The organism is Thermalbibacter longus (assembly GCF_023806485.1).
GTDB classification, from domain to species: Bacteria; Chloroflexota; Chloroflexia; order Thermomicrobiales; family Thermomicrobiaceae; genus Thermalbibacter; species Thermalbibacter longus.
Genome location: NZ_JAMSLR010000001.1, coordinates 632145 through 689815 on the forward strand (window position 1 = coordinate 632145; position 57671 = coordinate 689815).

Here is a 57671-nt window from a genome sequence, read left to right on the forward strand (position 1 = left end):
GGATTACGAAGAGCTGGTCGTCGAGCGTTTCTTGCAGCAGATCGAGCGCACGATCGACGCGCGCGTCGAGCAGCGGCTGGCCGAGTATGAGCGGCGCCGTCGGCGAGTCGCGTGGGTCACCATGCCGCGGCTGATCCTGCTGCTGGCATTCGCCATCCCACTGACCGCCATCGGCGGTGCGACCGCTGGCTTGCCCGGCATACTAGCAGCCTGGGCTGGGGTGCTGGCGCTGCACTTTCTGAGTTGGCGGCGCTGAGCGGGACTCAGCCCCCGTAGAGTCGCTCGCGGACGGCGAGCACTTCGCCGCGGAGCTGGCCATCGTTCTGGAGCTGCTGCTCGATCTTCTCGATCCCGTGCAGCACAGTCGTGTGGTCGCGCCCGCCCAGCCGCTGGCCGATCTCGACCAGTGACAGCCCGAGCTCCTCGCGCATGAGGTACATCGCCACTTGCCGGGGGACGACCACATCTCGCCGCCGGGCAGGCCCCACCAGCTCTGGCACAGTGACCCGGTACTGCTGGCTGACTGCATCGATGACCGCCTCGGGCGTGAGCTGCTGGCGGCGAGCCTCGGCATGGGAGTCGGTGAGCGCTTCCACTGCAAGATCCAGCGTGATCGACCGGTGGTAGAGCTGGGCCAATGCCACGATGCGGTTGAGCGCGCCCTCGAGCTCCCGGATGTTGCTCTCGATCTTGCGGGCCACGTACTCGAGAACGTCGTCCGGCACGCGCACGCCGAGTTCGCGGCCTTTCTCGGCTAGAATCGCTTGACGGGTCTCCAGGTCGGGCGCCTGGATATCGGCCAGCAGGCCACCCTCGAAGCGCGAGCGCAGGCGATCGGCGAGGTTGTGGATGGCCTTCGGCGGCCGATCGCTCGAGATCACGATCTGCTTGCCAGCCTGGTAGAGTGCATTGAAGGTGTGGAAGAACTCCTCCTGCGTGCTCTCCTTGCCAGCGATGAACTGGATGTCGTCGATCATGAGAATGTCGATCGTCCGATAGCGGTTGCGGAACTCATCCGTGCGCTGCTGGCGGATGGCATGGATCAGGTCGTTGGTAAAGGTCTCCGACGAGACATAACGAACCTTGAGCTGCGGGCGGCGCGCGAGTGCCCGGTGACCGATGGCATGCAACAGGTGAGTCTTTCCCAGGCCGACGCCACCATAGATGAAGAGCGGGTTGAACTTGTCGGCCGGGCGGTCGGCGACTGCCATGGCTGCCGCGTGGGCGAGGCGATTGTTTGCGCCCACCACGAACTTCTCGAACGTGTAGCGCGGGTTCAGGCCGTGTTCCGGAGTGACGGTGAGCTCGAGCTGGCGAGACGATGGTGTCGGTGGCGCCTCGAGTTCGGCCACGGCGGTTCGCCGAGCCTGGCGGCGCGGGGTGGGGTGAAGCGCCGGCCGGTCGCTGTTGAGTACCGCGAACTGAACGGCCACCGGACGGCCGGTAATGAGCGAGAGCGTCTCCTGAATGGGAGCGGCGAACTTGCTGCGCAATTGCTCGACGGCGAAGCTGTTAGGCGCTCCGATGGTCGCGCAGTCGTCCTCGAAGGAGATCAGTTCGGTATTCCTGAGCCAGGTCTCATAGTTAGCTCGGGAAACGCGCGTCTCGAGATCGCTGAGCGCAACTTGCCAGATCTGCTTCGCCTGCATTGCCGGTCCTCCGCGGCCGCCCGGCCTTCTTCCGGATGTGTACGTACATATCCGTACGGGTGATCGTAGCACGTGGCCCTCATGACGACAAGATGTGTCTCGCCGGCACGCCGAAAACGCAGAGCCGGGCCCAAATGACCCGGCTCGTGCGCGGGAAGGGGAGGGGTGGAGCGGTTCTCGCTCCTGCTGGAGGACTGGACGGAGTCCGGATCGACCGGTCTCCACTCATATATACGTCAGCGGGCCCGCAATGGTTCCCACCGGAAAGTGAACGTTGCTTCAAAGTCATAGCCGCCCAGCGAGGCTAGGGGTTGCCGCGAAGGCACGGAATGTCAACATGCGAACTGGTTCGGGTCATACAACTGGTCCGCTATCCGACCTCTGGCCGGGTTGGGCTCCTCGGCGCCAGACGCGGAGGGGATCGTGATCATTCCCAGAGCATTCCATGGAGAGGGGCACACCTTCGTTCGGGACGAGTGAATGATCGTCGTCAACGGGTCGTGCTACACTGCGCTGGTTGGAGGTGCAGTCGATGCGTGAGCAGCGCCAGAGGCTGACCGAACGGCTGTTGGAGAACCTGCGACTCGTGATCCAGGCGCTCCACGCAACCAGCTCGCGGCAATGGATGGAACTGGAGCTGACCACCGCGCAGTTGAGGATGCTCTTCACGCTTGCTACTGCACAGCCGGCAACCGTGGGCGAGTTGGCAGAGCGGCTCGACATCAGCGGCCCGACGGCGAGCCATCTGGTGGATCGGCTGGTGCAAGCCGGGCTGGTGAGCCGGGCGGAAGATCCCGCCGACCGCCGTCGCACGCTCGTGCGACTGACCGCAGCCGGGGATGACCTGACCCGCCGTCTGCGGCAAGGGAACCGCGAAGCCCTGCTGCCGCTTCTCGAGCGACTCGCTCTCGAAGACCTCGAATCCCTCGACCGCGGCCTGGCCGCGCTCGCGCAGGCGGCGAAGGACTCGGGCCTCGCCTCGCCGGAGCTGGAACGAGGCGTCAGGGACACAGGTACGCGATGACCGGGGAGCCCTCGGCGAGCGCTGGCCACGGTCAACTTTGCCCACCGGCTGTGCGTGATTCGGTCGCATCGGGGTTGCACTGGGGTTATCCTCGGGAAGGCGTTCGGCGCGCTCAGTGCCGCCACGCGGAGCTCCAGGCGACACTCGTGTTGCTCGCGCCCTCAGGTGCCGGGATGGAGCACGGCGGAGCTGACCGGAGCGCCTCGAAGCGCTCAGGATGAGCTAGGCCCGAGGCCTGGTGGGATCAGGACGCGACGAAACGCCACGACGCTGTGCCCGCGCTGAAGACCTCTCCGCTGAAGGTGCACAGAGGACAAAGAGATGGACCCTGCTCGACGATGGGAACGACGAGACGGCGCCGTCTGCAAAGGCACGCGATCGAGGTCTGGCGCGAGCGGGCGCGCAGGCTCAAGCTCGAGGCCTATCGACTGTACCTGGTGGGCCGGGATCCTCGGGTGCCGTGGTATGCCCGTGTCATGGCGCTCGGTATCGCCGCCTACGTGCTAAGCCCGATCGATCTGATCCCGGACTTCATCCCGGTGCTCGGACATCTGGACGACCTCGTCCTCGTGCCACTGCTGGTAGTGCTGGTGATCCGGATGATCCCCCGAGAGGTCCTCGCCGAGAGCCAGGTGAGCGCGGAGGCACGGCTGGCGCAGGGGCGGGGCGTGGGCTGGATCGGCGCAGGCCTGATAGTCGCGAGTTGGCTCGCGCTCGCCGCGCTCGTAGCTCTGCTCACCTTCAGGCTTTTCCGCTGAGGTCACCCGAACCGAGGGCCGGCAGCGCGAGTACCAGCACGCAGTTTTCTTAGCCGCTGGGAGAAACCGTCCGGCGTAGTGCCTCTGAGCCGGCGAGGATCACTCTCAGTCGACGACGAGTTCGCCGGCCATCCCCGCTTCCTTGTGGCCTGGAATCTCACACGTGACGTCATAGGTTCCGGGGGTGGCGATGGTAAGGCTGCCCTTCACTGTCTGCCCCGGGCCCGCGTGCAGGTGAAAATCCACACCGTGCACCTCGAACTCGTGCTCGACCGCGCCCTGGTTCTCGAGGATGACCGTGATCGGTCGACCCGCCTGAACCTGGATTGCTGCCGGTTCGAACGCGAACTCGCGTGCTACTACACGAACCTCGGTCGACTCGCCAGTTGGAGCAGCCCGGTTCGGGGCTATACATGCGGCAGTCACGACGACCAAGACCGCCGCCGTGGCCAGCATCGCGAGGACAGGGCGTGCGCGCATCGGGCACCTCCGCAACGCGATTCCTCTTCTCTCGTGACAAGGCTGGAGGAGCGACGACGTGCTCTGCCACGCCCTAATGGGTGGTCTCGGAACCACCCGACGGGGTAGTGCGCAGGCTCGCGCCGGCCGACCGGTAGGAAGCAGCCAGGCCAACCGGCAGGTCGAGCCTGTGGCTCTTGACACGAGGTCACACAGCATGCTAGTATGTACGTGCGGTCCCGATGAGATCGCTCTCGGGTCCGGCGCAACGGTCAGCCAACGCTGACCGGCCCTGGCCCAACCGGGAAGCCGGGAGGGCCCACGCCAGAGGTCGCGGCGCCTGGCTTATGCCAGCTCCGCGGGCCAATGGGACGCGACAGGGCGGCGCTGGGCACTGGGGTGGCTCGTCGGGATCGTCTTTTTTGGCGAGGCCGCTGGTGTTGGATTGCCCGGCCGCTCGGATGCTCGACGGGTCTTTGGGGGCTCCTCGCCAGTGGACCGATTGGTCCGGACCATGCTCTCGCGACCCGCTCGTGAGGCGCCAGCATCGGCGAGGCGACTGCTCCTTCCTCGACGGCGGTGCGGTATTCCTCAGGGGCTTCTCGGTGCCCCGCGAGCAGTCAAGTGCCGGGTTCGGTGAAGGGTGTCGATATCGGGTCGCCCCGAAGGGTTATCAGGAGCACCTATGCCGTCAGGTCACCCTTCGCCTTACCGCGCAGCCATCCGGTCCTACTACCTGCTTGCCGGCGGCGCCGCGTTTTGCTACGCCCTCGCCTTCACGGTCAGCAGCGTATACCGGATCGAGTGGGCACGACTCGATCCGCTTCAGCTCGTGCTGGTCGGCACGGCGCTCGAACTCACGATCTTTCTCGCCGAGGTGCCCACGGGCGCTCTCGCCGACCTGCGTGGCCGTCGGCTGTCGATCCTGGTCGGCCTCGTGTTCGTAGGCTTCGGCTTCCTGCTCGAAGGCGCAATGCCGGTCTTCGCGACCATCGTCCTGGCACAGGTGCTCTGGGGAATCGGCTACACCTTCACGAGTGGCGCTGACAGGGCCTGGATCGTGGATGAAGTGGGGGAGGATCTCGTTGCACCGGTCTTCTTGCGCGCAGCTCAAGCGGCCCAGGTCGGTGCCCTCACCGGGATCGTCCTCAGCGCGCTTCTCGCGAGTCTTCGCCTCAACCTGCCTATCCTGGCCTCCGGGGTGCTCTTCCTCGCGCTGGCCTCGGCGCTCCGGTGGCTGATGCCGGAGCGGCGGTTCCAGCCTGGCGCCCACGATGGAGGTGCCGCCTGGGCTGTGTTCCGAACCACGTTGACCAGGGGCTTGCAGGTGACGCGTCGTCATCCCGTCTTGCTCTTACTGCTCGGGGTTGGCGCTCTCTGGGGCCTGGCCAGCGAGGGGTTCGACCGGCTCTGGGCATTGCATCTCCTCCAGGAGGTTACCCTGCCCACCATCGGCCCGCTGGCTCCGGTCGCCTGGTTCGGCGTGATCCAGGCAGTGACGCTGGTGCTCAGCCTCGTGGTAACCGAGCTGACCCGGCGGCGGCTCGAAACCGGCTCCTACGCCGCGATCGCCCGGGCGCTCACGCTGCTAACGGGGCTGCAGTTCGTCGCCATGCTCACCTTTGCCGCCTCGGGCCAGCTCCCGCTGGCTCTCATGAGCTACTGGTCAGTCATGCTGCTTCGCCAGGTGACCGAGCCGCTGTACGCCGCCTTGATCAACCACGGCGTACCATCGACCGTCCGCGCGACGGTGCTCTCGATCAGTAGCCAGTCCGACGCGCTCGGCCAGATTGCTGGTGGGCCGCTGATCGGCCTCGTTGGACTGCACATCTCGGTTCGGGCAGCACTGGGCACCTCCGCTGCCGCGCTGGTTCCGGCTTTGGTCACGCTAGTGCTGGTCACGCGACGACAGAGGGCATTGTTGCCCGGCTCGACCGTCGAGTGCGTCGCAGAGACGGCGCGGGCCGCGGAGGATGCGGCCAGCTAAGAAGGGCTCGATTTGTGCACTGAGCACAAATTTCTCGCGTGATTTGGGATACCTGCCCATAGGTGCATCGTCAGAGCCGCCGTATGCTTCTTGCTTGGGGGTTCGACCCCACTCGGTGGTATCGATACGGTGTAGCAGGGTAAGGAGGTCACCTTGGTGGTCGACACGACGGTCATCGGCCGCCGGGCGCCCGCCCCATCGGCGGACGAGGTGCTGGCGCGAGCCGAAGAAGAGCGCGTCGAGTTCGTCAGCCTGCAATTTACGGACATCATGGGGATCGTCAAGAACGTGGTGATCCCCGTCGAAGTGTTCCCGCACGTCATCGAAGAGGGCCAGTGGTTCGACGGCTCGTCGATCGAAGGGTTCGCCCGCATCGCTGAGAGCGACATGTACTTGATGCCGGATCTGTCGACCTTTGCGGTCATCCCCTGGGAGCGTGGCACCGGCACGACAGCTCGGGTCATCTGCTGGGTCTACAATCCCAATGGTGATCTCTTCCCCGGTGATCCCCGCGTCGTTCTGCTGCGCCAGCTCGAGCGCGCCGCCAAGCTCGGCTTCGTCTACAACACGGGGCCCGAGCTGGAGTTCTTCCTCTTCCGTAGAGAGAATGGCCGCATTGCGCCCCTCCCGCACGACCAGGGGAGCTACTTCGATCTCACGACGGATCTCGCCGCATCCGTCCGCAAGGACATGATCAGGGCACTCGAGGCTTTCGGGATCAAGGTCGAGGCCGGTCACCACGAGGTCGCCGTCGGCCAACACGAGATCGACTTCGAATACGCTGACGCGCTCACGACCGCCGACAACGCGATTACGTTCAAGTACACCCTGAAGGCAGTGGCGCAGCAGCACGACCTGCACGCCACCTTTATGCCGAAGCCGATTCAGGGCATCAACGGCTCCGGCATGCACACGCACCAGAGCCTGGCCTGGCTCGAGAGCGGTGCCAATGCCTTCGTCGACACCAGCGACCCATACGGGCTCTCGGAGCTCGCCAAGCGGTTCATCGCTGGGCAGCTCTACCATGCGCGTGGTATGTGCGCGGTGCTGGCGCCGCTGGTGAACTCCTACAAGCGGCTGGTGCCAGGCTACGAGGCACCGGTCTACATTAGCTGGGCGCGGCAGAACCGGTCGGCGCTGATCCGGGTGCCGGCAGTGCGCGCCGGACGGCTTCAGGCAACCCGCATCGAGCTGCGCTGCCCCGATCCGTCGGCGAACCCGTATCTCGCCTATGCCGTCATGCTGGCTGCCGGGCTGGACGGCATCGAGCGCGAGCTGCCGCTGCCGGAGCCGATCGAGGAGAACGTCTACCACTTCACCGAGGAGGATCTCCGGCGGCGCAACGTCGGCGTGCTGCCGTCGACGCTGGGTGAGGCCATCGCCGAACTCGAGCGCGACGAGGTCGTTCGGGAGGCGCTAGGCGAGCACGTCTTCGAGCGCCTGGTCGAGGCGCAGAAGCGTGACTGGGATGCTTTCCGGCAGTACGTGACACCCTGGGAGCTGGATCGCTATCTCGAGATCTACTAGGCCACGCCTGAAGCACGGGCCAGAGACGGGGGCAGGCGATGCTGGCTGCCCCCGTCTCCGCTTGCTGGAGACGTCCTCTAGCGGGTCGCTGGCTTCACTCTGGAGAACGGGTCTCCTCGGCCGCCTGCTTGGCGAGCTTGCGCCGGAACTCGTGAACTTCGCGCTCGAAGCCTTCGTACTGGAACGTCACGCGGGATTGGTTATTCGCGTCAGCTCGAATGTCCAGCTCGACGAAGCCGCGGACGTCCTCGAACCGCAGCCGGCCGCCCTCATCGCTCATCAGGTTCATACCCAGACCACCCGGTCCGAAGAACTTGCGCGCTCGCTCGGCTATCTCTTCTGGGCGCAGTCGAAACGGATGTGTCTCTGCCATGGTCCCCTCCATCCCGCTGATCGAAAGCCCTCGAAGGCATTGCGGGGCCCTGATCGACACCGCGCTCGTAGCTGGTAGCCGCTGTTGTCAATGCAGTCAACGGGCTCACACCATCTTGCTACTCCGATCGAAGAGACCGGGCCGTTCGCAGCCCGGCGTCCACGTGGCCGGAGTGCGCGGGATGCTTCTCCCACAGCATGGTACTCGGAGCGGCGGCGCGAGGCGAGCTGACAACTTTCGGGCACGCGCGGCCCCGGCATCGATCTGCGCCGGACTGAGCATCTCAGCGAGAAAACCGCCTTTGGTTGCTCTCGTCTGGTGTGGCGTGTGGCACGCTTGGTTTCGAGCTCTTCACAGCTCTGGGATCCCGTCGCGCGTAGCCTGTCGAGCTTCCTGTCCACCGCACGTACAGGGGGTCCACGACCTCGTCGAGCGGATAGATCGGTCGCCGGAGACAACGGAAGGGGAAGCGGGAGAGGTCTACGCTCCCGAGTCCCGGCGTGTCCACGTCGATCGAGTGCTTCGTGATGGACGCATATCCCCCGCGCCAGCGCACGGCCGCCTTGACGACGATGATCTTCTGCTTCTCCGAATCGATTCCGACCGATTTGAGCTGCTGCAGGTCTCCTGGCGCTGTCTTGCGCGAGGTCAGTACCAGGTTGATCCCCTCCACCCGCACCACCGCCGTCGGCCCCATGCTGGCCGGTACGCCGGCGTTCTCCGGTCCCTCGTGCACGAACTCCCCGTCGCACAGCAGCCGTACCCGCCCGCGGATCGGCACTGGCCGGCCGTGCAGGTCGTCGGTTTTGCCACCGACCGTCGTCTCGACCATGCCCCCTACCCCGACGGCGAAGGCCGCGGCCACTGCCTCCGGGTCGGCGATGACGACGGTGGCCTCGCGGGCGCCCTGCGCCAGCAGCTCGGCCAGCAACACGGTGCCGTCGCCTGACGAACCGCCACCGATGTTGTCGCCGACGTCCACGAGCACCACCGGCCCCTCGGGATAGCCGATCGCCTCGGCTACGGCCTCTTTGGGCGGCACGTTCCGCACGCGAAACTCCTCGCGCAGCGACCATGCGAGAGCGGCGATCTCACTCGCGATACGCTCCGCCTCCGCAGGGTCGCCGTCGGTAATGGCTAGGACGCTCATCCCCGCGGTCGCAACGTCGGCGTAGGGGAAGCCCCCGGCGATCGTGATGGAGAGCGCTGCTCCTGTCCGCTCCAGCCCGAAGGCTCGCTCGAACAGCGTCTTCATCGGCGGGCGCTCGGTGTACATCGCTTGCGGCACCGGCAGGAGCGGCGTTTTGACGAGCATCATCGCAGGCTGGATTTGCCCTTCGATCGTTGCCACCAGGAGCGACACTGCCTCTCGAGCCCGCTCGGCGGCGTCCACGTGCGGGTAGGTGTCGTAGCCCACCACGACGGTCGAGCCCGCGACCATCTCCGGGCCGATATTGGCGTGGAGGTCGAGCGTCACCGCTACCGGCAGCTCAGGCCCGATGATGGCTCGCACTCGGCGGACGACCTCGGCCTCGGCATCCGGATAGCCGTCGGCCACCATCGCTCCGTGCAGGGTCAGGACGATTCCGTCAGCGGGCAACGCCGCCTCGATCCGCATCACGAGCTCGTCGAGCAGTGACTCGAACGCCTCTCGCTCGACGAGTCCACTGGGCGTAGCGTGGGCGAAGAGTGTCGGGACGAGGTCGATGCCGCGCTCGCGACAGGCGTCCAGCACGCCGCCGAGCGAGTGGTTGGTACCGGCGTACGCCCAGAGCTGGTCACCGCGCGCAACGGTGAACGAGTCGAGCGTCGTCGGGACGGAAGCGAAGGTGTGCGTCTCGTGCATGATCCCGCCAGTCACGAGGCGCATACGTTCAACCCTCCACCGGCTCGGGGATGCGCCCGCCGATCGCCTGGCTGACGGCGAGCGAGGCATCCTTGACCGCTGCTCGTATCTCATCCGCCCGGGGGCCTGCTAGCCGAACAGCGGGCCCGGAGATGCTGATCGCCGCGACGACGCGCCCCTGATGGTCGAAGACCGGCGCCCCGAAGCAGCAGGCACCCTCCTCGTTCTCCTCATGGTCTTCGGCCACGCCGCTCGCGCGCACGCGCTCGAGCTCGAGCCGCAGCGCCTCCGGGTCAGTGATCGTGTTCGGCGTCCGCTGTGGCAGGGGCCGCTGGAGGTGCCGGTCGAGCTCGGACTGGGGCAGGTAGGCCAGGATCGCCTTGCCCAGAGAGGTCGAGTGGGGGTAGTCGCGGGCACCGACCCGCGCGGCCATCCGCAGGCCATGGTCGCTCTCGATCATGTCGATGTAGACAATCTGACCGTTGTCGAGCACCGCGAGGTTGACGGTCTCGCGGAAGCGGCGGTGAAGTTCCTCGAGAGCCGGCCGGGCCACATGCCGAAGGTCGATGGCACCGGTCGAGCGCTCGCCCAGGTAGGCCAGCCGCGTGCCCAGCCGGTACTGTCCGGTGATCGGGTCACGAGCCACGTAGCCGCGCTCCTCCAGGGTCTTCAGGATGCGGAATGCCGCCGACGGAGTAGTGCCCACGCGGCGCGCCAGCTCGGTGGGCCCGAGTGGCCGTTTCCCGTCAGCCAGTGCCTCGAGGATGTCCAGGGTCCGAAGGACGACGGCGATGGTGTAGTCCCGCGTCTTCTGGCCCATCTACGCCTCCTACTGTCGCGCCAGCTCCCGGGCGACCGTCTCGATGACGTTCAGCGCGTGGTCGAGGCAGTCATCGTCATGGGCCAAGGAGAAGCCTGCGTGACCGGGTAGCCCCAGGTAGGCATGGAAGTAAAGCCCGCGTTTCAGACATCCCAGCACGAAGCGCCGGTGTAGCGCCTCATCGCTCGCGACTGCCTCCGCCCAGGTCACGACGGGCTCCCGCCGGCCGAAGTACAACCCGAAGCGGGCTCCCAGCCCTTGGATTCGGGCCGGTATGCCCGCCCGGTCGAAGATGCTCTGCGCCTCGTCGTAGAAACGCGCGGCCCGCCGGCCCAGTTCGACGTACACCCCTGGCGATTCGAGGGCTTCGAGCGTGGCCCGGGCCGCCAGCACACCTAGGAGCTGGCCAGTATATGTCCCGCTGTGGGCGACGGGGCCAGCAGGGGAGAGGTGTTCCATCAGGTCGGCTCGCCCGCAGATTGCTGCCAGCGGCAGTCCGCTGGCCAGCGCTTTGGCGAGCGTGCAGAGGTCGGGGGTCACCCCGTAGAACTCCTGTGCGCCGCCGAGCGCCATTCGGAACCCGGAGAGGACTTCGTCGAAGATCAGCACGATCCCCTCTTCCTGCGTGCGCTGCCGCAGGTGAGCCAGAAACCCGGGCAGCGGCGGGATGCAGCCAGCGTTGTAATGGACTGGCTCGCAGATGACCGCCGCCACTTCACCCCGGTGGCGGGCGAGCGCGCGATCGAAGGCATCAGGATCGTTCCAAGGCACGATCACCAAGTCCTGTCCGTAGGTGTCCGGCACACCTCCCGACGCCGGCACTGGTACGTCCGAGCCGGTTCCTTCGGCTGCGCGAAAGAGAAACGGCTCGGCCAGGCCGTGGAAGTGACCGGCGAACGTGAGGAGCTTGCGGCGTCCGGTCACGTGGCGGGCCAGGCGTACCGCGACCAGGTTGGCCTCGGTCCCGGTGACCGCGAAGCGCACCCGCTCGGCGCAGGGGATGACCCGGCAGAGCGTCGTGGCCAGGCTCACATGATGCTCGGTCTCGGAAGCGGTCAGGATCCCGGCCGCGAGTCCCAATTGCACGGCTCTGTTCACGGCTGGGTGGCCATGGCCGAGCAGAACAGCGCCGTTGGCCATGTTGAAATCGAGGTAACGCTTGCCCTCTAAGTCGTAGAGATACGGCCCCTCGGCGCGGGTGGCATAGAACGGGCGGCCCAGGTAAGGGTGCCAGCGTAGCCCGGCGGTAACGCCTCCCGCGAGCGATTGCCGCGCCTCGGCATAGAGCTGTCCAGCGGCCGTCGGGCTGACCTGGCCCACGAGCGCCCCCATCCCGTCGAGGTATTTCATTGAATGAAATATGTATCCACTAGCTGAACTCATTATACTGACCTAAAGGATCGTGTCAAGTCGCCGCGGGGCGTCGAACCGCACTCCATATACCAGTGCTCGTACTCGACGCGGGCATAGGGCTGAAGGCTGGCGCGTGGCGACCGGTGGATCGCTCAGACAAAGCTCCGTGGACAGCCGACCTCGGACGGGGCACGGCAGGCGGGGGCTACCTGTGAGCACCGGGCATCTCGGGCGACAGTGGCCTAGGGGCAGCCAGGTCACCGAGCGGTCGGACGCGCGCGGTCGATTTCAGGCACAATCGTCTGAGGCACTCGATAGAGGGTGCCCCGAGATGCTCGCGATTCCGTCGTCGGGGGCATCCGGCTCTGCAAGAAGCGAGGCAAGTCGTGTCTTCGTTGCCACTCGTCGCCATCGTCGGCCGACCCAACGTGGGGAAGTCGACGCTCTTTAACCGGATCATCGGGCAGCGCCGCGCGATAGTCGAAGACCTGCCAGGTACGACCCGCGACCGCCTCTACGGCGAGGCGGAATGGGGTGGCATACGCTTTGGACTGTTCGATACCGGTGGCCTCCTCTCCGAGGAGGAGATCCAAGCGTCCACGCAGCGAGAGATTTCCAAGGCCACGAGGGAGCAAGCCGAGCTTGCGCTTGAGCAAGCCGACCTCATCCTCTTCCTGGTAGACGCGTCAGCGGGATTAACCGCTGGCGACTGGGAAGTCGCCGAACTCCTGCGCCGGTCGACCAAGCCTGTGCTCCTGGTGGCGAACAAGGCGGAATCGCGCGAACGCCAGCTCGACGCGGTGCAGTTCTACGAACTGGGCCTAGGCGATCCGATCACCGTCTCGGCCGCGCACGGCGTGGGCGTCGGCGATCTGCTGGACGAAATCGTCCGGCGGCTCCCGCGCGTTGAGCCACCCCTCGAGGTCGATCAGCCCAAGATCGCGATCGTCGGCCGGCCGAATGTCGGCAAGTCAGCTCTGCTCAACGCGATCCTCGGTCAGCCGCGGCAGATCGTTTCGCCCGTGCCTGGCACGACCCGTGATGCGGTCGATACCCAGATCGTCTGGAAGGGGCAGCCGGTTACCCTGATCGACACCGCCGGCATCAGGAGACCGGGACGGATCGAGCGCGGAGTGGAGCGCTACAGCGTGATGCGGGCCCGGCGAGCGATCGAACGCTGCGATGCGGCGATCCTGGTCGTCGACGCGAGTGAGCCATACACCGCGCAGGATCAGCACGTGGCTGGAGCGATTTTGGACGCTCGCAAGGGCGTCGTCGTGGCAGTCAACAAGTGGGACCTCTTCCAGCATATGGAGGGGGCTGAGGAGGCCTATCGCGAGGAGGCACAAGAGACGTTCGACTTCATGCCCTGGGCTCCGCTGGTCTTTACCTCGGCGCTAACTGGCCTGAACATCGAACAAGTCATGGACTTGGCACTGCTGGTGGTGGCGGAGCGGTCTCGGCGCATCCCGACAGCCGAGTTGAATCGACTGCTCCGTGACGCCGTCCAGCGTCACCCGCCCCCGTCCAAGCCCGGAAAGTGGGTCAAGTTCTACTACGCGACTCAGGCTGGCGTGAACCCGCCGACCTTCGTCTTCTTCTGCCGCAATGCTGATGGCGTTCATTTCTCCTACAAGCGGTATCTGGAAAATACCATTCGCCGGGAATACGGCTTCATCGGCACTCCGATCGAGCTGATCTTCCGGGAGCGCTCCCGGCGCGAAGCGGAGGAGTCGAGACGGAGGAGATAGCCCGCTCCCCAGCGACGGACCTCGCGTGCCTGGCGCAGGCAGCGAGCGAGGGCTGGGGTGGGGGGCACGTTGTCGAGCGACACCCCTGCTGCGGCTGTGCTAGACTGCCGCACGAATACCTGTGCCCCAGGCGTGAAGCGATAGGAGGGTTGCACTGGATGGACAATATGCTGTGGGACTGGGACCCGGAGATCGCCGAAGCGATTGCGCGCGAGGAACGGCGCCAGCTCAGTACGATCGAGCTGATCGCGTCGGAGAACTTCACCAGCCCGGCGGTCATGGCAGCGGTAGGATCGATCCTTACGAACAAGTACGCGGAGGGATACCCCGGCAAGCGCTACTATGGGGGCTGCGAGTACGTCGACCGGGCGGAAGAGCTGGCGATCGAACGCGCGAAGCGACTCTTCGGAGCCCAGCATGTCAACGTGCAGCCGCACTCGGGGGCACAGGCGAATATGGCGGCCATGCTGGCGGTTCTACAGCCCGGCGATCGAATCATGGGCTTGAGCTTGCAGCAGGGTGGCCACTTGACCCACGGCATGCAGGTCAACTTCTCCGGTCGCCTGTTCGAGCCGCACTTCTATACCCTGCATCCGGAAAGCGAGTTGTTGGACTACGACCTCATCCGGCAACAGGTTCGCGAGGTGCGACCCAAGTTGATCATCGCCGGGTACAGCGCGTACTCGCGGACGATCGACTTCGCGCGTTTCCGTGAGATCGCGGACGAGGTGGGCGCGATCCTGATGGCCGACATCGCGCACATCGCCGGCATCGTCGCGGCAGGGCTTCACCCGAGCCCTGTCGGAGCCGCTCAGATCGTGACCACGACGACGCACAAGACGCTGCGCGGGCCGCGTGGCGGCATGATCCTCTGCGACGAGGAGTATGCGTCGGCCATCGACAAGACTGTATTCCCTGGCACCCAGGGTGGGCCACTCATGCATATCATCGCGGGCAAGGCCGTGGCCTTCGGCGAGGCACTCAAGCCGGCGTTTCGGGACTATATCGAGCGTGTCCTGGAGAATGCCCGGGTTCTGGCCGAGACGTTGCAAGCCGAGGGCTTCCGAATCGTGTCTGGGGGTACCGACAACCATCTGATGCTGGTTGATCTAACCCCGCTCGGCATCAGCGGGCGTAAGGCGGAGCGGGCGCTCGACGCCGTCGGCATCACCGTGAACAAGAACGCGATCCCGAACGATCCGCGGCCACCGGCACAGGCCAGTGGGATCCGGCTGGGCACTCCAGCTATGACCACGCGCGGCTTCGGGCCTGAGGAGATGCGGTTGACTGGCCGGCTGATCGCCAGGGTTCTGCGCAATCCGGACGACGAGGGGGTACGCGAGCGCGTCCGAGGCGAGGTGAGCGAGCTAGTGGGGCAGTTCCCGCTGCCCGGCGCGCCGAGACTGAGTGTGGTCGAGCAGGCGGCGCAGGACTAGCCTGCGACGGGTCAGGCGATGGAGCGGGCGCTGATCGCATTGGTGACCGGGATCGTCAGCGCGGGGGTGACGGCGTTGGCCGTGCCCCGGTTGATTCGCGTTGCCGAGCGCTACGACGCCCTCAGTTACCCGACCGAGGAGCGCTGGGTGCACCAGAGACCGGTGGCACGTATCGGCGGGGTCGCGATGTTCCTCGGTTTCACTGCGGGCATCGCTCTCACGTTTAGCCTACCCGTGGAGCGATTCCCGGTCGAGGTGGAGCGGATCGCGCTGCTGCTCGCCGGCGCGGCGATCGTCGTCGGCACCATCCTCTATGATGACCTGTTCGGGATGTCGCCATTTACGAAGCTGGGCTGCCAGCTCCTGGCCGCCGCCGTAGTCATCGTACCCCGCCTGCGGGGGCCAGAGCACGGGCTGGTCATCGAGCAGTTCAACAATCCGTTCGGTGGCGTTGTGGTGTTACCGATCGGGCTGGCGATCGCCTTCACGTTCTTCTGGATCGCCGGGATGATGAACACCCTGAACTGGGTGGATGGGTTGGATGGCCTGGCTGGGGTGGTCACCCTGGTTGCCTCCGCTGTCCTGTTCATCCACACGTTCTTCCGCCCGGCGGGCAACCCTCAGTTCACCATCTCCCTGCTAGCGGTCGCACTCGGCGCGGTAGTCATCGGCTTCCTGCCGTACAACTGGCATCCCTCCCGGATCATCATGGGGGACTGCGGCGCCATGTTTCTCGGATACACGCTGGCCGTGGTCGCGATCATCGGTGGGGCGAAGATCGCGACTGCTCTGCTGGCACTCTGGCTCCCGATCCTAGACGTCGCCTGGTTGATCCTCTATCGCATCCTCAATGGTCGCTCGCCCCTGGTCGCCGATCGGGGCCACCTGCACCACCGGCTGCTGGACCTCGGGTGGTCGCAGCAACGAATCGTCCTGCTCTTCGGTGCCATCTCTGCCGGATTCGGGGCGGCCGCGTTACTGATCCCGGCACCGGTTTATAAGCTAGTAACGCTCATCGTGGCCGGTCTGGTCGGGCTGGCGCTGCTGGCAGCGCTGGCACGCTATCGGCCTGAACAACCTGCGGGTTCGGTCGCTGAAGTGAGCCGGAGGCTCTAGGACGATGCCGATCTACGAGTACCGCTGCCTGGCGTGTCGTCGGCGCTTCAGCGTGTTCTATCGCTCGTTCAGCGCGGTCTCGGAGACCGCCATCTGCCCGCGCTGCGGCGCCACACGTGTGGAGCGGCTCATCTCCCGGGTGACCGTGCTGCGTGGCCAATCAGGCGATGGCGACTTCGAGGACGCGGACGACTCCTTCGACGAGGAACTGGCGGATGGGGACGAAGATTGGCCGCCGCTCGACGAGGAGGGTATCCCTGACACGGATGATCCGCGAGAGCTGGCGCAATGGACGCGGCGCATGAGCGCGGAACTCGGCGAGCCACTCGATCCCGCGCTCGACCAGGCACTAACCGATCTCGAGCGAGGAGCCGACCCCGACGAGGTCTTCGAGCGGCTAGAGTCCGAGCCCCCGCCCGAAGCGCCGAGCGAGACTGCGTGAGATAGCCCGGCTTACTGGAGCAACAGGTCGAACTTCGGCTGATGGGGCTCTCGGTGGGGCCAGACCCGATCGACCGCGTGCGTAAGATGATCACGCTGGCTGGCGACGACCAGCCCGAGCAGTAATCCGCCGACTCCGCCCATCGCGAGCCCGAGCACCAGCCAGCGCCATCCGCTTTTGACCGCGCGGTAGCTCACCGCCCTCTCGCACTTCTACTGGATGACCAGAACCCGCTGGGCATCGGCCCAGCGCTCTTCGAGCCGGTAGAAGGCGCGCTGCTCGGGGGTGAAGAGGTGGATCAGCACGCTCCCGTAATCGAGCACTACCCAGCCAGACTCCGCCTCGCCTTCCTTGCGGGCCGGCTCGACCCCGGCCTCGCTGAGCGCCTCGAGGATGCGGAAGTTCATGGCGCGGAGCTGACGCGTATTGTCGGCAGTGCAGATGACGAAAAGATCGAAGAATGGCGTCAGATGCTGAAGGTCGAGCACCTGGACGTCGGTTGCGAGTGCGTCGGCCGCGGTCTCGGCAGCGAGCTTGGCGATTTCGACGGCGCTCAGCGTTACCTCCTGCTGTACTCGAACCATGGACACCTCTCGAAATCACGAGTGCTCCACAGCGCAGATGCTGCGGGCTGGTGGGCCTGGTAGGATTCGAACCTACGACCTTGAGGTTATGAGCCCCTTGCTCTGCCGCTGAGCTACAGGCCCAAAACGCATCCGCTGCAATCACATTGTAGCTGGCTGAAGGTCGCTCGGCAAGAATCAGCGCGCTGCGCTCGGTCCGAGAAATGGGCGTACGAACGCACGCCGCGGTAAATCGAGAGCTGGCCTGCGAGGGACGACGTACCAGGGAGTGTTACCATTTGCGCGGGAATCCGGAGGTCGGGAGTGAGCCTCGAGGCGCAGCCATCTGTCGAGCGCCAGCAGCAGCGAGCAGGGCGGGAACAGGGGCCGGATAAGCGTAAACGATCTGGCCGGCGTATCGTCGTGCCCGGACTCGCACTGGTACTCCTGATCGGCCCGTCCGGTTCCGGTAAGAGCACCTTCGCTCGCCGCCACTTCAAGCTGACCGAAGTGCTCTCTTCGGATTTCTTCCGCGCGCTCGTCTCTGACGACGAGGCGGATCAGACGGCATCGCGCGATGCCTTCGAGGTGCTGTACCTGGTGGCGGAGAAACGGTTGCGTCGGGGTCGCCTAACTGTCGTCGATGCCACGAATACGACAGCCGAGGCCCGTTCCCGCTTGCTCGAGCTGGCGCAGCGCTATCATGTACCGGCAGTGGCGATCGTCTTCGATCTCCCACCGGAGATCTGCCTCCAGCGCGACGCGCAGCGACCGGGACGACGCGTCGGGCAGGACGTTATTGCCCGGCAGTTCGGCCAGCTCCAGACGAACCGCCAGCGGATCCGCGAGGAGCCATTCGTCTACCGGTACTGGCTGCGTAGCCCCGAGGACATCGACGAGGCGATCGTCGAGCGACGGCCACTGAGGTGCGACAAGCGCCTGTGGCGTGGCCCGCTCGATATCGTCGGCGATGTCCACGGTTGCTTCGCGGAGTTGTGCGACTTGCTCGGGAGCCTCGGCTATCGCGTCGAGCGGGTGGAGAAGACGACAGGCGAGCCGGGCTTCCGGGTGTCGCACCCTGAAGGGCGACGGCTCGTCTTCATCGGTGATCTGGTCGATCGTGGTCCAGATACCCCCTCGGTTCTAAGACTGGTGATGGATGCGGTCGGGCGTGGGCGAGCGCTCTGCGCGCTCGGCAATCACGACCGCAAGCTCATGCGCTATCTCGAGGGGCAAGAGGTCAAGATTGCGCACGGCTTCGAGAGGACACTGGAGCAGCTAGCAGGCGAGCCGGAGGCGTTTCGCCGCCGGGTACTGCGATTCCTCCAGCGATTGTCGAGCCACTATGTGCTAGATGGCGGCCGGCTGGTGGTCGCCCATGCCGGGCTACCGGAGGAGTATCACGGCCGCTGCTCGCCCACAGTGCGACGTGTCGCTCTCTTCGGCGTGACGACCGGCCAGCGCGATGAACGAGGGTTGCCGGTGCGAGTGAACTGGGCGCTGTCCTATCGCGGTCGCGCGCTGGTCGTCTATGGACATACCCCGGTGCAAGAGGCTATCTGGATCAACCGCACCATCAACATCGACACCGGCTGTGTCTTCGGTAACAAGCTGACCGCCCTGCGCTACCCGGAACTGGAGCTGGTCGCGGTGCCGGCACGGGAGGTCTACTACCCCGCGCCGCGCTCGCTGCTGACACCCGAGGACTTGCAGCGCCCGCTGCTGGTCCCGGCAGCCGATGAGATGCTCCCAGAGGAAGTGGCTGCCAACGGGCAATAGAAGAGCTCCTCGGTGACCTCATTCGCTGTTTCATCCGGGCGCACCTGAGAGACTTCTGGCTTCTCCGGGTAGTTGACCGGTGCGGGTCGTGATGTTCCAGCAGGCCAGACGCGGGTGTGGCGAACGTCGCCGCAGGAATAGTTGGCCGGGTATGGCGTTTTCAACACCAGCGGGTCGCTGGTAACCGAAGGTTCCGTTCCCGCCAGACCGGTGCGAGTGGCCGCGCGGTGACGTCCGGGCCCTCCAGGGGGTACCACTGTGCGGCTGAGAGAGGGGGATCAGATGGACTTCGTCGAGGTCGTCCGCAAGCGGCGCATGGTGCGGCACTTCAAGCCCGATCCGTTCGCGAGGGAATCGCTGGAGCGGATCCTCGACCTGGCACGGCGGGCACCGAGCGCTGGCTACACGCAGGGGCAGTCGTTCCTCGTGGTCACGGTTCCAGAGCGCCGCCGTGCGGTTGCCGAGGCCTGTGACGAGTCGTTCGAGGTCGAGCTGTATGGCTATCCCTGGATTTCGGAGGCCCCGGTGCAGATCCTCGCGTGCACCAGTGAGGCGGCGTACCGTTTTGGCCACCGTGATCCGGAGGAGCTACCGCAGGACGGAAGCGAGATCCAGTGGCCGGTACCGTACTGGTACTTCGACCTCGGATGCTCAGTGATGTTGATCCTTTTGGCTGCGGTAAACGAAGGCCTGGCCGCCGGATATGCCCGGGTGATCGACGTGCCGCGGCTGCGCGAGCTACTCGGTATTCCGGAAGACGTCATCCCAGTGGGCGTGATTCCCATCGGCTACCCGGATCGCGATGTTCCCTCGCCCTCGCTCCGGCGTGGTCGCAAGCCGGCGAGCGAGGTCATCCACTGGGAACGCTGGTGAAGTAGGGAAAGTAGCTAGGTGGCTGGTTGTCCAGGCGCCCGTTGTACTGCCAGCCGGGGATCGCGTTCATCCGCTGCGGTCGATCCAAGGCTGGTTCTTACTGCTACTGGCTGTGTGACGAGGCATGACGGTGGCGAGGGCGCATGGGAGTCGAACCCACCGGCGAGGCTCGTCACCCCGCCCAACGGTTTTGAAGACCGCGCAGGCCACCGGGCCCGATCCGCCCTCATGCCTCCTATACCAGTATGGCCACTCAGTACGCCGATGCGCAAGCTGCGGATGCTTCAGGCGGCTGCCCCCTGCAGCGCCATCCATTCCCGCGTGAGAAGGACGTCATGCCCAGGGGAACTAGTCTATTCTCGGGACAATACTTTTCCCCACGCGAGGATAGGGCACCCTTGGCAACGCTGCGCAGGCCACGTGCGACCCGCCGGTGATGCAGCCAACCGGCGTGGGTTGAGAGCGCCCGATATCCCGGGGGTAGGGAAGGAGAGCGCGCGGTCTCTCTAGACCAGTTCTCCCGCGCTCCCAGTAGCTGGAATTACGCGCATAAACCGCGCGACGCTGTGCACCAGGCCAGTGGACGCGCGATGCCGCAACTGCATCCGGCTCGGTCCGCGTTCGGGTTCCCCGTGGCACCACGAGAACCGAAGGCAAGACCTCTGTCCTCGATCTGCTTGGTTCGTCTTCTGTGCTGTGCAAGAGTTATGTCAGGTCTGGATGTCTGGTGGCAGGGCTTCGCTGGACATCAGGCAGGTCCGTCGGGTCGAGCAGCGTTGGATCTCGTAGCCTGGAGCCCCGCGCTAGCTCGGCACCTGTAGGCCGGAAACGCTCACAGGCCACGCCTGGATGAAAGGGGAGACTTGGACGATGGTACAGCTCGGCTACGCGCTCTCCAGCGAAGAGCATCCCCCGAACGACCTGGTACGCTACGCGCGCGCTGCAGAGGACGCTGGATTCTCCTTCGCGCTGATCTCCGATCACTACCATCCTTGGACTGACCGGCAGGGTCAGAGCCCGTTCGTTTGGTCCGTCATCGGCGGCATCGCACAAGCGACCGAGCGGCTGCGGCTCGGTACTGGCGTGACATGCCCGACCTTTCGGATGCATCCGGCGATCATCGCGCAGGCCGCCGCGACCTCCGCGGCGATGATGCCTGGTCGGTTCTTCCTCGGTGTGGGGTCCGGCGAGGCGCTCAACGAGCACATCGTCGGTCTGCGCTGGCCGTCCGCCGCGGTACGGCAAGACATGCTGGTGGAGGCGATCGAGATCATGTGCCTGCTCTGGCAAGGTAGTTTTCAGAGCTACGATGGCGAGTATTTCCTCGTCGAAGAAGCCCGCATCTACACGTTGCCGGAGACACCACCCGAGATCATGATCGCCGCTGCTGGCCCTCGTGCCGCGACGATCGCAGGGCAACTGGGCGACGGGCTAATAGTGACGGCGCCGAAGGCTGCACTGGTTCGACAATTCGAGCAGTCTGGCGGCACGGGCAGGCCCCGAATCGGCCAGGTGACCGTCTGCTGGGCCCAGGACGAAGCACAGGCTCGCCGCACCGCGCTCGAGTACTGGCCGAACGCTGCCCTCCCAGGACAGCTCGGTCAGGAACTCCCGCTGCCACGACACTTCGAGCAGGCGACTGAGCTCGTCAGCGAAGAACAGATCGCGAGCGCGATCGTCTGCGGACCGGATCCGGAGAAGCACGCGCAGGCCATTCAGGAGTACGTAGATGCTGGTTGCGACCACGTCTACGTCCATCAGGTGGGCCCGGATCAGGAGGGCTTTCTCGACTTCTACCGCAGGGAGATCCTCCCCCGCTTCGGCGCCTGAGCATCCGAGGAGGATCGCGAGAGGCAGCCCGCGCGGGAGCTCGCCGAGCTGCGGCGCCAGGTGATCCCAGGAGTCCGGACGATCGTGGTCCTGCACGCGAACGGGAGCGGCGACTTCGTCCTCGCGTTGCCGGCGCTCGAGGCGTTACCAGCGACGTATCCCGATCCCGAGATCGTGCTTCTGGGCAAGCCGTGCCATGCCGAGTCCCTGCGCGGCCGACCGGGCCCGGTCGATCGGGTCGTGGTCATGCCGCCATGCCCCGTGGTGACCGTGCCTCCGGACGCCCCCGACGACCCTGCCGAGCTCAGCCGGTTCGTCACGGCCCTTCAGACGGGGCGATTCGACCTGGCCATCCAGCGCCGCGGGGGCGGGCGAGACTCGAACCCGCTGAGTCACCGGCCCGGTGCCCGGCAGACCATTAGCCTGCGCGCATCGGACGCCTCGTCGATTGATTGCTGGATCCCATACGTTTACAACCAGTCGGAGATCTATCGCTATCTGGAGGTGGTCGCTTTGGCGGGTGCTCTTCCGGTCACGCTCGAGCCGCACGTGGTGGTCCTAGGCCGTGACCTAGCCGAGTCACTCGCGGTGCTCCCCAAGAGCGATGATCCGCTCGTTCCCCTCCACCCGGGCCCGGACGCTCCTGATCGCCGCTGGGCGCCGGAGACGTTCGCAGCCACTGGGGACGCGCTGGCCGATGCCGGTGCTCGCGTGGTGGTGATCGGCACCGAGCTGGAACGACCGCTGGTTGAGCGGGTCCTGAGCACGATGGGACCGACAGCCGAAGACCTTGGCGGCAAGCTCTCGCTCGGCGGGCTAGTCGGGTTGCTGCCATGCTGCGATCTGGTCGTGCCCAATGACTCGGGTTCGGCCCACCTGGCCGCGGCCGTTGGAACACCGACGGCCTGCATCTTCTGGTGCCTGACCATGATGACCGCTGGGATCCCTGGCCGGAGACGACACCGGCCGGTCATCTCGTGGCAGGTAACCTGCACATCGTGCGGCACCGATGTAGCCGAGGGTGGTGTCCCTGCGGGCGCTCGTTCGTGGCCAGCGTCCCGGTGGAGGATGTGGTTGAACCGGCGTTCGAGCTCTTGCGGAGCGCACGAGACAGTGGATGAAAAAGATGGGCTGCCTGTGGGGGCAGGCAGCCCACGGGGTCACAGGGGTAGCGGGGGAGGGTTGCGGAGGACGCGCTGGCTGATTACGCCAGCCGCTGTGACAGCGCCGAGCGAAGCAAGTCGACGTCTTCGCGCGCCCGCTGTTGAATATGATCGAGCAGCGTGAGCACGTCCTGGTCGCCTGCGTCCTCGGCGTCGATCTTGTATTCCTCGATAGCCGCGATCTCCTCGAGCTGGTTATAGAGCAGCGCGAGCAGGTCGTAGGCGACGTTGGAGACGCCGCTAATCAGCTCCGAGCGTCGCTTCGCCTGTTCTTGTGCCATGCGATGTCCTTTCCGAACCATAGCCGGATACTCGAGGGTCGGCGATGAGCTGATTATACTAGACATAAATCACGTGTCAAGTACCTCATTTCCCGGCGCTCTTCCTGCTGATGCGAGGGCGATCCCCGGTGAAGATGAGCGAGCTCAGTTGCAGGGATACGTTGGCCCGCTCGAGCGCAGCAGGAAGGTCCATTACGGCCAGCTCGGCTCACCCAATGGCGTGACGATCACCTCCTGTACCACGGAGCTAGCGGGTTGTGTCACGGCGAAGAGAATCACGCGAGCCACGTCGGCGGGGTCCTGAAGGTTTTGCTCGTCCGGTAGAGGGACTCCCTGATCCAGGAATCGGTCGAAGAATCTAGTCCGCATTCCTCCGGGGATGATCGTCGTCACGCGGACGTTGTATGGTCTCCCCTCGACACTGAGGCTGCGGCTAAAGCCGAGCAGCCCCCACTTGGAGGCATGATACGCGCTCGCGTTCGCCCAAGCGCGAGTTGCCGCAGTGGAGGCGATGTTGACGATATGGCCACCACCCTGGCGCTTCATCACCGGCAGAGCCGCCTTGGCGACCAGAAACGGGCCACGCAGGTTGACAGCGATCACCCGATCCCATTGCTCGACCGTCATCTGCTCTATGGGGAGGGTGTAGTCGATCCCCGCATTGTTGACGACTGCGTCCAGCCGGCCATAGTGCTGGACGATCATCTCGACGTTCTCCGCCACTGCGCGCGCGTCGCTGACGTCGCAGGGAAGTGCGATGCTCTCGGTGCCGGATGCCCGGAGTGTCTGGCTGACGCGTTTAGCGGAGTCTCCATCGAGGTCCAGGCACGCAACCGCCCAACCTTCCTGCGCGAAAACGTGGACTGTCGCCGCACCGAGACCGCTCCCGGCTCCGGTGATCAGGACGACCTTGTCTCGGCGACTCCTCGGGCTCATTGCGTGTCCTCCTGCTCTGGCCATCGATGAGACGCGCGCCAAGGCAGAGCCCCGGCAGTGCCAACAGGATTGGCTGACAGAAGCCGTAAGGGCTCGACTGCCCCTTCTGGGTGGACGTTGAACTCTTCGATGAGCTCTCTGAACAGTTCTGAGGCGTTCCGTTTCCGTTGCGGAACCGTCGTGGGCATTCCCAAATGATAGGTGCCGCTGGGCAGGATGCCGCAGCCGCCGTATTTGCGGATCAGCAGGAACTGTGCCACGACCTCCTCGCCGGCATGCTCAGGCGGCAATCGCTCCCACCAGGAAAAGCCGCCGACGCTCAGCAGCTTCGCCCGGTCATACAGGACGTTGGCCCCGCCGACCCAGGCCACCTTGTAACGTACGACTTGCCCACCCCGGCAGTAGAGGCGTTCCAGATGGAAGGGATTACCGGCGTTGTTCACTTTGTGACGATCCCAGGGAAGCAGATCGGGCGTGAACGGCTCCGGGCGGACCGGCCCTTCCCACAGTTCGAAGTGGCGTAGTTCATGAGGCCGGTAATCGTCAAGAAACCACAGGCCGATGGCTGGACAGCCCACGAACCCGCATCCTTCCGACCGGATGACGTCGAACATGCGCTCCATGACCGGCGGTTCGAGCAAGACGTCATCGTCGAGGAAGTGGACATAGGGAGCTCGACTCTGGTCCAGCAAGAACTGGCGGTGCTCGGCGAGGCCCCGGCGGGGTAGGTGCTGCAGGAGCGTCACTCGGTGACCGCGCAGTCGAAGCGCCTGCACCAGGGTCTGGATCTCGATATCGCCGAGGTAGTCCTGCTCCGGTTCGGTCTGGCTCGAGACGGTCACGTCGAAGTCGGTGAACGTCTGTCCGAGGAGGCTCGTCAGCACCACCGCCAGCCCGACTTTTCGACGGAAGGTGGGGATAAGGACGTCAACCAATGCCATGGGCAACCCTCCGGTGCAGACCATGTACCTTGGATAGTCGACGTGGGCGCTCGTCCACCCCTGGCGTGAGCGCCGGTGTCCCAGCCTCTGCCAGTACCTGCTCGTACACCAGGGCTGTTTGACGCGCAGCTCGTTCCCATGTGAACTCGCGCTCCACGCGCAGGCGAGCAGCGTCTCCCATTCGCGCGCGGAGGTTGGGTTCCACGAGCAGTTGCCCGAGGCGCCAGGCCAGAGCTTCAGGGTCGCGCGGAGGTACCAGAAATCCGGTTACTCCTGGCTGCACAGTGAACGCGATCCCGCCGACAGCGGAGCCGATGACGGGCCGACCGCATGCCATGGCTTCGAGCGGGGTCAGACCGAACGGCTCGTACCAGGGAGTGGTGACGGCTACATCCCCAGCCCCGTAATACCAGGCAAGCTCGGATCGAGGTCGCCGCCCGGTGAAGATCACGCGGTCGATGATGCCGAGCTCGGCAGCCAGGCGCTGTAGCGCGCCGAGCTCCGGGGTGGCTTGCGGGTCGGGTTCGGGCGTCTCGCCGCCGACCACCAGCATGCGTGCGGGCTGCCCGAGCCGTCGCACCAGCAGCGCGACGGCCCGCAGGACATTCCGCACATCCTTCCGGGGTAGGATCCTGCCGACGTAGACGACCACCGGCTCCGACGGGTCGAGGCCGAGCCTAAGCCTTGCCTGGGCCTGATCGACCGGGTGGAATAACTCGGTGTCGACGCCGGCGGGCAGCATGGTGATCTGCTTGCAGCTCGCGCCGTAGCCGTGTATAAGCTCTTGCCGCTCAGCCGGACACTGCGCGATGAGCCGGTCTGCCTGCTGGACGATGGCGTGCTCTACCGCGAGGCGAGCAGGTGGGCTGGTGTCGGCTTCGCCCTGATGGCGACGCTTGGTCTGGCCCAGGGCGTGAAAGGTCTGCACCACCGGGATACCGAGTCGCCGTTTGAGCTCGAGCGCGACCCAGCCGGACATCCAGAAGTGGGCGTGGATCAGGTCGTACCAGGCGTGCTTCTCGGCCAGGAAGCGCAAGAAGGCATCGCGGAGCTCCGGCATCCAGCACCAGAGCTGATCTTTGGCAACAGGACACGGCGGTCCGGCGTCTAGATGCACGATGCGCACACCTGGAGCCCAATCGAGGATTACCGGCTGATCCGGTGAAGTCCGGCGGGTGAAGATGTCCACCGCGTAACCGAGACGGCTGAGTTGGCGGCTGAGGTCGTCCACGTAGACGTTCTGGCCCCCAGCGTCCTCGCCCCCGAGCGAAGCGGCCGGGCTCGCGTGTTCGCTGATGAACGCGATCCTTCTTACGTACTCGTGCATGCTCTCGTCCTTTCAGGCCGGCACCGAGCTGCGCCCGGTGACCAACGCAACGGCTCGATTCCAGTCGCGGATGAAGCGGTCGAGGTTGAAGCGCTCGCGAGCGGTCGCCCGGGCGCTCTCGCCCAGGCGCTTGGCCTCGGCTGGATGCTCGAGCAAGAAGCGCATCCGGTCGACCAACGTGCTCAGGTCACAGCTCACGAACCCGTTGCGCCCGTCCTCGATCACTGTCGGCAACTCGGTCGTAGCCAGCGCTACCACCGGCATTCCGATCGTCATCGCCTCAATGACCGCGAGTGGCAGGCTCGTGTAGCGCATCGGGCTGAAGAGGAAGCGGTACCGGGCCACCAGCGCGTGCAGTTCGCGATAGGGGATGTCACCCAAGCCGCGGAATTCCTCGGTGCCCATGCCGATAGCGTCGAGTGGCACGGAGGAGCGCGCTTCCAGAAACAGGTCGTAGCCGGCGATGCGGGAGCGCCGCTGCATCCAGTTCGCGACCGTTACCCCCCGATGCAGCTCGCCTGAATAGCGGACAGCGGGGTCGATCGCCACAGCATGCTCGATGACGAGCGTCGAGCAGGGCCCGTTGTCCCACATCAGCCGGTTGTAGTGCGTCACGTGCACCAGCAGGACGTCGGGGTCATCGACCGGGTGGCGCGTGTGGACGGCATCCGGCTTCGGGGTGTTGTGCTCGAGGTAGATCTTCGGCAGGCGGCGCTGTCGCGGGCTCAGAATCTCGAACTGGTCCTCGAAGTAGTTTTTCGGTGTCTGGAAGATGATGAGATCGAGATCCAGCTCTTTCACCTGTTCCGCCGGGACCTCATGGACGTCGTCCGGCCAGTCGAACGTCGAACCGCGGCCGCCGTACCCCTCAGGCCGGTCGGGTTTTACTGGCAGGTACCATTCGTGCTCGGCCCTGACGAGGGCGTTGAGGTAACTCCCGTGCACATGCCAGGTAAGAATCCTCAGGCGATGCATCTTCTCTCTCCCATCTCCAGGAGTTGACCGGCCAGCTCGATCACGTGCTCGGCTTGAACGGATCGCAGGCAGCGGTGGTCGATCGGGCACACCCAGTGCGGGCAGGGGCTGCAAGGAACGGGTTCCCGGATAATCCGGTGTCGCTCCCGGTCGAGCGGCGCCCAACGCCGGTAATCAGCCGGGCCGAAGATCGTGATACTCGGGGTATCGGTAGCGACAGCGAGATGGGCTGGTCCGGTGTCGTTGCTGATGAACAGGTCGAGCCTCTCGATCACGGCCGCGAGCCCACCGAGCGAGGTCTTCCCGGCTGCCACCAGCGGTGGAGCCGTCATCATGCGGGCGACGGACTCGACGAGTGGCAGCTCGCTCCGCGAGCCGGTCAGCACGATCAATGCGCCGAAGCGGCGAGCGAGCGTGTCCCCCACGGCGGCAAACCGCTCCGCGGGCCAGCGCCGGGCTGGGGCCCGCGCTCCAGCGTGGAGTCCTATGCAAGGTCGTCCTGGCTGCTGAAATGGCTCGAGCAGTTGCGCTGCTTCGGCTCGATCGCTCTCGTGCAGCGGGAATTCGAGGGCCGTTCCGCAGTCCGGACAGCCTAGCGAGCGGGCAAGAGCCAGGTTGCGGGCGACTTCCGGCTGGTCTGAAGGGTAGGGGAACGCCAGGTCTAGTCCGTCGGGCGGGTCACCGACGTAGTAGCCGGCCGTATAACGGCCTCCCAGTGCGATGGCGCAGGGGTTGCTGGTCTGGCCGCTACCATGCATCTGGATCACCAGGTCGTAGCGGTACGCCCGCTGGTCGGCTAGGAACTGCGCGCTACGCTCCGCATCGAAGTCCACCTCCGGGATGCCTGGGTAACCAGCGAATTCGACGAAGCGGTCCAGGTAATGGGAGAAGCGACGCACGAAGTCGGATGCCCACGGTAGCCCGATCAAGGTGATCTCGGCCTCAGGAAAGCCAGCTCGGATCGAGCGCAATGCCGGCACCGCGAGGAGCAGATCTCCGAGGTGGAGGGCGCGGAGAATTCCGATCCGGCTGGCTGGCCGGGCGCGGACGCTCTGCACCGGCACAGTCACGCTCCCTATCGCTCCACGGCACTCTCTGAACAGGCCACGAGGCTCAGGGCCGCTTCGACGACCTCGCCCGGTGAGTAGTCCAGGCAGGGCTGGCCGAACGGGCAGTCGAAGCGGTAGCAGGGCGAGCAGGGCGTGGGCCGGCGTAGAAGCCGGTACCTCGTGAATCGCGGTTGCCACTGCTCCTCATAGTCGGTTCCAGCGTAGAGCCCCAGGATCGGTGTTCCGACCGCATCGGCCAGGTGCAGCGGCAAGGTATTGCCGCAGATGACCAGCGCTGCCCGCTCGATGAGCGCGGCGAACTCCGCCAGGCTGGTGCGACCGGCTAGGGCACCGACACCGGGTACGCCCGTGCCGGCAACGAACTCGACCAGCGCAGCTTCTCGCTGGCTTCCGGTCACCAGTACCTGCCAGCCCGCCCGGCTGAGCAGTCTGCAGACCTCCCGCATTCGCGACGCTGGGAAGCGGCGAGCCTGGCAGCTCGCCCCTGGATGGAGCAGGACGACGGGACGCGCCGAATCCAAGCCAGCAAGCGCGAGCAGCATGGTCGTAGCGCGTCTCGCGTCGGTGGAGATCTTGATGGCCAAGCGGCGGTCACAGGTGGTAAAGCCGAGTCGCTCGACCAGCCGCAGGTTTCGCTCGACCTGATGTAGCTCGTCTGGCCCGCTCCGCAGCTCTACGGTCAGCGTGCTTCCGCCGAACTCCTTCGACTCACCGGCTCGCAGTGGTATGCCCGCCAGGTAGCACGCGTAGCCCGCAACGTGCGGTGTCTGGCTGAAGGAGGTGAAGATCAACGCTGCATCGAAGGTGCGACGGGACAGCTCGTCGACGAGTCCGCGCTCGCGATGAGGGTCGAACGGCATCCTGCCGCCGACGTCTTGCCAGACAGCCCGCCAGACGATGACGTCATCGATCCAGGGCAGGAGCGGCGCTGCGGTCGCGCCGGCCGGACTCGCCAGGAGCGTCAAACGGGCCTGGGGCACCGTCTCTTTGACGGCTCGCAGAGCTGGCCCGAGCAGCACGACGTCGCCGATGTTGTCGAGCCGCACCGCCAGAATATTCCGAGCGGCAAGCCAGTCACTCAATTTCTGGCCCCCTCCGTACGAGCCAGGTGTAACCGGCAGTCGTCGCGCTGCCTGCGGGATGCAATGACCTCCAGCAGCAGCTCGCTCGCCTGATCGACGACCTGAACCGGCGACACGAGACGGAGACACTCGTGCCCATAGGGGCAGACGCGGCTGTAGCAGATGCGGCAAGGTACATCGTGGTAGAGCAAGCGGTGCGGGACGCGCCATGGCCCCCACTGTTCGGGCGGGTTCGTCAGGGCGAACAGCGCTACTACTGGAGTCTTGACCGCCGCGGCGACGTGCATCGGGCCGGTGTTGTTGGTGATCAGCAGGTCTGCGGCCTCCACTAACGCGCACAGCTCAGGGAAGGTGAGCTCGCCAGCAAATGAGTGAGTCGCTCCGCGGGCACTCGGTGAGAGTCGCTCGAGGATGCGGCCAGCGAGCCGGCGCTCGTCCGTAGAGCCTGTGAGCAGGACCTGGGCTCCGAGGCGCGCTGTCAGGATTTCCACCACCTCAGCGTAGAGCTCCCACGGGTAGGTGCGAGCCGGCATGCTGCACCCGGGGTGCATGACGACCAGCGGGCGCCCGTCCCTCAGCCCGCGCTCGGCCAGCAGGGCCGAGATAACGCTCCTGGCTTCGTCCGGCACCTGGAGGACGAGGTCGAGGTCGCTCGCCTGGATGCCGATGCTCCCGACGAGATCGAGCGCGCGCTCGACCTCGTGCATTAGCCGGTCGGGGGGCCTGTGACGGGTGGTCAGCAGCGAGCCTGGCCCGTCGATGGAGGCGGCGACGCGCAGCGGGATATCGGCGAGGTAACAGAGGTACGCGGCCGGGAGCGGACTCTGTCGGAACGAAGTAAAGATGATCGCTCCATCGAACCGGCACTCCCGTAGCGTCGCGATCATCCGTAGCTCCCGCGCGCTGTCGTGTGGCAGCCGGCACCACGGATCGACCCACGGTGCTTCATACACGAGCACCTCGTCGACGTCGGGGTTGAGTTGGCCGACCTGAGCACCGACCGGGCTGGTCAACAGCGTCAGCCTTGCCGCTGGCAGGGATCGGCGCACGGCACGGATCGCTGGGGTCATCAGCAGCACGTCACCCAGATTGTCCAGGCGCACGAGCAGGACTCGTCGTGCCTCGCGCCAGCGCTGGTCGATCACGCCTGCTCGCCTCTCTGCTCGATCCTGCCGTTGCCTATCGCTGGAGCCGTAGCGTGGTGGATGCGTTCCTTGCTGCTTGCCGACCCGCCAAGGGGCAAATAGACCAGTTCGCAACCGACCTCTCTGACCGCTGAGCTCTCCGGCAAGCCGGAGCTCGCGTGCTCCGCCCCCTTAACGTAGACATCTGGATGGATCGACTCGATCAGTGCAGCCGGAGTGTCCTCGTCGAACAGCACAGCATGGTCAACAGGGTCCAGCGCGGCCACCAGCGCGAGCCGATCGCGCTCGTGGTTGAGCAAGCCGCCCTGGCCTGCAAGCCGGCGCGCGCTCCTATCGCTGTTGATCCCAACGACGAGAACATCGCCGAGCGCTCTCGCCCGGCGAAGGAAGTCGACGTGGCCGGCGTGAAGGTTGTCGAAGACCCCGCAGGTGAGGACGATTCTGCGCCCGGCAAGGCGGTCCGTATACAGCCGGGACACCAGTGTTGGTAGGTCGAGAACACCGTGCCCAGGTCGGTGGTGGTTGCTGCTCAGGCTGACCCGCCGGAGCAGTTCCTGGTACTCGACGACCACCGTGCCGCGTCGGCGGACTGCAAGCCCGGCTGCCTCCACGGCGATGCGGGTCGCTGTCAGGCAGTCTCCGCCGGCCGCCAGCGCCAAAGCGAGAGCCGCCGCGAACGCATCGCCGGCCCCGATACTGCTCGCAGGGGCCACCTGATAGGCCGGGACGTGATGGGTACTGCCCTCCCGGCTCAGCAGCAACACCCCGTCCCCGGCCAGAGTAATGGCGACGTGCTCGGTCTCCAGCCGCCGTAACAGGCAGCGGCCGATCTCTTCGAGCGCCTCAGGCTGATGCGAGCCGTTCGCGACTGCCGGCGCATCGACAGCAGAGCACGCCTCTAGATGATTCGGCGTGACGACAGTTGCGGGCACTCTGTGGAACCGCAGAAGCTGTTTCGAATCCACTACGAGCGGCAAGACGCGCGAGTGTCGCAGGCTCGCGAGCCGGTCGATCAGCTCCTCGTCTATGACCCCATACGCGTAGTCGGATACCACTAGGACGTCTGCCGTTGAGAGCTGCTGCTCGAGATGCTCCACGAGTCGCTGTCGAGCGGCGACTGAACAGCAGCGGGCGTCTCCCTCATCGATACGGACGAGGAACTGGCCATCGGCAAGGACACGCATCTTGTGGAGCGTTTCGACCGCGGCGTCCTCGACGAGATACGCGTCCGCGATGTCACGCTGTTGAAGCGCCTCGCGCAGCCGCCAGCCTGCGTGGTCATGGCCGATGAGGCCAATCAGCGTGACCTCGGCGCCGAGGGCCCGCAAATTGGCGGCTGTATTCGCGGCTCCTCCGGGGACATGCTCCTCTGTCGACCTGCGGACGATCGGGACCGGGGCCTCGCGGCACAGGCGCTCCGCGGTACCGGCAAGGTAGGTGTCAAGCATGACATCGCCGAGCACGAGCGCGCGCAGCCCGTGGAACCTCTGGACGAGCTCGATACTCGCCGTCATCGAGCCTCCTCTCCTCGATGCCCGAGCTGGTTGAGACCGTATGACCTACTCCTCTCAGGAGGACACGCGGTCTCGCGATGGGTGGGCGCGAGCGGCCACCGACCGAGTGGTGGCTTGCTCGCAGGCGGTGAAGACTGTCTCTCCTGCTCAGGCGCGCTGCACCACCGTGGCGGCCAGTAGCAATCGTGGATGGGTGGGCCGCAACCTTCGATCGCTCGAATGAGCTGCAAGCCTGCGAGGGTGCTGGTGACGACGAAGTCCGGGAGTCGCACTGGACTACCAGGGGCCGGCTCGCTGCTGAGGTCGACCAGCACTGTGCGGCAACCAGCTCGTTTGCCGGCCTCGATGTCGTCGAGGATGTCACCGACCATCCAGGAACGAGAGAGATCGAGCCCGAGGTCGGCCGCAGCGGCGAGCAGCATGCCCGGCTCTGGCTTGCGGCACGCGCACTGGCACCTGAACTCCGGAACCGTTCCCTGAGGGTGGTGCGGGCAAAAGTAGATGCCGTCCAGATGCACATCGAACTTGGACAGCTCACGAGCCAGGTGGTGATGCATCTGCGCCAGCGCTTGCACGGTGAAGTAGCCGTGCGCAACGCCAGACTGGTTGGTCACCACCACCAGCCGGAAGCCCTGCTGCTGGAGCGCATGCAGTTCAGGGCCGATGCCCTCGTAGAGGGTCAGTTCCTCCGGAGTCGAGGGATACGCTCGCGGCCAGACGAGCGTGCCGTCCCGGTCCAGGAAGATTGCCCTACTCGCCACCGCGACTGGCCTCCAACTCGGACTCGACCAGCTCGCACAGGATGTGCGTCACGATGGTGTGGAGCTCCTGGATGAGTGTGGTGTCGCTCGCCGGAAGCCGCGCGGTCAAATCTGCCAATCGCTCGAGGCGGCTGCGGCGCTGACCGGTGAAGGCGATGACCGCGGCGCCGCGATTCCGACCAGCCTCGGCGGCGGCCAGCACGTTCCTGGACTCACCGCTGGTGCTGAAGAGCATCAACAGGTCCCCAGGTCCCGCCAGCGCGGTGACCTGGCGAGCGAAGACATGATCGTAGCCGTAGTCGTTCGAGACAGCCGTGAGGACTGCGGTATCGGTCGTGAGTGCCAGGACGGGGTAGGGTGCTCGCTCGCGCTTGAATCGCCCTACGAGTTCGGCGGCGAAATGCTGCGCTTCAGCGGCGCTGCCGCCGTTGCCAGCGATGAGCACCCTGTTGCCGCGCCGAAGCGTGTCGACAAGCCAGGCGGCGATCAGCGCCAGTACTCCTGGGCGCTCAGCAAGCTGAGCAAGTGCACGATCGAGCAGAGCACGCCTGGATTCGATCGCCTGTGCTACCGTCGCCGCATACGTACAACTGCCATTTTTCGAAGGAGTTGGAGAACCTGCGAACGAGTTCCGTTTCATCCGCATCCGCTGTCCTTTCAGGGTCGACGCGGGTTCAGCCGTCCCGCCGACGCGTCATTTCTGTATTATGTAAAACTACCCATGTCGAGGCGTGAAGTCATTAGGCAGATGCCTACCGCGTTGGCGGTCGCAGCTCGGTGACTTTGCGCGCTTGCACAGTCAGGTGGCATCCGTGTGGAGCTGCCGAACGAGTAGGGCCAGACGAATCTGAACCGCGTCGTCGAAGCGGCGCGGGTCCAGGCCGATGAGATTCGCGATCCGATCGAGGCGATAGGCCAGCGTATTGCGGTGAACTGTCAGACGACTCGCTACTCGTGAGGGGTGGCAATCTTCCTCGAAGTAGGTCGTGAGGGTCTCCAACAATTCCGGCGCGTGATCGAGGGGGCTGAGTAGCCGCAGGGCAAGGTCGACCTTGGTTCGCTCGTCCGGCACGCCGACGAAGGCGGCGATGCCCATTTCATCGAGCGAGTGGACACGGTTCGGCCCGAAGAGTCGCCGGCCGAGGTACAGCGCTGTCCTCGCGTCCTGGTATGAACGAGCCAGCCCGCGAATGCCCGGGTGGTACCGGCCGACGCCGATGCTGATCCCGGCATGTGTCTCGCGGTGCAACTTGTCCAGCAGAGCGCGTGTTGCCCGCTTCAGCGCCGTGAGGTCAGCCCAGGAGGGGCTGGTAGTACCGGCCGCCGGATCATCGGTCCAGTTGGAGAGGTCTTGAGAGCTGGTGGCCTTGAGCACGGCAATTTCGCCGTCGCCGATATATCCACAGATCGTGTCATCGGGCAAGTGGAAGAACTCGACGATGCTGCCGATGACGAGCTGTGCGTTCCGCCGCATCTGCGCTTCGGCCGCCTCAGGGGTCCTGGTGCGGGGAGCGAAGACGAAGTCCGAGGCGTCCACCAGGATGACCGCGCGAGGTCGCGTGAAATTCATGCCCAGAATGTGGCCGACGCGCAGTACCTCGTCCTCGTCGACGATCATGCCATTCAGGAGGTCGTGGATGAACTTGTTCTTGAGTTCACGCTGTACAGGCAGCTCGTCGATGAGGGAGACATGGTCGATCATCAACTCGACGAGCGAGCGGACGAGGAGGGGGGAGTTCATCCCCCGGGTTCGAGGGCGGCTAATGACGATCTCGCCGTCGAGCGAGGCGCAACGAACGGGGACTCTCAGCCAGCCATTGCCGGGAGAGAGAAAACCATCGTCAGACGTTCTGCTCGTGGTGCCGTGATAGACGACAACGAGATGACCTTGTTGATCGAGGACGGCAATGCTCGCCTGCAACAGCTCCGAGAGTCGCCGGGCAACCGTCCCGGCGACTCGGTGGAAGCGTGTGGCTGATGGACTGCCCTCGCTCACTCGTCCCTCCACCCCGTCAAAGTTGACAGAAGTTTGCACGGTGCGGAGAACCCGAGCAAGGGGAGCGAGGGCCGCTATGCTTGCGGCACGTTTTTGACGTAACGTACTGCAGGACTGGCTGGCGATTCAGCAGTTGAGGAGGGAAGCAAGATGGAACCGCTCAGGCGAGTTGGGGACCTCGAAATCGAGGAGGATCTCGAGTTCCAGCGCGCGATGTGGCGCGTGCAGAAGATCGGCTGGGTCGTTATCGGCATCATCGTGGTCGCGGCGCTCCTCGGGCTGTTCGGCAACGGGCCGCTGAGCCGCGCCGTTGCTGGCCAAGCTGGTCTCCGGTTCCGGGTGGAATACGAGCGCTTCGCGCGCTACAAGGCGCCGATGAGTATGACTATTCGCATCGAACCGGGAGTGGCCCAGCAGGGACGTGTTCGGGTTTGGGTTGCGCGGGAGTATCTAGAGGCCATCGCTATCCAGCAGATCGTGCCGGAACCCGTCGAGGTGCTCAGCCAGGAGGATGGCACGACGTACGTGATTCAGGTGGCAGACCCCTCAAAGCCCGCCAGCGTGACCTTCGATGCTCAGCCGGATCAGTTCGGGCTTCAGACGATCCGCATACAGGTTCAGGACGGGCAGCCGCTGCGCTTCCGCCAGCTCATCTATCCCTGAAGGGATTCCACCCGTGACTGCCCAGGGAAGACACACACGATTGAGAAAGGAGACGAGTCAGTGGACGCGATCCTGCGGGGCGCCGCTGTCTACATCTTTTTGTTGCTGATCCTGCGACTGGGAGGGAAGCGATCGCTGGCCCAGATTACGGCCTTCGACTTCGTCCTGCTGCTGATCATCTCCGAAGCGACCCAGCAAGCCCTTCTTGCGGACGACTACTCGGTCACCAATGGCTTCCTCGTGATCGTCACACTCGTCGGTATCGACATCGGTCTCTCGATCTGGAAGCAGCGCTCTCCCAGAACGGAGAAGTGGATCGACGATGCGCCGGTAGTGTTGATCGAGAACGGCAGGCTCCTCTGGGAGAGGATGGAGCGCGAGCGTGTGGACCTGGACGACATCCTGGCCGCCGCACGCGAGCTGCACGGGCTGGAGCGTCTGGAACAGATCAAGTACGCGGTGCTCGAACGGAGCGGCGGGATCTCGATCGTCCCGAAGCAGTAGCGGCCCGCTGCCTGGGAGGCAATCCCGATCTGTGCCGTTACGACCCGTCCAGTTCGGTCGGCGCGTTGAAGCTTCGATGACGGAAGGCCTCGCCGAGCAGCACGCCGATGTCCTCGACCGCGAGGAGTTCGCGAAACGGCACGCGACGCTTGCCATCGGCATCGGCGATTTCCTTTGTCCCCTCCACCTGGATGGCGTCGTCGAGTTCCGTGATAGTGACGGAGGCAGCGTGTAGCAGGTCTAGGCGTCGCCCGAGCGCTCGCAGAAAGTCTTCATATCCTGTGGGAAGGAGCGGAGTACCGAGCCGCATCCGGCGACGCTGACCTCGGGAGGCTATGGCTTGAGCAACGAGTCGCGGAAAGTCGCGATCAGGGAACACCAGGGTTCTCGGATCGCCAGATGCGCGTGACAGCGCGCGCACCACGAACCCACCAGGCACTTCCACTAGATGTAGGGATGCCAGGCGATGCAGGTCCATCTGCCGCCCGATGACGCGGAGCCGGTTCTGATAGGTCGGTTGAAGGAGTTGCGACGGTATTTCCGGGCCTGGGACCGGCAACGCGATTAGCTCCGCGCTGTGCCCCTCGGCGACTCTGTTCAGGAGCTGGGTGGTGTGCCGGGCAACGGTTTCGACGAGCTCGCGGTCATCCGGCACGGCGGCAGCCAGACCGGCGTGTTCGGGCTGGAGTTCCCCAACCATAACGATCGGCATGTCAGGACAGCGTAGCCGGATTCGCATGAGGGCCTCGATCCGGCCACGGTCGAGCACGCACAAATCGCAAGAGTTCGCCTCGAGCCACTCGATCGCCGCGTCGTCGTTGAGACGCACGAGCCTGCACCAGTGTAAGGCTTCGGACAGGTGCTGGGTTAGCTCGTCGTCCTCGGAAACGAGCAGGATCGTGGGAGGGGCTGAATGGCTTTCCTCTCTCATTGTTCGTTCGACTCTCGCGTGTTGCCCGATTCCCATGTGCTCGTCGCTCCAGCTCGGCCGCCTGAGTGTCGTCACCGGTTCCACTGGGAAGCCGGTTCAATTCTAGAGAGAGTGGTCTTGATGGCGCATGGCACGAAGGTCCTGACTTTGCACAGCAGCCGAGCTCGGCGGTAGACTCTCGCTACCGGCGTCTTCCGCAACTCCAGCCAACCCGGTGGAAGGGAAGCGCGGTGACCGAACCAACGTGTACTTATCGCGAGTTCCTGTCGTCCGTCATCTCGCCGATGGCGCTCTCGCTGCTCGAGCGCCTGACGCCGGTCATCGCCGAGATCTACCAGTTCGATACCTTGCTCGATGCTGAACTCCCACTCGAGCAGCGCGCGGCGCTCGCCGAGCGGTTCACTGACCGCCTGCGGCGCATCGTGGCGCTGCTGCCACCGCACGTGAGCCCCATGCCCAACGAGATCTTTACGGCAGTGGAGTTTTTGCTCTACGAGGTGCGCGGCGAGCCGATCCGAATCGGCTTGGCGATCGCGCGACTCGAAGAGCTGGCCGAGGAATTCCGGGCCGATCCTCTCTTGCACAGCTTGATCACTGGCCGGGCGAACTGAGCGAATCGTCTAGTCCTCCGGATAGCGCAGCGTCACCGTCCGGTGCGGTTGCCCGAGTTCAGCGTTGGGAAAGACCTCGCGCGCGAGCGGCAGCCACTTCTCGGGGTCTTGCAGCGCCGGGCTAAAGTGCGTCAACCAGAGGTTGCGGACACCGGCATCCGCTGCCAGCTTCGCCGCCTCGTGGAACACCATGTGGCCACGCTCGACCGCTCGCGGTAGCTCCGCCGGGTCACCGTACATCCCTTCGCAGACGAGCAGGTCGGCATCGCGGACAAACTCTGGCAGTTCGGGTGTCGGGCGCGTATCGGTAACGAAGGCGACTTTCACTCCCCGTCGCGGCGGCCCGAGCACAGCCTCGGGGTCGACCACGCGTCCACCGACCTCTACCGGCTCACCGCGCTGTAGCCGGCTCCAGAGTTCGACAGGGACACCGAGATCCTGTGCCCGCCTGGCCTCGAAGCGCGGGGCTCGCGGGCGCACGAAGGTGTAGGCGAGGCACGGTATGCGATGCTCTACTGGCAGCGCGCGCATCACCAGCCCGCCGGGCAGCCGGTGCTCCGATTTACCCTCGATCTCGATCACCTCCACGGCAAACGGCAGGGCCGGGACGACGACGCGTAACCCGTTCACCGCTGCTCTGGTGCCTGGCGGCCCGAAGATCGTAACCGGCTCTGTGCGATCGGCGAAGGCGAGGGAGAACAGGACGCCGGGCAGACCGGCCACGTGGTCTGCATGGAGATGAGTGAGGGCGATCGTGTCGAGATCGCGGAATCCCCAGTTCGTGTAGCGCCAGCTAATCTGAGTGCCCTCACCACAGTCGCAGAGAACGACGTGCCCCTCGCAGCGCAGGAGCAGGGCCGAGAGCCAGCGTTCCGGGAGCGGCATCATCCCACCCGTTCCCAGCAGGCAGACATCGATCATCGGTGATCCCCGCACTTCCGAGCAGGCCAGCTAGGAGTGCCGGCCGTTGAACTGGACTACTCCACCCGTGGTGACGGCGCGGCTGGCGCGACGGTGCCCGTCCGGGCGAAGGCGGCGGCACGGGCCTGTCCCTGCCCGATCAGTTCAGGCGGGATAGGCCGCGCACCACCGATCGCCTCTGCCAGGAGGGCCATCTGGGCGGCTTCCTCCACCGCGATGACCACGCGTAGAGCATGGCCTAGATCGCGACCGAAGGCCAGCAACCCGTGGTTGGCCAGCAGCACGGCCCAGGCGCCCTTCCCTGACTCAGCCAGGATGTTGCTCACCGCGGCCTCCGATCCCCGTGGCGCGTAGGCAGCGACCGGAACGGGGGTGGTCACGCCCATGCGGAGCGCTGCTTCGTAGCACGGCTCGATCGGACGGCCGGCCAAGGCGAAAGCGGTGGCATGTGGCGAGTGCGTGTGGATGATCGCTCCGACATCGGAGCGCTGGCGATAGACCGCGGTGTGCATCTCAACGATCTCGTGGGTCGCCGGGTCGAGGAAGCCCTCGATGAGCTGGCCGTCTAGGTCGAGCAGCGCCAGGTCGCGGAGCGTGACGCGGTCGAGCGAGCTGCGCGCCGTGAGCAGGATCTGGCCGGTGGCCGGCACTCTGGCGGAGATATTGCCGTGAAGGGATGTTGAGAGGATGCCCCGCTGGACAAGCTCACGGGCAGTCCTGACGAGTTGCTGTGCAGTCAGGCGCGCCGGGCCTGGTTCGAACCGTGTCCCTCGGCTCATCGTGGTACCCCCGTTCTGCAGCGAGTGGCGTCCGGTGTCCACGCTGATGCTACCACCTGGCGACGGGGGGCTCGTACGGTGGTAGGATGCTGAGTGGCTGGCCGAAGAGTGGTTCACGCTGGAGTGGAGGCGATGCGGTCGATAGGCGCGGAGCGAACGGGGCGCCCGACGACTCGGGCTACGGAGGGGATGGTCGCGACGCCGCACTACCTGGCGAGCGTTGCCGGACTGCGGGTGCTGCAGGAGGGCGGAAACGCTGTAGACGCTGCAGTCGCGGCGAACGCGGTGCTGAACGTGGTGTATCCGAACCAGTGCTCGCTGGGTGGTGACGCGTTCTTCCTCATCTGGGAGCCGAGCGAAGAGCGGCTGCTGGCGCTGAACGGAAGCGGCAGGGCCCCGGCTCAGGCCAGTCCGGAAGCGGTGCGTGCTGCCGGCTACACGACGATGCCGCAGCGTGGTGCGTGGGCCGTCACCGTTCCAGGGACTGTGGACGCCTGGGCAGCGGCGCTTGCGCGCTGCGGCAGCCGGCCGCTAGCGGAGCTCCTGAGGCCAGCCATCGAGTATGCCGAACGAGGCTTCGCGGTCACCCCGCTGCTCAGCGAGGCTATTGCGGACACCGCCGAACTCTTGCGGGCACAGGCGGCGGCGTATCGCCAGTTCTTGCCCCAGGGGCGCCCGCTCCGGCCGGGCGAGCGACTGGTGCAGCCAGACTTGGCGCGCTCGCTCCGCCTCTTGGCCGAGCATGGCCCGGACGCGTTCTACCGCGGCCCGATCGGCGAGGCCATCGTGGCGACTGTACAGTCGGCAGGGGGTGTACTGACTCTCGACGATCTGGCAGAGCACCGATCGACATGGGTGGAGCCGATCTCGACGACCTACCGCGGTCTGGAACTGGTGGAGCTTCCGCCGAACACCCATGGCGTGACCGCCCTCGAGATGGCGAACATCATCGAAGGCTATGAGGTCGCTGAGCTGGGCTGGGGCAGCGCCGAGTTGCTGCACCGCATGGTCGAAGCGAAGAAACTTGCCTTCTCCGATCGGGATCGATACGTCGGTGACCCTGACTTTGTCCAGGTCCCGCTCGATCGCTTGCTCGACAAGCGCTATGCCGAGGAGCTGCGCCGGCGGATCGATCCTGAGCGAGCCCTCTCCGTGCCGTCCGTGACCTGGGACAACGACACCGTCTACCTTTGTGTGGTCGACCGTGAAGGCCGAGCCGTCTCGCTGATCCAGAGCATCTTCCAGTCGTTCGGTAGTGGCCTGGTGGCCGAGGGAACCGGCATCGTGCTCCACAACCGCGGCGCCTGCTTCACCCTCGACCCGGCATCGCCCAACTGCCTGGCGCCGGGGAAGCGACCGCTGCACACGTTGATCCCGGCGATGTTGCTGCGCGACGGCCTGCCCTGGGTGGTCTTCGGAAGCATGGGCGGGCATGGCCAGCCGCAGATCCAACTACAGCTCCTGGCGAACCTCGTCGACTTCGAACTGGAGCCGCAAGCTGCGATCGAAGCGCCACGCTGGCTTAGCCGGTTGGAGCCAGGAGACGAAGTAGAAACGCTCTACCTGGAGCCTGGTTTCGACGCCTCGGCAGGCGAGGAGCTGGAGCGGCGGGGTCACAACGTCCGCTGGGTCCAGGGCTGGGACTCGCTCATGGGGCACGCGCAGATGATCAGGATCGACCGCGGACATGGCGTGCTCGAGGGAGCGGCCGATCCACGTGCGGAGGGATACGCGCTCGGCTGGTAGCCCGGTTGGGGCTGCTCAGCCCTCGATCCAGGGTAGATGGCCGTTGTCGTGCGGGCAGACGTGTCCCTCGGGGCCGATGACCGCGCCGCAGCGCGGGCAGCGCGGCCGGCCGGCGGCTACGACGGCTGCGATCTGCCGCGCGAGCGCTTTCGCTGCTGGTAGAGTGGCGCGGCCGGCGAACACCGGATCCTCGTCGTCTTCCTGTTCGATATCGTGCGCGAAGATAGCGATCTGCCGGCGCTCCTCGTCGTAACCGATCGCCATCTTGCTCACCAGGTACTCCGGGGCCGAAGGTGGAACCGGGCGCTCCAAGCGGGCCGGCTGCTCGGGTACGCGGCTGCGGATGAGGCCAGCGGAGCGGAGCTGCTCGATCAGTTGCTCGATCGCCAGCCCCAGCGCCTGGAGCTGCTCTTTCTCCATCCACAGGGAGATGACGTCACCTCCGGCGCCAGCGATCAACCTGAACCGGCGCTGCCCGGGTTGCCCGATAGCTTCAGCTTCCAGGACCGTCAACTGGTCGTACTCGTGGCGGTGCGCTGGCATGCCTCCGTGCCTTCGCGGCGCGAGGGTTCCTCCCACGTCCAACAATACTACAGCGTTCGCCGCGGGACGGCACGGTGCGCATGGCCTATTAGCCCGAGCGCGACCCTCGGGCCTCGATGGATCGGCGAGGCGCTAGCAACATCAAATGTGCGCAGGTGCCCTGGCGACTTGTGGGGCGGGCTCGGTGATCGGGTTCCGACGGGGGGAGGAGGGTCAACCATCGTTGCCGAAGTGGGCACCTGCGCGCTGTCGTGTGCGGTTCTGCAGCTTCTAGCAGGTTTGCTGCCATTCGACTAGTTCCCGAGCGCTGCCCGGGAGCTCCGCGCAATCTCCACCAGCCCTATGCAGGGCAACGAGTGACGGCTTTGATCACCAATACAGCGATCCAGCTCGTCTCGCGCAATCTCTCGAAACCTGGACGATGCACCTTCGAAACAGCCACCTCGGAGAGCGCGTTCGGTGCTGGTGGTCGTCGAGAGATTGCACATGAACTCTGCCCCAGAGTATACTGGAACCGGTTCCAAACAGCAAGGTGGCGTCGTGCACTCTTGCTGCTCGAGACGACCCGGAGTGACAGCGCGATGGCGCGAAAGCAGGAGGAGGCTGTGCAGCAAGAGCCGGCCACCCGTTGGCCCGTCTCAACAGCCAAACGAGCGACGATCCGAGACGTCGCCCGCGAGGCTGGCGTCGGTATCGGTACCGTCTCGCGCGTCCTGAGCGGCCACGCCCCGGTAGCCCCGGCGACCCGGGCACGCGTTGAGGCGGCGATGCGCAAGCTCGGCTATCGCCCCAGCCGCGCGGCGCAGGCACTCCCTCGCCGGCGCACGAACGCGATCGCCGTTGTCGTGCCGCTCTTCACGCGCTATTTCTATGTTGAGGTGCTGCGCGGGATCGAGCAGGCGCTGGCCGCGAGCGCGTACGCGCTCGTAATCTATTCCATCGAGCGGGCCGCGGATCGCGATCGCGCGTTCGAGGATCTAGTGGAGTCGCGGCGTGCCGATGGGGCACTGGTGGTCTCCCTCACTCCGGATTCGTCCCAGGTCGAGTCGCTCCAGTCGCTCAACCTGCCGGCCGTCCTCATCGACAGCGCTCACCCAGCTCTACCCAGCGTGCTCGTCGACCACGAGCGGGCCGCTGCTGACGCGACACGTCATCTCATCCGGCTCGGACATCGTCACATCGCGCTTATCGACCACCAGGAAGATCCCGTTCGCCTGGAGTCGACTTCTGGACGAGCTCCCGGTTACCGGCAGGCCTTGTCGGAAGCGGGGATACCGTGGCGCGCTGACTACGAGGTGATCGCGGATTTCACGCCCGAGGGAGGACAGACGGGGCTGCGCTCGCTCCTGGCGCTTCCCGAGCCTCCAACGGCGGTCTTCGTCGGGAGCGACACCCAGGCGCTCGGGGTATTGGAAGCAGCGCGGGAAGCCGGTCTGCGTATACCCGGCGACCTGGCAGTCGTCGGCTACAACGATGTCGAGGTCGCGCGCTACGTGGGCCTGACGACGATGCGCGTGCCGATGCGCGAGATGGGACGCCGCGGGGCGGAGCTGCTGCTGAACGCGCTGGAACAAGGCCAGTACGACCCAGCTCATATCTGTTTCCAGGCAGAGCTGGTTGTCCGCCGCACTTGCGGACCCGTCTCGAGGCGAAACGACAGCTCAGCTCGGCAAGATGGGTTACAATGACAGCGACACTACTTCTACGCCCTGAGATCACAGCGTCTGGGCTGCCGATGCGTGGGTTCGGACAACATCGCACAGCAGCATTCCTGGAGTGTATGCCCAAAAGGGGGCTACTCCGGGAAGCTTCCTTGCGGCGGTCCCTTCCGAACGCTGGGGTTGGTGCGACGCCGGATTCAGGGATACCTGAGGGGAACGGTCCCTACAGTCTGTTCTCTCGAAGTGGGTCTGCGCAGCGATCGGTGTAGAAGGGAGGGCATCGATGGCGAATGGTGATAACGTCGCCCGGACCGGAGCGATCGAGGCGTTGCTGGTCGAGCAGCGGCGATTTCCACCTCCACCCGAGTTCCGCGAGCAGGCGAGAGTGAAAGATCGGACTCCCTGGGAGGAGGCGGAACGAGATTTTCAGGCGTTCTGGGCAAAACATGCCGAGGCGGAGCTGCACTGGTTCCGCAAGTGGGATCAGGTGCTGGAGTGGAATGCCCCCTGGGCCAAGTGGTTCATCGGTGGGCAACTCAACGTCTGCTACAACTGCGTCGACCGACATGCCCAGAGCTGGCGACGAACCAAGGCTGCCATCGTTTGGGAAGGCGAGCCCGGGGACTCGCGCGTCCTGACGTACCAGGACCTGCACCGGGAGGTGCAGAGATTCGCCAATGTGCTGAAGAGCCTGGGCGTGCAGCGCGGTGATCGGGTCTCCATCTACATGGGTATGGTGCCCGAATTGCCGATCGCCATGCTGGCCTGTGCGCGAATCGGCGCGCCGCATAGCGTGGTCTTCGGTGGATTCAGCTCGGACGCGCTGCGCGACCGGATCCAGGATGCCGGCGCGAAGCTGTTGATCACGCAGGACGGCGCCTGGCGGCGCGGCAGTATCGTCCCGCTGAAGCAGCTTGCGGACCGCGCCCTCGCGGAATGTCCCACGGTCGAGAAAGTCGTCGTCCTGCGCCGCATCGGCGCCACCGCAGGGGCGCAGATGGTCGAGGGGAGAGACTTCTGGTGGGACGAGCTGATGGCCGACGCTGCTCCGACGTGCCCGGCCGAGGCGCTGGACAGCGAGCACCCGCTCTACATCCTGTACACCTCCGGGACGACCGGTAAGCCTAAGGGAATTCTCCATACTACCGGCGGCTACCTCCTCGGCGTTCACCTGACGAGCAAGTGGGTGTTCGACCTCAAGGACGAGGACTACTACTGGTGCACCGCCGACATCGGCTGGGTCACCGGCCACAGCTACATCGTCTACGGCCCGCTCTCCAACGGTGCGACCTCGGTCATGTACGAGGGAGCGCCGGACTGGCCGGAAAAGGATCGCTACTGGCAGATCGTCGAGAAGTACCGCATCAACGTGCTCTACACCTCGCCGACGTTTATCCGCACGGCGATGAAGTGGGGCACGGAGTGGCCGGCCAAGCACGATCTCTCTAGCCTGCGGCTGCTCGGCACTGTGGGCGAGCCCATCAACCCCGAAGCGTGGATGTGGTACCACGAGCACATCGGGCATGGGCGCTGCCCCATCGTCGACACCTGGTGGCAGACCGAGACCGGCATGATCATGATTACGCCGCTGCCAGGCGTGGTCACGACGAAGCCGGGCTCGGCCACCATTCCGTTCCCCGGCGTGCAGGCAGAGGTCGTGGACGAAGAGGGGAATCCCTGCCCGCCGAACGCTGGCGGCTTCCTGGTCCTGACCCGGCCCTGGCCGGCAATGCTCCGGACGTTCTGGGGAGACCCTGACCGGTACGTGCAGACCTACTGGTCGCGCTTCCCGGGCCGCTACTTCACCGGCGATGGCGCGCGCAAGGACGAGGACGGTTACTTCTGGATCACCGGGCGGGTCGACGACGTGGTCAACGTTGCCGGGCACCGGCTCTCGAACATCGAGATCGAGAGCACGCTGGTGGCGCACCCGGCCGTGGCGGAGGCTGCGGTCATCGGGCGGAGCGACCCGGTCAAGGGGCAGGCCATCTCGGCGTTCGTCGTGCTCAAGGCCGGCTTCAGGCCGAGCGAGCAGCTACGGGATGAGCTGCGGGAGTGGGTGGCCGACAAGATCAGCCCGATCGCGCGGCCGTCCGATATCTTCTTCACCGCCGACCTGCCCAAGACGCGCTCGGCGAAGATTATGCGACGGCTGCTGCGCGATATCGCTGAGGGCCGGGTGCTCGGCGACACCACGACGCTGACCGATCCGGCGGTCCTAGAAGAGATCAAGCGGCAGTACGAGGAGACTGAGCAAACCGGCTGAGTATCGCGACTGGCCGCACCGCCCCGGGCACCGTGCCTGGCTGGGCAGGGCTACCGGTAGCCCGCAGCGCCTAGCACGATGCCCGGGGTTTTGTGCGGGTCGTCGCGGTTTAGTCCCTGTGCTCGCCAGTGAGCCGGGTGCCGATTACCCGCAGTGATAGCCTGGCTTCGGTGCGCCGGCTAACCCGCGAAGGCGGTGGCGTGGGGCTCGCTCCTTCCGGTGTCGCTTTCACGCTCGACACTCGATATACCTGTTGGGGGAACGAACGTGAACTCGCATTCGCCACCCATCGTTGCCCCAGCGGTCTGTTACTCCAGCCTCGAACTCGTCCACCACGTCGGTACGTTGCGGGCGGCAAATCGTTTACTGAAGGCAACTGCCGGCGACCGCCCGCAGGCTGGCGCGTTTAATCTGAGTGTGGAAAGGAAGGGTGCCGTATCGTGAACCGAAGAGGATTGCTTGTCTGGTTCGGCTGTCTGATCCTGCTCCTCAGTGCCGCTGCCTGCCGGAGCTCGCCGGCGACGCCGTCCCCCCAGCCACAGTCCAGTCCCGCAGGCTCTCCGGCTGCGTCGGTTCCGTCTCCGACAGCAACTGCCGGCACGCCCGCCTCTGAAAACACGCCGGAAGGGGCTTCACCGGTGCCCGTGCAGGGGGAGTTCGCCTACGGGTTCAATGTCGCCTGGCGCGGTGACGACCAGGGGGACCCGTACAATCGGCAGGCAGCCGAGCTGGTGCAGCAGGCGGGCTTCGGCTGGGTGAGAATCCAGGTCGAGTGGAAAGCGCTCGAGCCGCAGCCGGGCCAATGGGACTACCGGCCGCTCGACCGCGTCGTCTCGGCCTATGCCCCGCTCGGCATCAAGATCCTGGCGACGATCGTCGAGCCGCCAGAGTGGGCTCGCGACCCCTCGGGCCAGGAACTGCTGAGCGACTACGGCACGTTCGAGGAGGCGATGCGCCGGCTGGCCAGGCGCTACCGTGGGCAGATTCAAGCCTGGGAGATCTGGAACGAGCAGAATCTCTCGTACGCCTACGGCGGGCAGGTGAAGTTGGAGCCATACTGCCGGCTGCTCCAAGCTGGTTACGAGGGGGTAAAGAAGGCTGATCCCGACATCCTGGTCGTCTTCGGTGGCCTCACGCCGACCGGCGTGAACGATCCCGCCATCGCGATCGACGACGTGAAGTACTTGGAGGACTTCTACGCTCTGGAAGATGGGAACTGCGCTAAGTACTTCGACGTGCTCGGCGTCCATGCGAACGCGACGCATAATCCGCCTGACACGATGTGGCCCGATAACCCCGGCCCGGGCCCTGGCTGGCAGGATCACCCCAGCTTCTACTTCCGGCGCGCGGAGCAACTGCGGGCCGTCATGGAGGCGCACGGCGATACCCGGCCAGTCTGGATCACTGAGTTCGGCTGGACGACTGCGAACCAGGCCCCTGGTTACGAGTACGGAGCGAACGTGAGCGAGGAGGAGCAGGCACAGTATCTGGTGCGGGCCTTCGAGATCGCTCGCACGCAGTGGCCCTGGGTCACTGGCATGTTCGTCTGGAACCTCAACTTCTCGACCATCGTCGGGCCGGAGGACGAGAAGGCGCCGTGGTCAGTGGTGAATGCCGACTGGAGCCCGCGTCCCGCCTACGAGGCGCTCAAGCAGATGCCGAAGTCCTAGTGCACAGCCCTTGGATCAGCTGGGGTAGCACCGACCGGTGCTACCCCAGGCGCGTCCGGATCAGCAGAGTCCCTCGGCGAAGAGGCGAGCCAGCTCGTCGACCGGGAAAGCCGGCAGCGGAGCCACGCCGGCATCGGTCACCAGATCGAGCCGAGCTGGGTCCGCTTCGACGCGGCCGATGGCGGCGGCCGGGATACCGGCCTGCTGCAGGAGCGCGAGCGCCTCGCCAGACGTGCCCGGGTCGACCGCGGCCAGCAGCGCACCCGAGGCGATCAAACCTAATGGGTCTAGCCCCAGCGCATCGCAGAGGGCTCGTGTCTCCGGATAGATCGGGATCGCCCGCGCGTCGACAGTGAGGCCGTAGCCGCTTGCCAATGCCAGTTCGCGCAACCCGGTGGCCAGCCCGCCTTCAGTCGGATCGTGCAGCGCATGCAGTCGCTCACCCAGGTGGTCGTGCAGGAGCCGCGCGGCTTGAACCACGCTGATCCCCGGCTGGTGGAGGAATGCGCGACAGCGATTCAAGAATCCCTCGTCGAAGTAGGCCGCCAGCCTGTCCTGGCACTCGCGAGCCAGGATCGCGGTGCCCTCGATCGCGATGCCGCGAGCTAGCAAGATCTCGTCACCCGGTTCAACGCGATCCGGCCGAATCAGCCGCTCCGGCTCGACCGTGCCGACCATTGTCCCAGCGATGATCGGGCGATCCAGCCCGGTCGTAATCTCGGTATGGCCGCCGATGAGGCTGATGCCGAGGTGGGCGCACGCGGCGCGCAGGCTCGCAGCGATGCGCCGTACCAGTTCCGGAGTCGTGCCGCTCTCAGGTAAGAGAAGAGTGGAGAGGAACCAGCGCGGAGTCGCTCCGAGACACGCGACATCGTTCGCGTTGACGTGGACCGCGTACCAGCCGATCTCGTCGGTAGCGAAGGTGATGGGATCGCTCTTGAGGACGACGAGCTGCTCGCCGAGCCGCACGGCTGCCGCGTCGCGGCCGATGCCGGGCCCGAGCACGACCGACTCGTCCGCCGGTAGCTCTCCCAGGAGTTCGGACAGCAGCTCCATCGGCAGCTTACCTACAGGAAGGTGCTTCCCCACGCTATGACCTCTCACTGATCGTGTTCGTTTAGTCTAGGCTCTCGCCCATGCTGATACCCAGCCGCCGGGCCGCATCCAGCAGCGGGTGGTCTGCCGGTACCAGGCGGGGCCCGCGCGCAGCCTCGGCGAGTGGCACCGTCACGACAGACGTCATGGCGCGGCCGTGAGGATCGCCGCGCACTGCCACCATCTGGCCGAAATGGCCGGCCGAGACGGCGTGGACAGCAGCGCTACCCAGGGTAGTGGCCAGCGTCCGGTCGCGAGCGGTGGGTGATCCACCGCGCTGGAGATAGGCCAGGGCCATGGAGCGCACCGCCAGTCGAACCCGGCTGGCTAGTTGCTCTTCGAGTACTCGGCAGATCCCGCCATACTTCCGCTGGTAGGGCTGGGGGCCGGTAATCTCGTAAACAGCCTGGCCCTCCCGCGACTGTGCCCCTTCGGCTACAGCAACGATCGTGAATGGCCGCCCGGCACGCTCCCGCCGCCCGATGACCTCCACGATCGCCTCCAGGCTATACGGGATCTCGGGTATCAGGATGGCATCAGCGCCGCCGGCTAACCCGGCGAAGAGCGCGATCCAGCCAGCCGTTCTGCCCATCAGTTCCACCAGCATTACCCTGTGGTGGCTCTCGGCCGTGGTGTGGAGCCGGTCGATCGCCTCCGTCGCGACTGCGACCGCGGTGTCGAACCCGATCGTCACTTCGGTGCCTCGAACGTCGTTGTCGATCGTCTTCGGGATACCGACGATCGGGACACCCAGTTGCCACAGCCGGTAGGCGATCGACAGGCTGCCATCGCCCCCGATCACGATGAGGGCATCGACCTCGTGGCGTTGGAGCGAGCGGATGAGCGTCTCGGTGTGGTCTCTCGGCTCCCGGTCGCCGAATTCGGGCACCGCGCACCAGAAAGGGTTTGTGCGGTTGGACGTGCCGAGCATGGTACCGCCAACGGGCAGTAGCCCGCGCACCGAGTCGAGCGTGAGCGGGCAGCTACGGCCGGTCAAAAGACCCTCGAAGCCGTCCTCGAACCCGATGACCGACCATCCGTGAGCGAGGATGGCAGCCTTCGTGACGGCTCGGACGGCGGCGTTGAGCCCGGGCGCATCGCCTCCCGCGGTCAGCACGCCGATGCGCCGGATCATCGTCCCCATCGGCACTCCGCTCTTCGCCGCGAGATCCGCGGAACCACGCAGGCACGGTATAATCGCACCGAGGCGCATCGCGCGATGGCTTCGGTTCCACTGCATTGTACACAGGCAATCGTCCCGTTTCGTTTCGCCCAGGCACAGTCAGCGCCGAGCGCGCAGCCACGGTAACGAGGTGGAGCTAGCGCGCAAACGGACCCTGGTGGGAGGACAAAGGCGATGACCACGGAACGGAAGTTCGTCGAGGAGCTGATCGAGCAGGAGGACGACTTCGATCGCTGGTACGTCGAAGTCGTTCGCAAAGCAGAGCTGGCTGACGATTCTCCGGTACGCGGCACCAAGGTCATCCGGCCCTACGGGTTCGCGCTCTGGGAGCACATGCAGGCGGAGCTCGATCGGCGGATCAAGGAGACCGGGGTCCAGAACGCCTATTTCCCGCTCTTCATCCCGAAGAGCATGTTCGAGCGTGAGGCGGAGCACATCGAAGGCTTCGCGCCGGAGGTTGCCTGGGTCACCCGCGGCGGGGACAAGGAGTTGGAGGAGCCGTGGGCGGTACGCCCGACGTCCGAAGCGATCATCTGCCCGATGTTCGCCCGCTGGGTGCAGTCGTATCGCGACCTTCCGATTTTGATCAACCAGTGGTGCAGCGTGGTGCGGTGGGAGGAGCGCCCGCGAGCGTTCCTGCGCACGCTCGAGTTCCTGTGGCAGGAAGGGCACACGGTTCACGCCACCCTGGAGGAGGCAGAAGAGCGCGCTCGCCTGATGCTCGAGGTGTATCGCGACTTCGTCGAAACCGAGCTGGCTCTGCCGGTGATCCCGGGTCAGAAGACTGAATCCGAAAAGTTCGCAGGCGCGCTCCGCACCTACACCATCGAGGCGATGATGGGCGGCAAGCACTGGGCGCTCCAATCGGCGACCTCGCACAATCTGGGAGACCACTTCGGGCGAGTCTTCGAGATCCAGTTCCTGGACGCCGAGGGCAAGCGGCGGTATGCCTTCAACACGAGCTGGGGGCTCTCACATCGAACAGTCGGAGCCATGGTCATGGTGCACGGCGACGACCGCGGATTGAAGCTGCCGCCACGGGTCGCGCCGATCCAGGTCGTCATCGTGCCGATCTGGCGGACCGACGAGGAGCGCGCGAAGGTCGAGGAGGCGGTCGAGCGCGTGCGCGGGCTGCTCCGCGATAGCGTGCGTGTTCATGCGGATCTGCGCGACGACAAGACGCCGGGGTGGAAGTTCAACGATTGGGATCTCAAGGGGGTGCCGGTACGATTGGAGATCGGCCCGCGGGACGTCGCGCAGGAGCAGGTGACGCTGGTACGGCGCGACGTGCTCGGCCAGCGCCAGGCAGTGCCTGTCAGCGGGGTGGGAGCTGCCATCGCCGAGACGCTCGAAGACGTGCAGCGCAGCCTGTTCGCCTCTGCTAAGCGAATGCTCGACGAGCATACTGAAGATGTGACCAGTTACGACCGTCTCAAGGAGCGCGTGGCAGCGAATGCCGGTTTCTCCCGCGCGTTCTGGTGCGGGAGTGCCGAGTGCGAGGCGCGGGTCAAGGCTGAGACACGGGCGACGATTCGCTGTATCCCGTTCGACCAGCCGGAGCGTATCGGTGCATGCTTGGTCTGCGGCGAGGCCGGGCGTTATCGAGTGATTTGGGCGCGGGCGTATTAAGTGGACGTTTTGAACCAGCAGCCGAATGATCAGGAGCGGACGCTCGCCGGGATCGCGCATCTTCTCATTCTCGCCTCGATCTACGGCGTTTTGCTCAGCCTAGTCATCTGGTGGCGCGAGCGAGAGCGCTCGCGCTACGTCGCGTTTCAAGCGGCCCAGGCGATGATCTACCAGTTCGCCGTATACGTCCTCAGCATCCTGCTCGCATTCGCGGCCATCGCCGTGGTCTGGCTCCCGTTCATGTGGGTCGGCCCGCCGGTGCCGGATGTCAGTCCTGAAGGCGAGGTCTTCACCGCGGTTCGGATCTTCACCTTCGTCTTCGTGCTTGTCATTACGATTGGCATCGTAATGATGGCGCTCCTCTTGTCTCTAGCGGCGATCGGATACGCCGTGTATGGGGCAGTGCGCTGCTTTCAGGGCCGGCCGTTTCGGTACCTGCTGATTGGCCCTGTGACCGAGCGCCTGGTACCACCAGTGCCACCCTCTGGTGGGTCCGAGCCCGCCGCTTTGTGAAGCCCGTCCGTGTGACCGGTCCTCGGGACTCGATCGCCGCGAGAGTTCGCCCGCATGCCGGCGCACGCCGGTCTTGGGGCGAAAGGCAGAGACGCGATCGATCTGTGCCGTCCAGACCCGCGTGGCACGAGGGTAGGGCGAAATCCCCAGGCGGCTCGTTTAGGCGCGACGCGGACGACGGGCCCACATCACCACCTGCTTCCGGGCGAATCACGCTGAAACGCGATATCTCAGCAGTCATCGGTACCGGCGAACGGGCTGTCATCTCGAGGTGAGCGGGAGACCGTCACAGTATCCAGTGATGGGCCGTTTAGAACTCGGTCTGCGAGATGGAAAAGGGGGATGGCAAAGTTCGCGGAAGTGTGTATACTTCTGTCAATCTCGCAGCAAGGCACCGTGCCGTGCGAGTGGTAGAGCGAAAGGACAAGGGCGATGAGTATTATCGGCTGGATCGTCATCGGGGCCTTGGCTGGCTGGATCGCCAGCATGATCATGGGCACGAACGCTCGGATGGGCTGGCTCGCCAACATCATCGTTGGCATTCTGGGCGCCATCGTGGGCGGGTTTATCTACGCGTTGCTCACCGGCGCTGACTGGGCTGCGGGGTTTAACCTGGGCACGTTGATCGTGGCGATCATCGGAGCCATCATCCTGCTGGCCATTTACCGCGCGGTGGCCGGCGGCGCCAGGGCCTAGCGCCTGGCACAACGTGCGATTGCCGACTGAACGAGCGGGTGGAGGGCTAGCCCTCCACCCGGATTTTTTCTGGCGACCGAGCTTTGACCACCCGGTCGAACCCGCATCGTTATCGCGATGGCCGCTGAGAGGGTATGCGCCTCTCCATGCCTAAAAAACCGTCACCAGTGGGTGACGGCAAGAGGCGATGCGCTGAAGCTTCTGGCGGAAGGGGTGGGATTCGAACCCACGAGGCGCTCATCACGCCCACGCGATTTCCAGTCGCGCGCACTCGGCCAACTATGCGACCCTTCCGTATTGCTGGCGGAGGGGGTGGGATTCGAACCCACGAGGGCTCATCGCCCTACCGCTTTTCGAGAGCGGCACCATAAACCACTCGGACACCCCTCCGCGCCTATTATAGCAATGCAGGGCGCTGGCCCTGCATCTGCCCGGTACGCCCGGAGGGACTCGAACCCCCGACCTTTTGGTCCGCAACCAAACGCTCTATCCTCTGAGCTACGGGCGCGCGTCCTTCATTGTCGCGCCGAATGGCGCGTGCTCCAGTGCAGGAGTATAACACGCGCCGTCGCTGCCGTGCAACAGCGACCTTGCCGCCGCCGGGCGAGGTCTACGCCGTGGTTCGGCCGGGCACAGTCCAGTCCCGCAGGTGCGGGATGCGCAGCGCCGGCGATCCCCCGCGGAGCGCGAGCGAGGGCGCGCCAGAAGAGCGATTGCAGGATACGCGTCTCACGCGCCTGAACGGCATGACGGCTCGACATCGCCGCTCGTCTCCAGTGACAGAGTGCCGTGAGCCGGATATGCCGGTGCAGGGCCGATCCCGCCGGGGCGTGGTTCCGGGGGAGCGAGACGCGGCTGGGGAGCAGCATGCGCGGCCGGGGGCCGGGAGATGGCTCAGCCCGGCCCCCGCGGGCACGACCGATCGTGGCTATGCGTGCCCACGACGGTCAGAGAACTACGGAGCGACCTCGCACGCGGCAAGCAAGAGGAACGGCTCGTTCAAGTCCCCTCCCGAGAAACCACAGTCGTCGCTCTGAGGCACTGCCCAGTCGCTCCTCAGTCCATCCCGCACGGTAGACCAGCGGGTGCTGCTCCGCGCGATGCCCTTCTCGACGATGTACAACGCCGCGGCACCGGCGCCATGCGGGCTCGCCATCGACGTCCCGCTGTAGACGGCGTACCCACCTGGAACTGTCGAACGGATACAGACTCCAGGAGCCGCGAGATCAACGACCGAGCCGTAGTTGCTGAAGGTGGCGAACGTGTCGTCCGCGCCGGCATCGCTCCGGCACGTCGGCGTTGCTTTTCCACCGGCCTTGCCATCGAAATCGGCCATCGCCGAGACCGTGATTACGCGCGGGTGGTTCGCCGGGCTGAACGTGCTCGCGTCCTTCGCGCTGTTACCGGCCGCGACGACGTACACAACGCCAGCGTCGGTCGAGCGGTTGAGCGCGGCGTCCAGGCTCTGGCTACTGCACTCGCAGCCGAGGCTCATGTTCGCAACCTCGATGGTGCTGGCGTTATTGGTCACCCAGTCGATACCCGCGATGATCCATGACAGATACCCGCTGCCGTTGTCACCCAGCACTTTCACTGCCCAGAGGCGGGCCCCAGGCGCCACGCCGACCACGCCCGAACCGTTGTCGCGCGCGGCCGCAATCCCTGCGACGTGCGTGCCGTGCCCATTCTTATCCGCGTATCCGCCCGACTTGCACCTCGGCCGCAGGATACCGCCAGAGGTGCAGTTGACCCCGCCGGCAATGTTCAAGTCAGGGTGAGAGGCGATCCCAGTATCGAGGATTGCGATATCCACATTGACCCGCTGGTCAGAGCCATCGATCTGGGCGGTGTTGTTCTGATCGGCCTCGATGCGGTCGACGCCGGTCGGCAGCTCGCCGAACGCGTAGACGACTTGATCCGGCTCGACGTAGGACACCCGCGAGTCGCGCGCGAGAACCGGCACCACCTGGGCTGGGAACTCGGCCGCGAAGCCCTTGAGCGCGTGCTCGTACACGAAGCTCACGGCGCCTCGATACTGCTGCGCTAGGCTCGCCGCCGATCGCTGTGGGTCGACGACATCGTCGCGCAAGACGACGATGACTCGTACTCGACCGGACGGCGCCGCGGCCGCTCCCGGGCTGAAAATCCCCTCGCGCACCAGCGAGAACGGGAAGATAACGACCAAGACAACAGCGACGAGCAACAGGATCTTCGACACCGGTGCCACAGTTGTCCTCCATCCATAACTGGTCGTGCTCGCTGGCACAACAGGCAGTGCCCGCACCGCATGAGGCCCGTCGCCCGGCGCGACAGCGACGACAACTCGCAATACCAGAAGGTGTACTGGCGGGTGTATACAGGAGTTCGGTGATGACGTCAAGAGCGCGTTACTCTTCGGGCTGCTCCGGCTCCTCGTAGTAATCGAGGCGACGCGCTGAGATCAGGGCCTGAATCTCCTGGATGCCCACTCCATAGCGGTGCAGCGTATGGCGAACCATCTCCAGGCCGGCCTCGAAGCTCGGATGGACGACTTCGGTCGCTCCTGCCTCTGCTAGGCGATGAACGTGCACGCGGCGGTCGGCCCGGGCGATGATGTCGAGCACGGGATTGAGCCGGCGCGCGACGCGAACCGCGGTCTCGGCGGCGAGCGGATCGGGGATGGCGATAGCAAATACGCGCGCCTGCGGGATCCCGGCAGCCTGGAGCACCCGCTCGTTGGCTGCGTCGCCATAGACTGCTGGGATACCCCGCCGCCTCAGAAGGCGGATGGTGTCGGGGTCGCGGTCGATCACGATGTAGCGGAAGCCTCGCCGCTCGAGGGCGCGGACGAGCTCGCGGCCGGTTCGCCCGTAGCCGGCGACCACTACGTGACCGCGCAGAGGGCTGTCGTCCGCAGGAGGATCCGGCAGCAGCTCGGGTTCAGCGGCGGCGGCCGTTCGGAGCGGCAGGGCCAGTACAGGCACCACTCTATTGGCTGCGCTGACGAGGCCGGAGTTGACGACGATCGACATCACTGCCGCTGCGATGATCGCATTGTAGAGGTCCGCGTCGATGACGGCGAAGGCGAGTCCCTGGAGGGCGAGGACGAACGATAGCTCACCGATCTGGCAAAGGTACAGCCCAGCATGAACACTGGCTTCGGGAGGGTAGCCGAGCCGGGTGAGCACGAGCGCGGTAGTGAACCCTTTGACGACCACGACAGCGAGCAGGATGGCCACCACAGCCGCCCAGTTGCGTGCGATCGCTTCCGGATCCAGTAGCAGCCCGAGCCCAGCGAAGAACATCACGCTGAAGACATCGCGCAGCGGGACAATCTCGCCCAGCACCTGATGCGCGAATTCAGACTCTGACACCACGACTCCTGCCAAGAATGCGCCGAGCGCGAACGAGAGCCCGGCTTCCTGCCCGGCAAGCGCAACACCGAAGGCAATGGCGACGATGCTGAGAAGAAACAATTCGCGAGATCCGAGCCGGGCTACCTGGTAGAGCACCCACGGAACCACCCGCGTGCCCAGGAGTGCGAGGGAGACCAGTACCGCACCGGCCAGTAGAAGGGACCGGGTCACCTCGAGCCCGATCTCCCCCGCGCTCTCTCCAGTCAGCGCCGGGACAATGGCCAAGAACGGGATGACGAGCAAATCCTGAGCCAGCGCAATGCCCACGATCAGCCGGGCATACGGCTCGTTGAACGCACCGCGCATCTGTAGCAGCGTCAGGGCGACGATGGAGCTGGAGATCGCAACGATCTCGGCCAGAAGTACCGCTTGACCGAACGCGAAGCCGATGGTGGTGAACAAGGTGCCAGCGAGCAGGGCGGTGATGAGAATCTGGCCGCCACCACCCCACAGCGCGATGCGACGCAGCTCCAGGAGCTCGCGAAAGGAGAAGTGGACGCCCAGCGAGAACATAAGAAAGGTGACCCCAAGATCCGCGAAGGACTGGATCGCCTCTCCTCCGACCGATACGAAAGGGTTAGCGCGTCCTAGCAGGAGACCGGCAGCAAGGTAGCCGATCACAACAGGCTGCCGTAGCCGCTGGGCTGTCGCCCCGCAGACCAGGGCAAGACCCAGGACCATGAGAAACTCGATGAAGACGCGCGTACTCTCCACGATCTCTCCGTATACCCGCGTGGCTGGCCACGCGACGTGTCTCTTCAGTCGCAGACGGCTCTGGGAACGGACAGGAACCGCCCACGTGGCCCATGGTCGAGCAGGTCAGTTCGCCGCAGGCGGGTTTACCGAAGCGCGTTCCGCTCGGGACGACGGCCAGATTCGGTTTCCTTGCTCAGATACTAATGGGAAAGGGCCCTGGCGTGCCAGGGCCGGACGGCGGGCGAACTGCCGCCCTAACGCGGACGACCAATGATCCGGGTGCGCCCGGGGCACAGCGGGACGCCGGCATGCCGCTGAGCGACCGGTGCCGCGTTGACACAACACCTGGCCTCTGCCATACTGTGTACGTACATGCTCTGGCAGCCCTGGTTCCGGCCCTGGCGTGCCGGTAGAATGGAGTTTGCCGCCCCGCATCGCTGAGTCGATGCGTTCGGCCACCAGGGCGGAGGGTCCACTGCGGGCAAGCCAGAGCGAGGAGCGCCAGGAGGCATGAAGAGTAGCGAGATCCGTCGCACGTTCATTGAATTCTTCGCCGAGCGCGGTCATGTGCAACTGCCGAGCTCGTCGCTCATCCCGAGCGACCCCACGGTCCTGCTGACTACCGCTGGGATGCAGCAGATGGTGCCGTTCTTCCTGGGTCTGGAGCGTCCGCCGGCGAACCGGCTCGTGTCCATCCAGAAATGCTTCCGTACGGTGGATATCGACGAGGTCGGCGACGAGAGCCACCTGACCTTCTTCGAGATGCTCGGCAACTTCTCCGTGGGAGATTACTTCAAGGCCGAGGCAATCTCCTGGGCCTGGGAGCTCCTGACCGAGCGTTTCGGCATCCCAGCCCAGCGGTGGTATCCCACTGTCCACCCCGACGACGACTTTTCCTATGCCTACTGGCGCGATGTGATCGGAGTTCCGGAGTCTCGCATTTACAAATTGGAAGACAACTGGTGGGGCCCGGTAGGCGCTACCGGTCCCAACGGCCCTGACTCCGAGATTCATTACGACCGGGGTGAGGAGTTCGGGTGCGGCCGGCCCGAGTGTGGGCCTGGGTGCGACTGCGGCCGGTTCCTCGAGACCTGGAACCTCGTGTTCATGGAGTTCTTCAAGGAGCCCGACGGCAGCCAGCGCCCGCTCCCGAAGAAGAATATCGACACCGGAATGGGCCTGGAGCGGATCGCGATGATCCTCCAGGGTGCCGGCTCTGTCTTCGAAACCGATCTCTTCTACCCTATTCTTGAGGAGGCGGCGCGGCTCGCCGGTGTGCGCTACAGGGAGAACCCGCGCACCGACCGCTCGCTGCGAGTCATCGCCGACCACGCGCGGGGCCTTACATTCCTCATCGGCGACGGTATTTTCCCTGGTAACGAGGGGCGTGGC

General features: G+C 65.4%; 52 protein-coding genes and 5 tRNA genes (2 of these 57 cut by a window edge). 24 read left to right on the top strand and 33 right to left on the bottom strand.

Annotated elements, in window-relative coordinates; all coding sequences use genetic code 11:
- A protein-coding gene (locus tag NET02_RS02765; RefSeq protein ID WP_284055839.1) for a hypothetical protein crosses the window boundary here: on the top strand, positions 1-256 show its 3' portion. 167 nt of this gene lie to the left of the window's left edge; 256 of the gene's 423 nt are visible here — the last part of the coding sequence; the start codon falls outside the window, past its left edge; it ends in the stop codon at positions 254-256.
- A gap of 7 nt (positions 257-263) precedes the next feature.
- Here the strand turns inward: NET02_RS02765 and dnaA are convergent, their stop codons facing one another.
- Complete coding sequence (gene dnaA, locus NET02_RS02770; RefSeq protein WP_284055840.1) at positions 264-1649, bottom strand: chromosomal replication initiator protein DnaA; 1386 nt, start codon at positions 1647-1649, stop codon at positions 264-266.
- Between the two features lie 532 nt (positions 1650-2181).
- Between dnaA and NET02_RS02775 the strand changes: the two genes are divergently transcribed.
- The gene (locus NET02_RS02775; RefSeq protein ID WP_284055841.1) at positions 2182-2673 is read left to right on the top strand and encodes a MarR family winged helix-turn-helix transcriptional regulator; all 492 of its coding nucleotides are present in this window, start codon (positions 2182-2184) and stop codon (positions 2671-2673) included.
- Positions 2674-3011: 338 nt separating this feature from the next.
- A complete protein-coding gene (locus NET02_RS02780) occupies positions 3012-3431 on the top strand; it encodes a YkvA family protein (RefSeq protein ID WP_284055842.1) in 420 nt (139 codons plus the stop codon).
- Between the two features lie 105 nt (positions 3432-3536).
- Here NET02_RS02780 and NET02_RS02785 read toward each other — a convergent pair whose 3' ends face one another.
- Positions 3537-3911: a cupredoxin domain-containing protein gene (locus NET02_RS02785; RefSeq protein WP_284055843.1), complete on the bottom strand. Its 375-nt coding sequence runs from the start codon at positions 3909-3911 to the stop codon at positions 3537-3539.
- A 664-nt stretch (positions 3912-4575) separates the two neighbouring features.
- On the opposite strand from NET02_RS02785, the gene NET02_RS02790 reads away from it, so the two are divergent.
- Both NET02_RS02790 and NET02_RS02795 read left to right on the top strand, forming a co-directional pair.
- Positions 4576-5877, top strand: a complete 1302-nt coding sequence (locus NET02_RS02790) for an MFS transporter (RefSeq protein ID WP_284055844.1) — start codon at positions 4576-4578, stop codon at positions 5875-5877.
- Positions 5878-6033: 156 nt separating this feature from the next.
- Positions 6034-7404, top strand: coding sequence for a glutamine synthetase family protein (locus tag NET02_RS02795; protein ID WP_284055845.1), 1371 nt, complete (start codon positions 6034-6036; stop codon positions 7402-7404).
- Positions 7405-7498: 94 nt separating this feature from the next.
- Here NET02_RS02795 and NET02_RS02800 read toward each other — a convergent pair whose 3' ends face one another.
- The 4 genes from NET02_RS02800 to NET02_RS02815 form a co-directional block, all read right to left on the bottom strand.
- Entirely contained in the window at positions 7499-7777 is a 279-nt protein-coding gene (locus tag NET02_RS02800; protein ID WP_284055846.1) for a hypothetical protein, read from the bottom strand.
- 283 nt (positions 7778-8060) lie between these two features.
- Positions 8061-9647 carry a M81 family metallopeptidase gene (locus NET02_RS02805; protein ID WP_284055847.1) on the bottom strand — a complete coding sequence of 529 codons (1587 nt, stop codon included), beginning with the start codon at positions 9645-9647 and terminating at the stop codon, positions 8061-8063.
- A 4-nt stretch (positions 9648-9651) separates the two neighbouring features.
- A complete protein-coding gene (locus tag NET02_RS02810; RefSeq protein ID WP_284055848.1) occupies positions 9652-10443 on the bottom strand; it encodes an IclR family transcriptional regulator in 792 nt (263 codons plus the stop codon).
- A gap of 9 nt (positions 10444-10452) precedes the next feature.
- Positions 10453-11793 carry an aspartate aminotransferase family protein gene (locus NET02_RS02815; protein ID WP_284055849.1) on the bottom strand — a complete coding sequence of 447 codons (1341 nt, stop codon included), beginning with the start codon at positions 11791-11793 and terminating at the stop codon, positions 10453-10455.
- A 389-nt stretch (positions 11794-12182) separates the two neighbouring features.
- Between NET02_RS02815 and der the strand changes: the two genes are divergently transcribed.
- From der to NET02_RS02835, 4 genes are all read left to right on the top strand, one after another.
- Positions 12183-13547, top strand: coding sequence for a ribosome biogenesis GTPase Der (der, locus tag NET02_RS02820; RefSeq protein ID WP_284055850.1), 1365 nt, complete (start codon positions 12183-12185; stop codon positions 13545-13547).
- 158 nt (positions 13548-13705) lie between these two features.
- Complete coding sequence (gene glyA, locus NET02_RS02825) at positions 13706-14983, top strand: serine hydroxymethyltransferase (RefSeq protein WP_284055851.1); 1278 nt, start codon at positions 13706-13708, stop codon at positions 14981-14983.
- An 18-nt stretch (positions 14984-15001) separates the two neighbouring features.
- Positions 15002-16099 carry an MraY family glycosyltransferase gene (locus tag NET02_RS02830; RefSeq protein ID WP_284055852.1) on the top strand — a complete coding sequence of 366 codons (1098 nt, stop codon included), beginning with the start codon at positions 15002-15004 and terminating at the stop codon, positions 16097-16099.
- Positions 16100-16103: 4 nt separating this feature from the next.
- Entirely contained in the window at positions 16104-16541 is a 438-nt protein-coding gene (locus tag NET02_RS02835) for an FmdB family zinc ribbon protein (protein ID WP_284055853.1), read from the top strand.
- An 11-nt stretch (positions 16542-16552) separates the two neighbouring features.
- Here the strand turns inward: NET02_RS02835 and NET02_RS02840 are convergent, their stop codons facing one another.
- From NET02_RS02840 to NET02_RS02850, 3 genes are all read right to left on the bottom strand, one after another.
- A complete protein-coding gene (locus NET02_RS02840; protein WP_284055854.1) occupies positions 16553-16738 on the bottom strand; it encodes a hypothetical protein in 186 nt (61 codons plus the stop codon).
- A gap of 15 nt (positions 16739-16753) precedes the next feature.
- A complete protein-coding gene (gene rsfS, locus NET02_RS02845) occupies positions 16754-17125 on the bottom strand; it encodes a ribosome silencing factor (RefSeq protein ID WP_284055855.1) in 372 nt (123 codons plus the stop codon).
- Positions 17126-17173: 48 nt separating this feature from the next.
- A tRNA-Ile gene (locus tag NET02_RS02850) sits at positions 17174-17248 on the bottom strand.
- Between the two features lie 180 nt (positions 17249-17428).
- Between NET02_RS02850 and NET02_RS02855 the strand changes: the two genes are divergently transcribed.
- Together NET02_RS02855 and NET02_RS02860 are read left to right on the top strand one after the other, a co-directional pair.
- Positions 17429-18883: an AAA family ATPase gene (locus NET02_RS02855; RefSeq protein WP_284055856.1), complete on the top strand. Its 1455-nt coding sequence runs from the start codon at positions 17429-17431 to the stop codon at positions 18881-18883.
- A 282-nt stretch (positions 18884-19165) separates the two neighbouring features.
- On the top strand, positions 19166-19756 hold the full coding sequence (locus NET02_RS02860) for a nitroreductase family protein (RefSeq protein WP_284055857.1): 591 nt from the start codon (positions 19166-19168) through the stop codon (positions 19754-19756).
- A 131-nt stretch (positions 19757-19887) separates the two neighbouring features.
- Here the strand turns inward: NET02_RS02860 and NET02_RS02865 are convergent.
- Positions 19888-19984 (bottom strand) — tRNA-Sec (locus NET02_RS02865).
- A 621-nt stretch (positions 19985-20605) separates the two neighbouring features.
- Between NET02_RS02865 and NET02_RS02870 the strand changes: the two genes are divergently transcribed.
- Positions 20606-21586: a TIGR03557 family F420-dependent LLM class oxidoreductase gene (locus tag NET02_RS02870; RefSeq protein ID WP_284055858.1), complete on the top strand. Its 981-nt coding sequence runs from the start codon at positions 20606-20608 to the stop codon at positions 21584-21586.
- An 84-nt stretch (positions 21587-21670) separates the two neighbouring features.
- Positions 21671-22873, top strand: a complete 1203-nt coding sequence (locus NET02_RS02875) for a glycosyltransferase family 9 protein (protein ID WP_284055859.1) — start codon at positions 21671-21673, stop codon at positions 22871-22873.
- On the opposite strand, the gene NET02_RS02880 is transcribed toward NET02_RS02875, so the two are convergent.
- The 12 genes from NET02_RS02880 to NET02_RS02935 all read right to left on the bottom strand — a co-directional run bounded on the left by NET02_RS02880 (position 22791) and on the right by NET02_RS02935 (position 34777).
- A complete protein-coding gene (locus tag NET02_RS02880; RefSeq protein WP_284055860.1) occupies positions 22791-23030 on the bottom strand; it encodes a hypothetical protein in 240 nt (79 codons plus the stop codon). The two genes, NET02_RS02875 and NET02_RS02880, sit on opposite strands and share 83 nt — an antisense overlap.
- A gap of 192 nt (positions 23031-23222) precedes the next feature.
- Positions 23223-23966, bottom strand: a complete 744-nt coding sequence (locus tag NET02_RS02885; protein ID WP_284055861.1) for an SDR family oxidoreductase — start codon at positions 23964-23966, stop codon at positions 23223-23225.
- Positions 23963-24907: a glycosyltransferase family 2 protein gene (locus tag NET02_RS02890; protein WP_284055862.1), complete on the bottom strand. Its 945-nt coding sequence runs from the start codon at positions 24905-24907 to the stop codon at positions 23963-23965. Before NET02_RS02890 ends, NET02_RS02885 begins: the two co-directional genes overlap by 4 nt.
- Positions 24894-26234, bottom strand: coding sequence for a glycosyltransferase family 4 protein (locus NET02_RS02895; RefSeq protein WP_284055863.1), 1341 nt, complete (start codon positions 26232-26234; stop codon positions 24894-24896). Before NET02_RS02895 ends, NET02_RS02890 begins: the two co-directional genes overlap by 14 nt.
- A 12-nt stretch (positions 26235-26246) precedes the next feature.
- Positions 26247-27209, bottom strand: coding sequence for a glycosyltransferase (locus NET02_RS02900; protein WP_284055864.1), 963 nt, complete (start codon positions 27207-27209; stop codon positions 26247-26249).
- A complete protein-coding gene (locus NET02_RS02905) occupies positions 27197-28273 on the bottom strand; it encodes a glycosyltransferase family 9 protein (RefSeq protein WP_284055865.1) in 1077 nt (358 codons plus the stop codon). The genes NET02_RS02900 and NET02_RS02905 overlap by 13 nt, the downstream gene beginning before the upstream one ends.
- Before the next feature lie 11 nt (positions 28274-28284).
- On the bottom strand, positions 28285-29361 hold the full coding sequence (locus tag NET02_RS02910; RefSeq protein WP_284055866.1) for a glycosyltransferase family 9 protein: 1077 nt from the start codon (positions 29359-29361) through the stop codon (positions 28285-28287).
- Positions 29358-30506: a glycosyltransferase family 9 protein gene (locus NET02_RS02915; protein ID WP_284055867.1), complete on the bottom strand. Its 1149-nt coding sequence runs from the start codon at positions 30504-30506 to the stop codon at positions 29358-29360. Before NET02_RS02915 ends, NET02_RS02910 begins: the two co-directional genes overlap by 4 nt.
- Complete coding sequence (locus NET02_RS02920; RefSeq protein WP_284055868.1) at positions 30503-32020, bottom strand: PfkB family carbohydrate kinase; 1518 nt, start codon at positions 32018-32020, stop codon at positions 30503-30505. The genes NET02_RS02915 and NET02_RS02920 overlap by 4 nt, the downstream gene beginning before the upstream one ends.
- A complete protein-coding gene (locus tag NET02_RS02925; RefSeq protein WP_284055869.1) occupies positions 32017-32781 on the bottom strand; it encodes a D-glycero-alpha-D-manno-heptose-1,7-bisphosphate 7-phosphatase in 765 nt (254 codons plus the stop codon). The genes NET02_RS02920 and NET02_RS02925 overlap by 4 nt, the downstream gene beginning before the upstream one ends.
- Complete coding sequence (locus tag NET02_RS02930; protein WP_347710987.1) at positions 32771-33427, bottom strand: D-sedoheptulose-7-phosphate isomerase; 657 nt, start codon at positions 33425-33427, stop codon at positions 32771-32773. Before NET02_RS02930 ends, NET02_RS02925 begins: the two co-directional genes overlap by 11 nt.
- A 153-nt stretch (positions 33428-33580) precedes the next feature.
- Positions 33581-34777 (bottom strand): PucR family transcriptional regulator, encoded by a 1197-nt coding sequence (locus NET02_RS02935; protein ID WP_284055870.1) that lies wholly within the window; start codon positions 34775-34777, stop codon positions 33581-33583.
- Positions 34778-34927: 150 nt separating this feature from the next.
- Here NET02_RS02935 and NET02_RS02940 point away from each other — a divergent pair, with 150 nt between their 5' ends.
- A complete protein-coding gene (locus tag NET02_RS02940; RefSeq protein WP_284055871.1) occupies positions 34928-35440 on the top strand; it encodes a hypothetical protein in 513 nt (170 codons plus the stop codon).
- A 60-nt stretch (positions 35441-35500) separates the two neighbouring features.
- Positions 35501-35944, top strand: coding sequence for a DUF421 domain-containing protein (locus NET02_RS02945; RefSeq protein WP_284055872.1), 444 nt, complete (start codon positions 35501-35503; stop codon positions 35942-35944).
- A gap of 37 nt (positions 35945-35981) precedes the next feature.
- Here NET02_RS02945 and NET02_RS02950 read toward each other — a convergent pair whose 3' ends face one another.
- Positions 35982-36773, bottom strand: coding sequence for a response regulator (locus NET02_RS02950; protein WP_284055873.1), 792 nt, complete (start codon positions 36771-36773; stop codon positions 35982-35984).
- A gap of 332 nt (positions 36774-37105) precedes the next feature.
- On the opposite strand from NET02_RS02950, the gene NET02_RS02955 reads away from it, so the two are divergent.
- A complete protein-coding gene (locus tag NET02_RS02955; protein ID WP_284055874.1) occupies positions 37106-37486 on the top strand; it encodes a hypothetical protein in 381 nt (126 codons plus the stop codon).
- Between the two features lie 9 nt (positions 37487-37495).
- Here NET02_RS02955 and NET02_RS02960 read toward each other — a convergent pair whose 3' ends face one another.
- Positions 37496-38407 (bottom strand): ribonuclease Z, encoded by a 912-nt coding sequence (locus NET02_RS02960; RefSeq protein ID WP_284055875.1) that lies wholly within the window; start codon positions 38405-38407, stop codon positions 37496-37498.
- A gap of 56 nt (positions 38408-38463) precedes the next feature.
- Positions 38464-39186 carry a class II aldolase/adducin family protein gene (locus NET02_RS02965; protein WP_284055876.1) on the bottom strand — a complete coding sequence of 241 codons (723 nt, stop codon included), beginning with the start codon at positions 39184-39186 and terminating at the stop codon, positions 38464-38466.
- 132 nt (positions 39187-39318) lie between these two features.
- On the opposite strand from NET02_RS02965, the gene ggt reads away from it, so the two are divergent.
- On the top strand, positions 39319-40932 hold the full coding sequence (ggt, locus tag NET02_RS02970) for a gamma-glutamyltransferase (protein WP_284055877.1): 1614 nt from the start codon (positions 39319-39321) through the stop codon (positions 40930-40932).
- A gap of 15 nt (positions 40933-40947) precedes the next feature.
- Here ggt and NET02_RS02975 read toward each other — a convergent pair whose 3' ends face one another.
- Complete coding sequence (locus NET02_RS02975; protein WP_284055878.1) at positions 40948-41475, bottom strand: DUF3090 domain-containing protein; 528 nt, start codon at positions 41473-41475, stop codon at positions 40948-40950.
- A gap of 581 nt (positions 41476-42056) precedes the next feature.
- Between NET02_RS02975 and NET02_RS02980 the strand changes: the two genes are divergently transcribed.
- The 3 genes from NET02_RS02980 (at position 42057) to NET02_RS02990 (ending at position 47072) form a co-directional block, all read left to right on the top strand.
- Positions 42057-43163, top strand: coding sequence for a LacI family DNA-binding transcriptional regulator (locus NET02_RS02980; protein WP_284055879.1), 1107 nt, complete (start codon positions 42057-42059; stop codon positions 43161-43163).
- Positions 43164-43419: 256 nt separating this feature from the next.
- Complete coding sequence (gene acs, locus NET02_RS02985; RefSeq protein WP_284055880.1) at positions 43420-45402, top strand: acetate--CoA ligase; 1983 nt, start codon at positions 43420-43422, stop codon at positions 45400-45402.
- A 638-nt stretch (positions 45403-46040) separates the two neighbouring features.
- Entirely contained in the window at positions 46041-47072 is a 1032-nt protein-coding gene (locus tag NET02_RS02990) for a cellulase family glycosylhydrolase (protein WP_284055881.1), read from the top strand.
- 60 nt (positions 47073-47132) lie between these two features.
- Here the strand turns inward: NET02_RS02990 and NET02_RS02995 are convergent, their stop codons facing one another.
- Complete coding sequence (locus NET02_RS02995; protein ID WP_284055882.1) at positions 47133-48128, bottom strand: AIR synthase family protein; 996 nt, start codon at positions 48126-48128, stop codon at positions 47133-47135.
- A gap of 61 nt (positions 48129-48189) precedes the next feature.
- A complete protein-coding gene (locus tag NET02_RS03000) occupies positions 48190-49311 on the bottom strand; it encodes a 6-phosphofructokinase (protein ID WP_284055883.1) in 1122 nt (373 codons plus the stop codon).
- 213 nt (positions 49312-49524) lie between these two features.
- On the opposite strand from NET02_RS03000, the gene proS reads away from it, so the two are divergent.
- From proS to NET02_RS03015, 3 genes are all read left to right on the top strand, one after another.
- The gene (proS, locus tag NET02_RS03005) at positions 49525-50979 is read left to right on the top strand and encodes a proline--tRNA ligase (protein ID WP_284055884.1); all 1455 of its coding nucleotides are present in this window, start codon (positions 49525-49527) and stop codon (positions 50977-50979) included.
- Positions 50980-51492 (top strand): DUF4870 domain-containing protein, encoded by a 513-nt coding sequence (locus tag NET02_RS03010; protein WP_284055885.1) that lies wholly within the window; start codon positions 50980-50982, stop codon positions 51490-51492.
- A gap of 432 nt (positions 51493-51924) precedes the next feature.
- Positions 51925-52188: a GlsB/YeaQ/YmgE family stress response membrane protein gene (locus tag NET02_RS03015; RefSeq protein WP_284055886.1), complete on the top strand. Its 264-nt coding sequence runs from the start codon at positions 51925-51927 to the stop codon at positions 52186-52188.
- Positions 52189-52390: 202 nt separating this feature from the next.
- Here the strand turns inward: NET02_RS03015 and NET02_RS03020 are convergent.
- From NET02_RS03020 to NET02_RS03040, 5 genes are all read right to left on the bottom strand, one after another.
- Positions 52391-52482, bottom strand: a tRNA-Ser gene (locus NET02_RS03020).
- A gap of 7 nt (positions 52483-52489) precedes the next feature.
- Positions 52490-52578 (bottom strand) — tRNA-Ser (locus tag NET02_RS03025).
- Positions 52579-52623: 45 nt separating this feature from the next.
- Positions 52624-52696 (bottom strand) — tRNA-Arg (locus NET02_RS03030).
- Positions 52697-53143: 447 nt separating this feature from the next.
- Positions 53144-54415 carry a S8 family peptidase gene (locus NET02_RS03035; protein WP_284055887.1) on the bottom strand — a complete coding sequence of 424 codons (1272 nt, stop codon included), beginning with the start codon at positions 54413-54415 and terminating at the stop codon, positions 53144-53146.
- Positions 54416-54575: 160 nt separating this feature from the next.
- A complete protein-coding gene (locus tag NET02_RS03040) occupies positions 54576-56297 on the bottom strand; it encodes a cation:proton antiporter (protein ID WP_284055888.1) in 1722 nt (573 codons plus the stop codon).
- A 492-nt stretch (positions 56298-56789) separates the two neighbouring features.
- Here NET02_RS03040 and alaS point away from each other — a divergent pair, with 492 nt between their 5' ends.
- A protein-coding gene (gene alaS / locus NET02_RS03045; protein ID WP_284055889.1) for an alanine--tRNA ligase crosses the window boundary here: on the top strand, positions 56790-57671 show its beginning. The gene runs 1764 nt beyond the window's last position; only the first 882 of its 2646 coding nucleotides appear in the window; the start codon lies at positions 56790-56792; the stop codon falls past the right edge of the window.

Excerpts from the sequence above, each read along its gene's own strand:
- dnaA (WP_284055840.1), bottom strand. The coding sequence starts at position 1,649 with ATGCAGGCGAAGCAGATCTGGCAAGTTGCGCTCAGCGATCTCGAGACG.
- NET02_RS02775 (WP_284055841.1), top strand. The coding sequence starts at position 2,182 with ATGCGTGAGCAGCGCCAGAGGCTGACCGAACGGCTGTTGGAGAACCTG.
- NET02_RS02780 (WP_284055842.1), top strand. The coding sequence starts at position 3,012 with ATGGGAACGACGAGACGGCGCCGTCTGCAAAGGCACGCGATCGAGGTC.
- NET02_RS02785 (WP_284055843.1), bottom strand. The coding sequence starts at position 3,911 with ATGCGCGCACGCCCTGTCCTCGCGATGCTGGCCACGGCGGCGGTCTTG.
- NET02_RS02790 (WP_284055844.1), top strand. The coding sequence starts at position 4,576 with ATGCCGTCAGGTCACCCTTCGCCTTACCGCGCAGCCATCCGGTCCTAC.
- NET02_RS02800 (WP_284055846.1), bottom strand. The coding sequence starts at position 7,777 with ATGGCAGAGACACATCCGTTTCGACTGCGCCCAGAAGAGATAGCCGAG.
- NET02_RS02805 (WP_284055847.1), bottom strand. The coding sequence starts at position 9,647 with ATGCGCCTCGTGACTGGCGGGATCATGCACGAGACGCACACCTTCGCT.
- NET02_RS02810 (WP_284055848.1), bottom strand. The coding sequence starts at position 10,443 with ATGGGCCAGAAGACGCGGGACTACACCATCGCCGTCGTCCTTCGGACC.
- NET02_RS02815 (WP_284055849.1), bottom strand. The coding sequence starts at position 11,793 with ATGAAATACCTCGACGGGATGGGGGCGCTCGTGGGCCAGGTCAGCCCG.
- glyA (WP_284055851.1), top strand. The coding sequence starts at position 13,706 with ATGGACAATATGCTGTGGGACTGGGACCCGGAGATCGCCGAAGCGATT.
- NET02_RS02830 (WP_284055852.1), top strand. The coding sequence starts at position 15,002 with ATGGAGCGGGCGCTGATCGCATTGGTGACCGGGATCGTCAGCGCGGGG.
- NET02_RS02835 (WP_284055853.1), top strand. The coding sequence starts at position 16,104 with ATGCCGATCTACGAGTACCGCTGCCTGGCGTGTCGTCGGCGCTTCAGC.
- rsfS (WP_284055855.1), bottom strand. The coding sequence starts at position 17,125 with ATGGTTCGAGTACAGCAGGAGGTAACGCTGAGCGCCGTCGAAATCGCC.
- NET02_RS02860 (WP_284055857.1), top strand. The coding sequence starts at position 19,166 with ATGGACTTCGTCGAGGTCGTCCGCAAGCGGCGCATGGTGCGGCACTTC.
- NET02_RS02870 (WP_284055858.1), top strand. The coding sequence starts at position 20,606 with ATGAAAGGGGAGACTTGGACGATGGTACAGCTCGGCTACGCGCTCTCC.
- NET02_RS02880 (WP_284055860.1), bottom strand. The coding sequence starts at position 23,030 with ATGGCACAAGAACAGGCGAAGCGACGCTCGGAGCTGATTAGCGGCGTC.
- NET02_RS02885 (WP_284055861.1), bottom strand. The coding sequence starts at position 23,966 with ATGAGCCCGAGGAGTCGCCGAGACAAGGTCGTCCTGATCACCGGAGCC.
- NET02_RS02890 (WP_284055862.1), bottom strand. The coding sequence starts at position 24,907 with ATGGCATTGGTTGACGTCCTTATCCCCACCTTCCGTCGAAAAGTCGGG.
- NET02_RS02895 (WP_284055863.1), bottom strand. The coding sequence starts at position 26,234 with ATGCACGAGTACGTAAGAAGGATCGCGTTCATCAGCGAACACGCGAGC.
- NET02_RS02900 (WP_284055864.1), bottom strand. The coding sequence starts at position 27,209 with ATGCATCGCCTGAGGATTCTTACCTGGCATGTGCACGGGAGTTACCTC.
- NET02_RS02920 (WP_284055868.1), bottom strand. The coding sequence starts at position 32,020 with ATGACGGCGAGTATCGAGCTCGTCCAGAGGTTCCACGGGCTGCGCGCG.
- NET02_RS02930 (WP_347710987.1), bottom strand. The coding sequence starts at position 33,427 with ATGCGGATGAAACGGAACTCGTTCGCAGGTTCTCCAACTCCTTCGAAA.
- NET02_RS02940 (WP_284055871.1), top strand. The coding sequence starts at position 34,928 with ATGGAACCGCTCAGGCGAGTTGGGGACCTCGAAATCGAGGAGGATCTC.
- NET02_RS02960 (WP_284055875.1), bottom strand. The coding sequence starts at position 38,407 with ATGATCGATGTCTGCCTGCTGGGAACGGGTGGGATGATGCCGCTCCCG.
- NET02_RS02965 (WP_284055876.1), bottom strand. The coding sequence starts at position 39,186 with ATGAGCCGAGGGACACGGTTCGAACCAGGCCCGGCGCGCCTGACTGCA.
- ggt (WP_284055877.1), top strand. The coding sequence starts at position 39,319 with ATGCGGTCGATAGGCGCGGAGCGAACGGGGCGCCCGACGACTCGGGCT.
- NET02_RS02975 (WP_284055878.1), bottom strand. The coding sequence starts at position 41,475 with ATGCCAGCGCACCGCCACGAGTACGACCAGTTGACGGTCCTGGAAGCT.
- NET02_RS02980 (WP_284055879.1), top strand. The coding sequence starts at position 42,057 with ATGGCGCGAAAGCAGGAGGAGGCTGTGCAGCAAGAGCCGGCCACCCGT.
- acs (WP_284055880.1), top strand. The coding sequence starts at position 43,420 with ATGGCGAATGGTGATAACGTCGCCCGGACCGGAGCGATCGAGGCGTTG.
- NET02_RS02995 (WP_284055882.1), bottom strand. The coding sequence starts at position 48,128 with ATGGAGCTGCTGTCCGAACTCCTGGGAGAGCTACCGGCGGACGAGTCG.
- NET02_RS03000 (WP_284055883.1), bottom strand. The coding sequence starts at position 49,311 with ATGGGGACGATGATCCGGCGCATCGGCGTGCTGACCGCGGGAGGCGAT.
- proS (WP_284055884.1), top strand. The coding sequence starts at position 49,525 with ATGACCACGGAACGGAAGTTCGTCGAGGAGCTGATCGAGCAGGAGGAC.
- NET02_RS03015 (WP_284055886.1), top strand. The coding sequence starts at position 51,925 with ATGAGTATTATCGGCTGGATCGTCATCGGGGCCTTGGCTGGCTGGATC.